The following is a 57,671-nucleotide window of genomic DNA, read 5'->3' as shown; positions in this document are numbered from 1 at the left end:
CGAAACGGCTGACGCAAATGGGAGGGTTTCCTGTGTACGCCTTTCGATCAGCACATGTCCTTGTAGGGGTTATCCACTTTCAGTGATACCGGCTTGGCGTAGCCGGGCAGGCGAATTTCCTGTGCGCTGATCTGCAGGTCTTCACCGGTCAGTACATTGTGATCGTAGCGGTAGATCGGGCGTGCCTGTCCGTTGACGGCCGACTGGTTGTAGGCGGCTGCCTGTTCCCGTACCTGCTCACGACGCTTGCGCCACTGGGTCATGGCCGCATCGCCGTGACGTTTGCTGAGCAGCTGTTCGGCCACGTGCGGTGCCAGTACGGCGGCACTGGCATTGTTGCCGCCGAACCCCTTGGCATTGATCAGCACCGAGTCCATCCCTTCGATACCCACCTCCAGGTGCTGCAGCGGCAGGTTCAGGTTGGAGCCGTGCACATCCGTGGCGACCTCGGGGGTGGTGGTGAGGCCGGGAATCAGACCGTGTTTCCATACGCCCAGAGAGGCGAACAGCTGATCACCGCCTGCGGTGCCCTGAGAGTGGCCCAGGTAGGCCTTGACGGCGCTGACGGTCCAGGCCGGGATATCAAATGCCTTGGCGGTTTCATTGATGACGTGGGACTCGGTGACCCGGTTCTGAGGGGTGCTGGTGCCATGTGCCTGCACAAAGCTGCGCTGGCGCAGAGACTCTTCACCCAGAAGGGTGCCCACGAGGGAAGCCGCCTTGCCCAGTGTCATGTAGTTGCCCACGCCCGGTGCCGAAATTGACTTCTTGTGACCATCGGCGTGGACGAATACGTCGGCTACGGCGCCTTGAATGTCAGCGCCCAGCTCCAGCGCCAGGTCGTCGCTCATCAGCACTAGGAACTGGCTGGATTCACCCATGGTGAAGCCGCAGTTGTTACCGAACGGTCGGCAGGCCTTGCGGTAGTGCTCCTCTGCCAGCTCAGCCAGATCGTCCAGCGCCATCAGCTGCTTGTCTTCGGCCAGTGCGCCCATGGCACGGAAGCCTTCGATGATCTCGGGGGTCACCGGTGCGTCACTGCCACCAACCAGTACCAGTTTGCACTGGCCGCTGCGGATCGCTTCAACGCCGTTCTTCAGGTTATAGAGGAAGGTGGCACAGGCGCCCAGTGCGCCGCCGGTGGTGCCCACGTTGCCCAGCAGGTAGGCATTGATGAAATCGGCTGGCATCTGGGCGTAGCCCAGCGGCATCTGCTTGGAGGTGGTGCGCTTGCCCAGCGCCGGGAACTTGGTCAAGCCGCCAAAGCCCAGGTCGTCCAGCTGACCAATGGAGTTGCTGGCAAACACGGCAATCTGATCCGGGGCCAGCCGGTCCAGCAGTCCGTCATAATCGATGCCCATGGAGCGCAGGGCGTCCGATGCGGCATAGACCGCCATTTGCAAGCCGCGCGGATGGTTGCGCGACTGGTAGAGCTTGCCGGGCTCAAAGCCGGTTGGCAGCATGCCGGCGCTTTGTACCAGTGCCGTCTTGGTATCCGGGAAAATCAGGTCGCAGTTGCCATCGATGGTCACTTCCGATTGACTGGCGCCCAGATCGCGCACCTGCCAATTGGAGGGGATCACCTGCGGCAAATGGCGGTTGCGCAGACGGAAGGTGAGGGGGGCTTCAGCGGGTTTTGCGGTTGCCGGGCGGTTGAACATGACCGCGTTGACATCAAACCAGTCCGGGTGAATGCGACGGATCAGGGTACGCTCACGTACCTGCTGCTCGATGGCGGCCGCCAGTCCGTCTCGGCTCATCAGGGCGTCACCCAGCTTGAATTGTCCACTGTCGTCAAGACTGGCCAGTCCGGTCAGAGTGGCAAGGTCAACCAGCATTTCCTCGCGACTGGCGGTATCGAGACGATCCATGACCAGACGGCGGTAGCCTTGATGAAAAGATGTACGACCAGCGGGGCTGATACCACCAAAACCGACAATGACAGGCAGTTGAGACAAGAGAAACTCCTCGGGGTGGTGACGCAGATGACGATTAGGGATAACAGCGCATTTTATCGCCTGAAGTGACCACTGGCCAGCGTTGAAGCGCTGTTTGATGCCGATCATTGGTTCTGTTTTTCATCCCGGATTCAGCTATGCTGAGGTAAACAGTCGGCATCTCGCTTCCGACGAGGAGCACATGGGTATTCAGGAGGAAACATGAAAAAGCTGATTCTGGCGACAGCCCTCACCACATTGACTCTGGGCGGGTGTACCACCCTTGACCCCTACACCCAGCAGTCCAAGACCTCGAATGCGACCAAGGGTGCAGGTATCGGGGCCGTAGCCGGTGCGGTTCTGGGGGCGGCCGTGTCCGATAAGGGCGACCGTAATGAGGGCGCGCTGGCGGGTGCTGCGATCGGGGGTGCCCTGGGTGGCGGTATCGGTTACTACATGGACCGTCAGGAGATGTTGCTGCGTCAGGAGCTTGAGGGTACCGGCGTGCGAGTCGAGCGTGTCGGTGACAGCATCCGCCTGATCATGCCCGGCAACATTACCTTCGCGACCGACAGTGATCGTGTGGCGCCATCGTTTTATCCGGTACTGGATTCGGTGGCCAAGGTGTTGATGAAGTTCGACCGCACTCAGGTAGCGGTGGAGGGCTTTACCGATTCGACCGGCTCGTTCGAGTACAACCAGCGCCTGTCGGAGCGACGTGCCAACAGCGTGGCGCGCTATCTGAACTCGGTGGGTGTCAACAGCCTGAGGCTTGATGCCCGCGGGCTGGGTGAGCGTTATCCGGTGGCCAGCAATGATACGGATGCAGGGCGTGCGTTGAACCGCCGTGTGGAGATCAAGATTCGCGGCACTCAGTAAACACTCTAGCGAGCGCGCAGCTCCGGTGGGGCTGCGCGCAGGGTATGGCTGTTACAGGCTGGTGCTGTCGTTGAGGCGGTCAAACTTGCCCAGCATGCGCTTGAGCTGTTCTTCGGTCTGAGACTGCTCCTGTTCGAGTGCCGACTTGGCTTCGCGCAGCTCACTTATTTCGAGACGCAGCAGTTCGACCTCTTCGATCAATCCCTCAATTTTTCCTTCCAGCTCAACAAAGAGTTCGCTCTGCATGGGGGGTATACTCCTTAAACATCCGGCAAAAGCGCAAGATTAAGCGGCCTAGTGCGCGATTACAATATCGTCACGCTGGATGTTCAGGCCTGCTGCCGGCAGTTCAAGCGTGCCTCGGCTCATGTTGGGCTGAAGATTGTCCAGTGTGAGGCTGTAGCCGGTGTTTTCCAGTTCAAGGCGGGTCTCCCCGTCGAGCCCATACTGGGTGAAGCGTCGATACACGCTCAGGCGATCCCCTTCTGCCAGGCCATCCTGGGCACCGGCGTTGATCCAGACCTGGTTGTCGCGGGTGCGGACGATGCGTGCGCGGAAGGGCTCACAGGCCAGCTGCAGCTGGATATCGTTGCTGACAGCGCGAATAACGGAGCGCATCTGCTGCCCAAATGGCTGGCGCCAGAAGGTTGGCGTACCAAAACCGACGGCGGCATGGCTGTCGGCGTCCCAGTCAGCGCTCATGTGGTAACGCTGCTGGTGTTTGAGGTGACCGGTGAGGGCATCGTGGATAAACAGGTCCAGCACAAAATCCCGTTTGTCGAAGCGCTCTTGCACATCGGCCTGGCGGTAGAGGTCAATCAGCACGTTGGGTTCACGTGGACCGGTCGGATGGTGAGGGGCCAGGCTGCGAATAACGCCACTGACCAGGTACTGAACGTTGTGCTGCTCGCTGTCGTTCAGCACGGTAGTAAGGGTGCCTTCCGGCAGGCGCTTGACCGGGGCCAGCTGAGGGGCTCCGATAATGTTCAATTCGCCGGCGTCAATTGCATTGAAACTGCTGCTGCGGCGCAGCTCATATGCCAGCAGGGTGGCAAAAGATTGCTGAATGTCCTGCAGCTGGCCGTTGCGGGCATCGCCGGGGCGCTCCAGCGGGAAGTGGGTGACGGCCAGTGATTTGTGATACGCCGTTTCCGGCTGGCTGTCCTTGCAGCCCTGAGCGATGTCAACGTCGGCAATGATGGTCACGCTGATCTGTCCGTTGCGAATCTCTTCATCGATCACGCGCACATTGCTGACCTGACCCAGGCTGCGCAGCCTGAGCGTATCGACTTCAATAATCCCATCACGTACCTGGCGTGTGGAACTGAGCCAGGAGGAGGCACGAATAGATGCCTGCTGCATGGCACGCTCCAGCGCCTCTTGGCGCGACAGACCGGGGTCCTCTCCAGAGTATGGGGCTTGCCCTGTCGCTTCAACGGCGATGGCATGGGCCAGGTTGGCCATTAATGTCAGGCTGAAGCTGATTGCTAGCGTCTGAAGCAAGACCCTGAAAGAATGTTTCATGCGACCGTGGCTCAAGTTGCAAGGATGTGTTTGATTGTAACGGGGAAGTCGAAGCAGTAACAGGCGTGCGAATGAGAGAGCGAAGGGGGAGTGGGGTCATGCGCAGAAGCATCTGCCGATGGCTGATCAGCGTGCTTCTGCTCTGGGCTGGCGGGCTCGGTGCAGAGGGTATGCCGGACCTGCGTGCCCGCATCGAAGCGGAGGGGGCGCTGTCGGGCGCGGCTGGATTCGAGCGCATCTGGCGTGCGCTTCAGGGGGTATCCACGCTGGAGCTGATCGAGTTAAGTCAGGCGCAGGACAACAACTACTTTGAGCAGGGCTGGTTTGAGCTGGCGCGTCGCTATCGGCTGGCTCCGCCGGGTGAGCGTGCCGCTCAGCTGGATGCCTGGAAGCGTGACTGGTACCACCACCCGGCCTCAAACTGGCTGTCGCTGTTGCAGGGTCCGTCGGTAGCCCGCATGGCGCTTCCAGACGTCATTCGCTCAATGGGGGTGCTGTTGCCACTGGAAGGGACGTTTGCATCCGAAGGGCAGGCGGTACTGGCCGGCATCCGTGCGGCTCTGGAGTGGGACCGTCAGCGTGGAATGGCCATACCGGATCTCACCGTGAAGGATACCTCCGGCATTCGTGATCCCTCCAGCCTGATCGGACGACTCAGTCAGCAGGAAGGGGTCGATCTGGTCGTGGGCCCCTTGCAGCCCGGGCTTTCAACTCGGCTCAATCAGGCTTTGCCGGTCGCGGTGTTGGCTCTGAATCGTACCGGTGAGCGGGCCTTTAACGGCTTTCAACTTGATCTGGCGTCTGATCAGGAACTGGTGCAGCTGGCCGAGCTGATGAGTCGGGAAGGGCGTCAGCGCATCCTGTTGCTGGCACCATCCGGTGAGGGTTGGGTTGAGCCCCTGCTTGTGTGGGCCGAGCAGCAGCTCAAGGAAAACGGGATGGTTCCGCTGGGGAGGCTGCGCTTCGAGTCCGAGCTCAAGGCGCTGGAGCGCCAGTTGAGCCGCTGGCTGGGGCTGGATGCCAGTCGCGCCAGAGGCATGCTGCTGCAGCAGATAACCGGGACGGAGGCGCAACTGACGCCTCGGCGAAGGCAGGATGTGGATGCGGTGCTGTTGATTGCGCGGCCGGAGCAGGCGCGCCTGGTGAAGCCTGTGCTGGATTACCTGCATGCCGGCAACCTGCCGGTATATGCCAGTGCCCACCTGTTTTCGGGGACACCCGACCCCAACCGGGATCGTGACCTGGAGGGTATACGTTTCTGTGACATGCCCTGGCGCCTCAGGCAGCGGGAAGGGGTCACGTCTTCCAGTGTGTTCTTTGCACTGGGGGTTGATGCCGGCTCAGTCTATCGGGCGCTGGGGAAAATGCAGGCGGGCGTCCCGGGCTATTTTGAGGGCGAAACGGGCCGCTTGAGGCTGAACGAGAGCGGACGATTGACGCGAACACTGCTGTGCGCGCGTTTTCGCCATGGTGTACCTGAGCCCTATGTCTGGGGCAGCGGTCGACCGCTTCAGTGAAGTCGGTCACCCACGGCGGGTACCTGCTGGGCGCTCATGACCAGCGCAAGGCTGGATGACGTACTGGTATCGATAATCATGGCCCAGCCAGTCGGGCGGCTTGGGTATTCAATCAGACTTTCGTGTTCGCTCCTGACCGGGTTTTGAGGCTCGATACGCAGCAGGTGGCCCGGCTGAAGGCCGTTGTCAGAGCCTTGTTCAAGCACCAGCAGGAAGCCGCCGGGCTGTTCGTACAGCGCCTTGGCCACACGGGCGTTAAAGGTCTGGTCGGGGTAGCTGGGCTGAATGCGGAAGGGCGCGCGTGTGAGGGGCAGCAGCATTGCATCTTCACGCGGGCGCTCATTGCTGGCGGTGACCAGGAAGCTGGCCAGGTTGTCTCGGTGCAGTGCCGGGCGTGCCGTGGCAACGCGCTTCAACTCCAGCGTCTGTGTCTGTACCGGTTCGGTACTCTGCTGGAATACGCCGTATTCCCGGCGTTGCAGCGTTCGGCCAGCCAGATCATCAGAGTAGATATGCAGACCGTCGGCTTCTTGGCGCACCGCATGGATGCGAATACTGTTGGGCGTGTTGTCCAGCAGACGGTAATCGCGCCGCACCCGGTCCACATGGCCGCTCCGAATCAGATCAAGTGCCATCACCTGGATGGGGTCGGGACGCTCTATCTCAGTGCCGGCTTCGGGGGGGGCGGGCGCGTCCGGAGCGGTTTCTGCCTTGACGGGTTCACCCTCTGTCGGCAGTTTCAAGCGCATGCCCACCGCCAGCTGCTCCGGCTGGCGAATATCGGGGTTCAGTGCCCAGATCTCGCGCCAGCGGTCGGCACTGCCTAGATGGGTCGCGGCAATGGATGACAGGCTGTCACCCCGCTGGACCTCATAGCTGGCCGGTGCAGCCGACAGAATGCCGGCGAAGGCCACGAGAGACAGTGGCCAGAGGTGTTTCAGGCGCATATCAGGCACTCCCGGGGGCGTTGCCGAAGATCAGTAGCGTGGTGCAAAGCTGGTGCCGAAGCTGAAGGCACCGCCACTGGGCAGGCTCCCGCCCATGGAGTGACGTCGGCGCTCCTGCTCCAGCATGCGCAGCATGCGGCTGCGACTGATCTTGAGTGACATGGTAGTGACGGCCATGCCATCCGGCTGAAATTCCTGCTCGGTGATGGCGGCACCTTGTACAAAAGTGTTGATGTACGTGCGCAGGCGGTCGCGGTCGGCAATAAAGTCATCCACACGGGTATCACCGACGACCTGAATGCCCGAGATCTGCTCGGCGATCTTGCGGTAGGCGTCGACTTCGGACGCGCGCAGAGCCATCAGGCGGCGTTGTACCAGGTTTTCGAAGGTGCTTTTGGGGGCGCCGTAGCCGGTTACAGTGATCACCTGGGTATCATCAACGCCTGCTGCGGACTGTGTGATGGCGTTGTTGTAGGTTTGCTGGGCCGGTGCCTGGCAGTTGGCGCAGGTGTTGTAGGCGTAGGGGGCACAGCCTGAAATCAGCAGGGCGATACCCGCGAGGGTGGAAAACTTGATGATGTTGTTCATAAGCCACACATTCCTTATCGACTTCGGGGACGGCTATGCCCATTGAAAACAATAGACTGTATCGGTCATCTGGCACGCAACTTTAGCAAAAAAGAGCCGCTGTAACGAAAAAGAGACAGCGTGGCTGTCTCTTGGTGTTCAGTTTACATGCTGATCCAGTTGCTCGCAGATGGCCTGCTGCAGCCGGCGGCAGAGGTCAGGGTCACTGATCGGCTGGTTGTCCGAGTCGGTAATGAAGAAAAAGTCTTCCACGCGCTCGCCGATACTGGAAATCTTGGCCTTGCGTACCGAAATGTCGAATTCCACAAAGATGCGCCCTATACGCGCCAGCAGGCCGGGACGGTCCGGGGTGATCACTTCCAGCACGGTCTGCTGTGCCACCGGATCATTGCTGAGCGTCATGCGGGTGGGGGTCGTGAACAGTTTGAGCTGGCGTGGCACGCGGCGCTGAATAATGTCGGGATAGTCCTCTGGGTCATCCAGTTCCTCGGTCAGGTGCTGCTGGATATGGGCGAGGTACTCCGGGTTTTCCGACAGAGGCTGGTTGTCATCGGTGAGCACTGTGTAGGTGTTCAGCGTGCGGCCATGGTCCGTCAGAATAATGCGTGCATCCTGAATATTCAGATTAAGCTGGTCCATGGCCGCGACCGTAGCGGGGAACAGGGTGGGCAGGTCTTCGCTGTAAATGAAGATCTCGGTGGCGCCCTCGAACACGCGGTATGACGTCTTGCGAATCAGGACCAGTGGCAGCGGGTTGTCACCATGCTCAAGGATGGCCTGAGTATGCCAGGCGATATTGTGAGCATCTTCGCGCAGAAAATAGTCATCCCCGAGCAGATCCCAGTAGTCCAGGACCTCCTCCTCCGGCACTCCCTTGCGTGACAGCAGCAGCATGGCCTCATGCTGTACCTGTTCGATCCGGTCTTCCTTGTTGATCGGGTTCTCCAGACCGCGGCGCAGGGCGCGCTTGGTGTCCATGTAGAGCTGGCGCAGCAGGGTTGCCCGCCAGCTGTTCCACAGGGTGTTGTTGGTAGCGTTGATGTCCGCCACCGTGAGGACGTACAGGTAATCCAGATGCACCAGATCACGCACTTCCAGAGCAAAGTTGTGGATCACTTCCGGGTCGGAAATGTCACGGCGCTGGGCGGTCATCGACATCTTCAGGTGGTTGCGGACAAGCCAGGCCACCAGATGGGTATCCCATTTGCCCAGGTGGTGTCGACGGCAGAAGCTGATGACATCCTCGGCACCCAGCTCCGAGTGGTCGCCGCCACGTCCCTTGGCGATGTCGTGGTAGAGCCCGGCGATATACAGCAGCTCAATCTTGGGCAGCTGGTTGACGATACGGTGCGCGATGGCGAACTTTTCCCGGTACTCCGGGTGGCGGAACTGACGCATCTTCTGAATGACCTTCAGGGTATGCGCATCCACGGTGTAGATATGGAACAGGTCGTGCTGCATCTGACCCACGATCTTGCCGAACTCCGGCAGGTAGCGGCCGAGAATGCCATAGCGGTTCATGCGCTTGAGTTCGGTGGAAACCCCTTCGGGTGAGCGCAACAGCTCCATGAACAGGGAGGTGTTGCGGATATCGTGCCGGAACTCGTCGTCGATCAGGTGTCGGTGGTCACGGACCAGACGTATGGTCGAGGCTCTGACCCCTTTGATTTCAGGGTGCTGTGCCATCAGTACGAACAGTTCCATGATCGCGAAAGGGTGGTGTTCAAACACCTTGTCGTAGACCGTTTCAAGGAAGTCGTTGCGGACCTGAAAGCGGTTGTTGAGCGGTCGAATGCTCTGCTCGTCATCGATGCGCAGGATCGCTTCGTCGAAGTGCTGCAGCAGCATGTCATTGAACTCCGACATGGCCATGGCCACGCGGTAATACTTGTTCATGAACTGCTCAACCGCCAGCGAGCCTTCCTGGTCCTCGTAGCCGAAGTAGGCAGCCAGACTGCGCTGATGATCGAACAGCAGGCGGTCTTCACGGCGCTTGCACAGCATGTGTAGGGCATAACGCACGGTCCAGAGGTAGAGCTCACCCTTGTTGAGGGTGTCCAACTCGGACTCGGTGACAAAACCATGGTCGACCAGGTCGCGAATATAGGTCGCACCGAAATGGCGCTTGGCCACCCAGCCGACGGTCTGAATGTCGCGCAGTCCACCCGGAGAAGTCTTCAGGTTGGGTTCCAGGTTGTATTCGGTGTTGTTGGTCTTCTCGTGGCGCTCCTTTTGCTCGGCCAGCTTGGCCTTGAAGAACTCCTTGTCGGTCCATGCGCCTTCCGAGGTGACGCGCTCATACATCTCGGCCTGCAGTGAGGGGTTGCCGGCGATGGTGCGCGATTCGATCAGGTTGGTAGCGATGGTAATGTCGTTACGGGCTTCGTCATAGCACTCGTTCAGGGTGCGAACGCTGGAGCCCAGATCCAGGCTGATATCCCAGAGCAATGTCAGAAAGCCGCTGATGCTGTCATGCCAGTCTTCCGGATTGGCATTATTGAACAGCAACAGGATGTCCACATCGGAATACGGGTGCAGCTCGCCGCGCCCGTAGCCGCCAACGGCGACCAGTGCTGCCTGGTCATCACCAGGCCACTCGAACTGGTTCCAGGCAAGGTTGAGAATGCAGTCCAGTACCCAGGCACGGCCATAGATGAGTCGGCGGATGTCATCACCGGCACGGAAAGCCTCATCCATGCGTGCCTGAGAGGTTCTCAGCGCCTGCTTGAGCACCTTGACGGCCGGCTGCTCGCCGGCTTTGAGCTGTTGTTCCAATTGTGCCGGATCCAGCATGTCGGGAACGGCTGCAAGCGGCTGAGCAGGTCGGGTCATGGTGGCTCTCTCGTGATTTCAGGCGGCTTTTTCTTCGTTTCGCAGGGTCAGGATCTCATATCCGTCAGCCGTGACAAGGACCGTGTGCTCCCACTGCGCCGAGAGGCGGCGATCGGCTGTTTCGACCGTCCAGCCATCACGCTTGTTAAGCTTCACATGGCGCTTGCCGGCGTTGATCATCGGCTCGATGGTGAAGATCATGCCCTCTTTCAGCTCTTCGCCGGTACCGGCCTTGCCGTAGTGCAGCACTTGCGGGTCTTCATGGAATTCAGCCCCAATGCCGTGACCGCAGTACTCACGCACGACCGAGTAGTGCTGGCTTTCGGCATACTTTTGAATGACTTCGCCAATGTCGCCCAGGTGAGCGCCGGGACGGACCTGCTCGATACCCTTCAGCATGCATTCCCGGGTCACCTCACACAGGCGCTGTGCATGCGGTGCAACATCACCCACGTAGAACATCTTGCTGGTATCGCCGTGGTAACCATCCTTGATAACGGTAATGTCGATATTGATGATGTCGCCGTTTTTCAATTTCTTGTCACTGGGGATGCCGTGGCAGACCACCTGATTAATGGAGGTGCAGATCGACTTGGGAAACCCGTGATAGTTCAGCGGCGCCGGCACGGCCTGCTGTTCATTCACGATATAGTCGTGGCAGATACGGTTAAGCTCATTGGTGGTCACCCCGGGCTTGACGTAAGGCTCGATCATCTCGAGAACCTCAGCTGCCAGCCGGCAGGCAACACGCATCTTTTCGATCTCTTCAGGGGTCTTGATCTTGATAGTCATAGCGTCTCGCGAGAATTGCAGAGAAAGTGGACCACTCTCAACAGCGGCCAATTGATGTTGGGCAACTATTGTACCTAAAGCGCGGGGCTGGCGCCAAAGAGTACTTCAAAAACACCCAGGTCTATGCTATAAATCGCGCTCCCGAAAGAGGTGCCCCGGCAGCTCTGAATTTAATCAACACAACACACACATATCGACACATCCGTCCTGGGTGCCGTCATGCGGTTGGGCGATGGGATATGTGGAGGTTATAACCCGTTAGAGGATTTACCACAATGGCAAAAGTATCCATGCGTGACCTGCTGAAAGCAGGTGTTCACTTCGGTCACCAGACGCGTTACTGGAACCCGAAAATGTCCAAGTTCATTTTCGGTGCGCGCAACAAGATCCATATCATCAACCTGGAACACACCCTGCCGGCGCTGAACAACGCCCTGGATGTGGTTCAGAACATGGCCAGCAACAAGAACAAGATCCTGTTCGTCGGTACCAAGCGTGCTGCGAGCAAAGTGATCAAAGAGGAAGCCGCTCGCGCTGGCATGCCTTACGTTAATCACCGCTGGCTGGGTGGTATGCTGACCAACTACAAAACCATCCGTCAGTCTATCCGTCGTCTGCGTGACCTGGAAGCCCAGTCTCAGGACGGTACTTTCGAGAAGCTGACCAAGAAAGAAGCCCTGATGCGTACCCGTGAAATGGACAAGCTGGAGCTGTCCATCGGTGGTATCAAGGACATGGGTGGTCTGCCGGACGCACTGTTCGTGATCGATGTTGAGCATGAGCGCATTGCCATCAATGAAGCCAACAAGCTGGGTATCCCGGTGATCGGTGTTGTTGATACCAACAGCAACCCGGATGGCATCGACCACGTGATCCCGGGTAACGACGACGCTCTGCGTGCAATCCAGATCTACGTGAAGTCTGTTGCTGATGCCTGCGTTGAAGGTGCATCTGCAAACGCTGGCGACAAAGGCGAATTCGTTGAGGTTGACGCTGAAGCTGCTGCTCAGTAATCGGGCTGACAACTTGAGCCGCTAGTGTAACCGGATATTGAAAGGGGGGCCTGGCTCCCCTTTTTTGGATTTGAATACAAGCGATTATAGAGAGGAATGCGACATGGCGAATATCTCTGCAGCGATGGTTAAGGAACTGCGTGAGCGTACCGGCCTGGGCATGATGGAGTGCAAGAAGGCGCTGGTTGAAGCTGAAGGCGACATCGAGAAAGCGATCGATGATCTGCGTAAGGCATCCGGCATGAAGGCAGCCAAGAAGGCTGGCCGTACTGCCGCTGACGGTGTGGTTGCCATTAAAGTGGCTGACGACAACAGCTACGCGCTGGCGCTGGAAGTCAACTCAGAGACTGACTTCGTTGCGCGTGACGAAAACTTCCTGGGCTTCGTAAACACCGTTCTGGAAAAGGCATTCGCTGACAAGCAGTCTGACGTGGCTGCGCTGATGGAAGGCGAGCTGGAATCTGCGCGTGAAGCACTGGTTCAGAAAATCGGTGAGAACATCAGCGTTCGTCGCATCATGCTGGTAGAAGGTGATGTGGTTGATGCTTACGTTCACAGCAACAACCGTCTGGCTGCACTGGTTGCGCTGAAAGGTGGTAATGCAGAAGCCGCGCGTGATGTTGCCATGCACGTAACCGCTGTTAACCCGCGTGTTGCACGTCCGGAAGATATGCCGGAAGAAGAGCTGCAGCGCGAGAAAGAAATCATCATGGCGCAGCCGGATATGGAAGGCAAGCCGGATGAGATCAAGGAAAAAATGGCTGGCGGCCGCATCAAGAAATTCCTGGCTGAAAACAGCCTGGTTGAGCAGCCGTTCGTCAAGAACCCGGACCAGACTGTCGGTCAGATGGTCAAGGATGCGGGTGCTGAAGTTGTATCCTTTGTTCGCGTTGCAGTGGGCGAAGGTATCGAAGTCGAAGAGAAAGACTTCGCGGCTGAAGTTGCTGAACAGCTGAAAGGCTGATTGCGCAACGCCCCTCGGTCGGGCTTCTCTGCCCGGCCGTTTGCTTTCCTGCTACACTTTTGCCATTTCGTCCGCGCGGAGACTGAACATGCCTGCCACTGATAAACAATCCAGATACAAGCGACTGCTGCTGAAGCTGAGCGGTGAAGCCTTGATGGGGGATGAGAACTTCGGGATTGATCCCAAGGTGCTCAACCGTATGGCGCTCGAAATCGGGCAGCTGGTGGGTATTGGTGTCCAGGTGGGTATGGTGATCGGCGGGGGTAACCTGTTTCGTGGCGCGGCGCTGAGTGCTGCGGGCCTGGACAGGGTGACCGGTGATCACATGGGAATGCTGGCCACCGTGATGAACGCACTGGCGATGCGAGATGCGCTGGAGCGCTGTAATATTGCCACGCGTGTCATGTCGGCTATCCCGATGAGCGGTGTGGTCGATCAGTATGACCGCCGTAATGCCCTGCGTTATCTGAACCAGGGTGATGTAGTGATTTTTTCTGCCGGAACCGGTAATCCGTTTTTTACGACAGACTCTGCCGCCTGCTTGCGCGGTATCGAGATCGAAGCGGATGTGGTTCTCAAGGCAACCAAGGTTGACGGTGTTTTCACGGCAGACCCGATGAAAGACCCTGAAGCTACCCGTTATTCGCACCTGACATTTGATGAGGTGCTTGAGCGACAGCTGGGTGTTATGGATATGACAGCCATCTGTCTGACACGCGATCATGACATGCCGGTGCGGGTGTTCAATATGAACAAGCCGGGCGCACTGGTAAACCTCGTGGTTGGCGGTGATGAAGGAACTCTGATTGATAGCGGCTCAACGGCTGGAGAAAACAATGATTAATGAGATTACAAATGATGCGGACAGCCGCATGCAGAAAAGTGTTGATTCCCTGGTAGAGAACTTCAAAAAGATCCGTACCGGGCGTGCACACCCCAGCATTCTGGACTCGATCACTGTTTCTTACTATGGCTCTGATGTGCCGATCCAGCAGGTTGCCAACGTGTCGGTTGAAGACGCACGTACCCTGACCATCATTCCCTGGGAAAAGAAAGTGGTTGGGGATATTGAAAAGGCGATCATGAAGTCTGACCTGGGCCTCAACCCCAGTACGGCGGGTGATGTGATCCGTGTGCCCATGCCGCCGCTGACTGAAGAAACCCGTAAGGGCTACATTCGCCAGGCGCGCGCCGAAGCCGAGAATGCCCGTGTTGCGATCCGCAATATTCGCCGTGATGCCAATGGGGACATCAAGGACCTTCTGAAGGAGAAGGATATTTCCGAAGATGACAGCCGTCGCGGCGAAGATCAGGTTCAGAAGCTGACTGACAAGTATGTGGGTGAGGTGGACAGCCTGCTGGCACAAAAAGAAAAAGACCTGATGGAAATCTAACCTGACAGGCGGGGCGTGCCCCGCTACGGATCTGCATGGCTTCTGATCAGCAATTGACCATACCGCCGGGGCGCAGTATGCCTCGGCACATCGCTATTATCATGGATGGCAACAACCGCTGGGCCAAGCAGCGCCACCTGCCCGGGCTTGCGGGCCACAAGGCAGGTGTCGACAGTGTTCGTGCCGTCATTGAGTGCTGCGTGGAGCAGGGTGTCGAGGCACTGACGTTATTTGCTTTCAGTAGTGAAAACTGGAAACGGCCCGCGCTGGAAGTAAAGGGGTTGATGCAGCTGTTCATGCGCGCCCTCAATAACGAGGTGCGAAAGCTGGCGCGGCACAACATCCGTCTGCGCATCATTGGCGACATCAGTCGCTTCAGTCCGGAGCTGCAGGCGCGAATTCGTGAAGCAGAAGCTGAAACCGCCGATAACACCGGGCTGTGTCTGAATATCGCCGCCAACTACGGTGGGCGCTGGGATATCACGGAAGCGGCGCGTCGACTGGCGCAGCGCTGTCAGGCCGGTGAGCTGGACCCTGCGGATATCGATGAAGAGCTGCTGGGACGTGAAATGGCGCTATCCGACCTGCCTGCGCCTGACCTCTGTATTCGCACCGGTGGTGAGCAGCGGATCAGTAATTTCCTGATCTGGCAGCTTGCTTATACCGAGCTGTACTTCGCCCCCTGTTTTTGGCCCGAGTTTGGCAAGGCCCAGATGATGGAGGCCATCCAGTCATTCCTGACGCGTGAACGCCGGTTTGGTCGCACCAGTGAACAGGTGGAGGCCGACCAGTCGTGCTGAAGCAACGCATTCTGACCGCTGCCCTGCTTGCCCCTCTGGCATTGGCGGCCCTGTTCCTGCTGCCACAGTACTGGCTTGCCTGGGTGTTGGGTGCCGTATTCTGCTACGGGGGTCTTGAATGGGCCAACCTGTGCCGTCTGTCTGCGCGTGGCAGTGTCCTGCTGTTGGGTGTTATGGCGGCAGCGATGTGGGGGCTGATGGCCTCGCCTGTGCTGGCGCAGCTGGCTGTATGGCTTGCCGTTGCATTCTGGTGTGCAGCGCTCCTGCTGGTGCTGAAGTACCCCGTCAGTGCCCGCTTCTGCGAAAACCCCATGCGTATTCTGTTTGGTCTTCTGGCTCTGGTGCCCGCCTGGTATGCGATGCTGGCCGTGCGAGATAATGAGGGAGGTCTGGCCTTCTTGTTGATGCTCCTGCTGCTGGTTTGGGGGGCCGATATCGGTGCCTATGCGGCGGGCAAGAGCTTTGGTCGCAACAAGCTTCTGCCGGCCGTAAGCCCCGGCAAGACTCGCGAGGGGCTCTGGGGCGGGCTTGTCACCTGTGTACTGATCGGGCTGGCTTTTTCGCTTTGGCTGGAACTCCCGTTTGTTGCAACCGTCCAACTGACAGTGCTGGCGCTGCTGACTGGCCTGGCCTCTGTGCTGGGCGATCTGCTGGAAAGCATGCTCAAGCGTGAACGGGGCATCAAGGACAGTGGTCGGCTGTTGCCCGGGCATGGTGGCGTGCTTGATCGTATCGACAGTCTTACGGCAGCTGCGCCTGTTTTTGCAGTCGGACTGACGTTGATTTGGGGTATCTGACAAGCCGATGGACCTGTTGCAGACATTGTTGGCGACTCTGGTCGCGCTGGGCGTGCTGGTGACGATCCATGAGTGGGGGCATTTCTGGGTTGCCCGCCGTTGTGGGGTCAAGGTGCTGCGCTTTTCAGTGGGGTTTGGTCGCCCCATCTGGATGCGTAAAGGGCGTGACGGGACCGAGTACGCCATCGCCGCCATTCCCTTGGGTGGGTACGTCCGGATGCTGGATGAGCGCGAAGGGGATGTGCCCGAATCGCTGCGGGACCAGGCCTTCAACAACAAGTCCGTTTATCAGCGCATCGCCATCGTGGCGGCTGGCCCGCTGGTCAACCTGGCCTTTGCTGTTCTGGCCTACGCGCTGCTGTTTTTGTCCGGTATCAGTGTTGTCGTCCCGGTTATTGGTGAAATTGTACCGGGGTCCCCGGCTGATCGTGCCTCTGTTCCGGCTCAGCAGGAAGTGCTGGCGGTTGACGGGCGTGAGGTACAGTCCTGGAACGAAATCAATCTTCGTCTGGCCTCCCATGTAGGCGAAACCGGCGCCATCGAAATGACGGTGGGCGAGCCTGCCCGTGGCGTGGCCCGTACCTATCGTGTCCCCATCGAGCAGTGGGATGTGGATCTTGAGCGAGAGTCGCCCCTGACGGCGGTTGGTATTCGGCCCTGGCGCCCGGAAGTGCCGCCGATTATCGGTCAGTTGTTGCCTGATGGGGCGGCAGTGGCAGCGGGCCTTGAAAGTGGTGACAGAATCCTCTCCGTCAATGGCGAGCCCATTGGTGACTGGCTGGCACTGGTTGAGGTCATTCAGGCCTCACCGGATACACGACTGGACCTGATGATTGAGCGGCAGGGACAGGAGCGGTCGCTGGTGCTGGTGCCGGGACGCCGAGAGATGCCGGATGGCGCAGTAAAAGGCTACATAGGGGCGGGGGTTGCGCCCTTTGAAATGCCTGCCGATATGCAGCGAACGCTGAGCTATGGCCCTGTGGAGGCTTTGGTAGCCGGTGTGGAGAAGACAGGTCAGATGATTGGCTTGACGCTGGAGTCAATCGGTAAAATGATCGCCGGGGTCATCTCGGTAAAAAACTTGAGTGGCCCGATAACCATTGCTAAAGTGGCGGGAACTTCGGCCGCTTCGGGGCTGGAGTCGTTCATCAGTTTTCTGGCCTATCTGAGTGTCAGTCTCGGCGTGCTGAACCTGCTGCCGATACCGATGCTGGATGGAGGTCACCTGCTGTACTACGCCGTTGAGCTGGTGCGGGGACGTCCCGTCAGTGAGCAGGTGCAGATGCTGGGATTGAGAATTGGCATGGCGTTGTTGTTCAGCCTGATGGCCTTGGCCATCGTCAATGATCTGGCCCGGTTATTCTGACGTGAGCCAGTTTTCCTATCAGTTAGCCATATAAGTAAGAAGTACTGCATGAAACGCAAGCTGGGTCTGTTTTTCGTATCGATGCTATGGATGGCGCAGGCGCAAGCTGCGGCACTCCCGTTTGAGGTTAATGACATACAGCTGGAAGGCCTGCAGAGGGTAGAGCCGGGAATCGTGTTTCGTCACTTTCCCGTCAACGCCGGTGACAGCCTGACTCGTGACCAGTTGTCTGATGCAGTACGTGAGCTGTTCGGCTCCGGCTATTTTGCCGATATCGAGGTCGAGCGCACGGGCGACGTGCTGGTGCTGAAGCTGAAGGAACGCCCCTCGGTTGCGCTGATCAACATTGAGGGCAACGATATCATCAAGGAAGAGCAGTTGCTGGCGGGTCTGAAACAGTCAGGCTTGCAGGAAGGTGATGTCTTCCGCCGCGCAGCGCTGGACCAGATTCGCCTGGATCTGCTGCGTGTCTACACCTCTCAGGGCCGCTACGGTGCCAATATTACCACGGATGTGGAGCCGCTCTCCGGTAACCGTGTTCAGCTCAATATCAACATCAACGAAGGTCAGGAATCGACCATTCAGCACATCAATATCGTCGGTAATACGGTGTTTACCGATGAAGAGCTGAAAGAGCTGTTTAGCCTCAAGTTGCCCAACTTCTGGTCTTTCTACACCAAGGATGGCCAATACGCCCGAGAAAAGATGACGGGTGACCTGGAGCGCCTGCGCTCCTGGTACTTCGACCACGGCTATGCCAATTTCAGTATCGACTCCGCTCAGGTATCCATTACGCCTGACAAGGAAAATATCTATATCACCGTCAGCATCTCCGAAGGCGAGCAGTTCAGCGTACGAGACGTATCAGTCGCCGGTGAAATGGTCGTGCCTCAGGATGTGCTGGAAAGTGCCATTACGCTGGAGCCGGGGCAGATTTTCTCGCGTGAAAAAATGACACGGAGCCAGGATAAGCTGGTACGCCTGCTGGGCGATGAGGGGTACATGTTTGCCAACGTGAGCCCGGTGCCCGAGTTGCACGATGACAATACCGTGTCGGTCAAGTACTTCCTTGAGCCGGGTAAACGGACCTACGTGCGCCGGATCAGCATCAAGGGGAATACCCGTACCGCCGACGAGGTCGTCCGCCGTGAGCTGGAGCAGATGGAAGCCGGTATCGCATCAACGCGTGACATCGAACGTTCCAAGACCCGCCTGGACAAGACCGGCTACTTCAAGACGGTCAACGTGGAAACACGCCCCGTACCCGGTACCGATGATCAGGTGGACCTGGAGTATACGGTTGAAGAGCAGCAGTCCGGCCAGTTTACGGCCAGTATCGGCTTCTCACAGAACGATGGCATCATTGTCGACCTGGGGGGGCAGCAGGATAACTTCCTCGGCAGCGGCAAGAAGGTTGGCTTCAATATATCGAATAGTTCCACCCGGACTGAATACAGCTTCAACTACCTGGACCCCTACTACACCGTTGATGGCGTCAGCCGAGGGTTTGATGTCTACTTCCGCGAGCGCGATTACGAGGAAGATGACATCAGCTCCTACACGGCCGATGAAGCGGGTGGCGGTGTTACCTTCGGCTACCCAATTGATGACTACCAGCGTTTGAGCTTCAGCGGTGATATCGAGTTTATCAAACTGAATACGTTCCCTCAGACCGCTCAGGAAGTAAGAGATTATATTGATAAGGAAGGTAATAATTTCCTTAACTGGAAACTAACGGCTGGTTGGAGCGATAACCGCTTGAACCGTGGGTTCTTCCCCACCCGCGGTTATGCACAGGGGGCATCCGTAGAGATTTCCATTCCGGGAAGTGACTTGGCCTATATGCAGGCTAACTACCGGAATAAGTGGTACCAACCCATGAATGATGATGAAACCTGGGTTGTTGGACTGCGAGGCCGTCTGGGGTATGGCGACAGCTTTGGTGACAATGCTTACCCGTTCTTTAAACATTTTTATGCGGGTGGTTTGAAAAATGTGAGAGGTTTTGCCAATAACTCGCTTGGGCCGCAGGATTCCAACGGTGATCCATTCGGGGGCAACCTGTTGATGACCGGCAGTGCCGAACTTATTTTCCCGATGCCCTTTGTAGGGGATAAAAGCGCTTGGCGCAGTCTGGTATTTATGGACGCTGGTAACGTCTATTCCACTGACTGCTTGAGCAGCCAGGCCAGCTGTGACAATAAGGTAGATCTTGGAGATCTGAGGTACTCCGTTGGGCTTGGGGTTAGCTGGCTGACCCCAATTGGTCCGTTGTCGATTTCGTTGGGTATGCCACTAAACGACAAGGACGATGATGATACTGAAGTATTCCAGTTCGCACTGGGCCAGACGTTCTAAGGAGATTGTATGAATTACTTTACGCGAGTTGCCGCATTTGTATTGGTACTGTTCAGTTCACAGGTTATGGCTGAAAAGGTGGCGGTTCTCGGTGTGGAAGAAGCTTTGCTCAGTTCAGATGCAGCACAAAGCTTTCGAGAAGAGTTGAAGAAGGAGTTCGCAGACGACGAAAAGCAGCTGGTTTCCCTGGAAAAACAGGCGCGTGAGTTGCGTGACAAGCTGCAAAAAAATGCCGGTCTTGCATCGGAAGATGACCTGAAACAGATGCGGATGCAGTTCCAGAAGGCATTTGGCGAATACCAGCGTCGTGGGCAGGCGCTGCAGCAGCAGCGCGGTGAGCGTGAGAAGGCTTTCTTTGCTGAAATGCGACCGCGGTTGGATAAGGCGATCCGCTCCCTGATCGAATCAGAAGGCTACGATGTCATTTTGTCCAAACAAGCGACCGTCTACACTGCAGAGTCTGCCGATCTGACTTCTCGTGTGATTGACCTTCTGAACCAGCAGTAACAGTTGGGTATGCACAATACCTATCAGTTGTCAGAGTTGGCCGCCCGGCTGGGAGGCAACCTGTCAGGTAATCCGGCCAAACGGATCAGGGGCCTGTCGACATTGAAGTCGGCAGGCCCCGATTCACTTTCCTTTTTCGCTAATGCACGTTATCTGAGCGACCTGCACAGTACGCGCGCAGGTGCCGTGCTGGTGTCGCCGGAATTCCGCGATCAATGCCCGGTAGCCTGCATTGAGGTTGAAGACCCCTATCTGGCCTTTGCACGCGCCAGCCAGCTGTTTGACTGGCGCCCTGCTGTCAAGGCTGGTGTGCACCCGACAGCGGTGATTGATCCGGGCGCTCGAGTTGCTGCGACAGCCGAAATCGGGCCTCATGCCGTGATTGAAAGCGGGGCCGATATTGGTGATTGCGTGGTGATTGGTCCGGGTTCCGTGGTGGGGCGCGACGCCCGGGTGGGTGACAGGAGCCGCCTGGAGGCCAACGTGACGCTGTACCCCAACGTCCGAATCGGCACTGATGTGCTGATCCACAGCGGGGCCGTGATCGGCAGCGATGGTTTTGGCTTTGCGCGCTCTGATACTGGCTGGGAAAAGATCTGCCAGCTGGGCGGGGTTGTGATCGGTGATCGTGTTGAAATCGGGGCAGGTGTGACCATCGACCGTGGCGCACTGGATGATACCTGCATTGAAGCGGGCGTTAAGCTGGATAACCAGATTCAGGTTGCGCACAACGTGAGCATCGGTCGGGATACCGCCATGGCGGGCTGTACCGCGGTGGCAGGAAGCACTAGAATTGGCGAGCGCTGCACAATTGCGGGCTTGTCCGGCATTACAGGTCACCTGGAAATCGCCGATGATACCCATATTACGGCCATGACGCTGGTCAGTCGGTCGATCAAACAGCCTGGCGTGTACTCTTCCGGCACGGGTCTGGAGCCACATAGGCAATGGAAACGCAATGTGGTTCGCTTCCGTCAGCTGGATGAACTGGCGCAGCGAGTACGTAAACTGGAACAGGCTAGAGAACAGCATTCTACTGAAGGTCAAAAACATGATGGATGTTAAAGAGATCCGGAAATACCTGCCCCACCGTTATCCTTTTTTGCTGGTGGACCGGGTCGTGGCTCTGGAGCCGGGTGAGTCGATCACCGCAATCAAGAACGTGACGGTCAACGAGCCTTTCTTTAACGGCCATTTTCCGGATCACCCGGTCATGCCGGGTGTGTTGATTGTTGAAGCCATGGCGCAGGCCGCCGGTGTATTGGGCTTCAAAACCATGAACAAGGGGCCTGAAGACGGTTCCATCTATTACTTCGTAGGTGCCGACAACCTGCGCTTCAAGCGTCCGGTGGTCCCGGGTGATCAATTGAAGCTGGAAGCCAAGGTCATTTCCGAGCGTCGTGGTATCTGGAAGTTTGACGTTCGTGCCAGCGTGGAAGGTGACACCGTCAGCAGTGCAACCATCCTTTGTGCAGATAGAAAGGTGTGACATTGATTCACCCGCAAGCGATTGTCGATCCCGCGGCCACGATTGCCGACGATGTCGAAATCGGCCCCTGGACGCTGATTGGACCTGGTGTGGAAATCGGGGCCGGTACGCGCATCGAGTCCCACGTCGTGATCAAGGGCCCGACCCGAATCGGGAAGGGCAACCGGATTTTCCAGTTTGCGACGGTTGGCGAAGAGTGTCAGGACAAGAAGTACGCCGGTGAACCCACACGGCTTGAGATCGGTGACCATAATGTGATCCGTGAAGGCTGCACCATTCACCGCGGCACGGTTCAGGACCAGGGCGTGACACGCATTGGCAGCCATAACCTGCTGATGGCGTATGCCCATGTGGCGCACGACTGTGTGGTGGGGGATAACGTGATTCTGGCCAATAATGCAGCCCTGGCCGGGCATGTGCACCTGGGCGATCACGCCATACTGGGCGGGTTTACGGCCGTGCACCAGTTCTGTCATATCGGTGCCCATGTCATGTGTGGTGCCGGTACCGTGGTACTCAAGGATATTCCCGCCTACGTCATGGCCAGTGGCAATACGGCTGAGCCGCACGGTATCAACCTCGAAGGCTTGAAGCGTCGGGGCTTTTCCAAGCATGCGCTTATGGTGCTGCGACAGGCGTACAAGTTGATCTACCGCAAGGGGCTCACGGTCGCGCAGGCGCTGGATGAGTTGCGCGTGCTGCAGCAGAGCTGTGAAGAAGTGGCGCCGCTGATTCACTCACTGGAAAACTCTTCCCGTGGCATCATCCGCTGAGGTCGCCATGCGGCCTCTGCGAATTGGAATTGTTGCGGGAGAGGCGTCGGGCGATATTCTGGGAGCGGGGCTGATCCGGGCCCTGCGTCAGCGTTATCCACAGGTTGAATTTGAAGGCATTGGCGGAGAGCTGATGCTGGCCGAAGGCTGTACCGCGCTTTATCCGCTTGAACGCCTGTCCGTCATGGGACTGGTGGAGGTGCTGGGGCGCTTGCCGGAGCTGCTCAGGGCCCGAAAGCGTCTGGTTCAACACTTTATTAACAACCCGCCTGACCTGTTCATAGGTATCGATGCGCCGGATTTTACGCTGGGCATGGAGCGTCAACTGAAGCAGGCCGGTATTCCCACCGTGCATTATGTGAGCCCTTCCGTATGGGCCTGGAAGCGCAAGCGCATCTTCAAAATCAAACACAGCACGGACCTGTTGCTGACGCTGTTTCCGTTTGAAGCCGAGGTGTATCAGCCAACCGGACAGAATCTGCGCTTTGTGGGCCACCCGCTGGCTGACAGCATTCCGGCAGAGGTGGATTTTGATGCCGCCTGGTCTCGCTATCGAGGTACTGGAGAAGAAGGTCACCGGATGGTTGCACTCTTGCCCGGCAGTCGGGGCAGTGAAATCAAATATCTGGCGCGCCCCTTTCTGGAGACCGCGCGCCGCTTACAGGCCGAGCGGTCGGATCTTGTCTTTGTCTTGCCGGCTGCCAACCAGCGCCGTTACGAACAGCTGGAACAGTTGATTCAGGCTGAATTTTCGGACCTCAACCTGACGCTGTGCCTGCAGGGCTCCCGCGAGGTGATGGCGGTTGCAGATGCCATTTTGATTGCGTCAGGAACGGCGACACTGGAAGCCTGCCTGTTGCAGAAGCCCATGGTTGTGGCCTATCGCATGGCAGGGCTGACTTACAGCCTGTATTCACGCATGATCAAGAGTCGCTGGATTTCGTTGCCGAACGTGCTGGCAGGCGAGGAAATGGTGCCTGAAGTGCTGCAGGACCGGGTCACGCCTGAAGTGCTTGCGCCCCTGGTAATCCGTGCGCTCGAAGATACAGAATACCGTCGCCGGTTGGCGCGCGTGTTTGGCTGTATTGGTGATCAGTTACGCCAGAACGCGAGTGAGCGTGCGGCTGATGCGGTGGCAGAGTTGTTGGAGGCATCCGTTGCAGAACACTGAGTTTGATTTTCGACCCCAGGGTCATACTGCCGGCGTTGATGAAGTCGGACGCGGTCCCTTGATTGGGGACGTGGTGGCGGCCGCCGTTATTCTGGACCCGCTGCAGCCGATTCAGGGGCTGGCTGATTCAAAGGCGCTGAGCGAAAAAAAGCGCGAACGGCTCTATCTGGAAATCAAGCAGAAGGCGCTGGCCTGGTGTGTGGCGTCCGCCAGTCCTTCCGAAATCGATGAACTGAATATTCTTCATGCCAGCATGCTGGCAATGCAGCGCGCGGTTGCAGGGCTGTCGGTGGTGCCTGACTATGCGCTGGTGGATGGTAACCGCTGTCCAGCGTTGCCCTGTCCGTCGGAGCCGGTGGTGAAAGGGGACGCGCGGGTCGCCGAAATCAGTGCCGCCTCCATTCTGGCCAAGGTGGACCGGGACCGCCAGATGCTGGCGCTGCATGAGCGCTATCCCGACTACGGTTTTGACCGCCACAAGGGGTATCCAACACCTCAGCACCTTGAGGCACTCGAGCGCCTGGGTGCGCTTCCCGAGCACCGTCGCAGTTTCCGTCCGGTTCGTATACGTCTGGAGCAGTCATCCCATGTCTGAACCCGCTTTCGTACATCTGCGTGTACATTCCGAGTATTCCCTGTTTGATGGGCTGGTTCGTATCAAGCCGCTGGTTGCCACGGCGGCGGATCAAGGCATGCCGGCAGTGGCCATTACGGATCAGACCAACCTGTTCGCGCTGGTCAAGTTCTACAAGGCGGCACTGGGTGCCGGGGTCAAACCCATTTGCGGTGTCGACCTGTGGATAGAAAATCCGGATGAGCCCGAAGGAGAGCCGTTCCGCATTACCTTGCTGGTCCGGAACGGGCTTGGCTATCGCAACTTGATGGAACTGGTGTCGCGCGCGTATGCCGAAGGGCAGAATATCGTGCCTGAGCGCGCACTGGTGCGCAAAGAGTGGATCGCGGAAAAAGCCGAGGGGCTGATCGCCCTGTCAGGCGCGCGTCAGGGTGATGTGGGGCGTGCTCTGCTGGCAGGGCACCCCGAACAGGCAGAAGCCTTGCTGGCCGACTGGCAGGCGATCTTCCCGGACAGCTACTATCTGGAAATCCAGCGAACCGGCCGCCAGGGCGATGAAGCGCTGGTGCATGCCAGTGTTGAGCTGGCTGCGCGTCTGCAGTGCCCGCTGGTTGCCACCAATGAGGTGATGTTCCTCAAGCAGGAAGATTTCGAGGCCCATGAGGCGCGCGTCTGTATCAACCTGGGGCGCCCCCTGAATGATCCTCAGCGCCCTCGGAACTATTCGGATCAGCAGTACTTCCGCAGTGCCGACGAGATGGCGGAGCTGTTCAGCGATATCCCGAGCGCGTTGCACAATACGGTTGAGATCGCTCGCCGCTGTAACATCGAGATTGAACTGGGGACCTACTACCTGCCGCGCTACCCCGTGCCCGAAGGTATGCTGATGGACGACTTCTTCCGTCAGGTGTCCTGGCAGGGGCTGGAAGAGCGACTGGAATTTCTGCTCGACAAGGACGCGCCTGACTATCAGGAGAAGCGCAATCCCTATGAGACGCGGCTGGAGTTCGAGCTCGACATCATTATTCAGATGGGCTTCCCGGGCTACTTCCTGATCGTGATGGACTTCATAAAGTGGGCCAAGGAAAACGGCATTCCGGTGGGGCCGGGGCGTGGTTCCGGCGCAGGCTCGCTGGTGGCCTATGCACTCAAGATTACCGATCTGGACCCGCTGGAATACGACCTGCTGTTCGAGCGCTTTTTGAACCCCGAACGTGTCTCCATGCCTGACTTCGATATCGACTTCTGCATGGATAACCGTGACCAGGTGATCGACTATGTTGCCCAGAAGTACGGGCGCGATGCGGTTTCTCAGATCATCACCTATGGCACCATGGCCGCCAAGGCGGTGGTGCGCGATGTGGCACGTGTACAGGGTAAGCCGTTCGGTCTGGCCGACCGGCTGTCCAAGCTGATTCCGTTTGAAGTGGGCATGACCCTCAGCAAGGCCTGGGAACAGGAAGATGCGCTGCGTGATTTCGTAACCGGCAATGAAGAAGCCGAAGAGATCATGGAGATGGCCTACAAGCTGGAAGGGGTCACACGTAACGTCGGCAAGCATGCCGGTGGTGTGGTGATTGCGCCGACCAAGCTGACTGATTTCGCCGCCACCTATTGTGACGAAGAAGGTCAGGGGCTGGTAACCCAGTTCGACAAGAACGACGTGGAAGAGGCCGGGCTGGTGAAGTTCGACTTCCTGGGCCTGAGAACGCTCACCATCATCGACTGGGCATTGGATACCATCAATCGCAAGCGTGCGCAGCAGGGCGAGTCGCCGCTCGAGATCGAGTCCATCGATCTGGAAGACGAAGCCACTTTCAAGTTGTTGCAAAGCGCGCAGACCACCGCCGTGTTCCAGCTCGAATCCAGCGGCATGAAGGATCTGATTCGTCGCCTGTTGCCCAACCGCTTCGAGGATATCATCGCACTGGTCGCCCTGTTCCGTCCGGGGCCGCTGCAGTCGGGCATGGTGGATGACTTCATCAACCGCAAGCACGGTCGGGCACCGCTGGCCTGGCCGCACCCTGACTATCAGCTCGACAGCCTGCAGCCGGTACTGGAACCCACCTACGGCATCATCCTGTATCAGGAGCAGGTGATGCAGATCGCTCAGGTGATGGCGGGCTATACCCTGGGCGGCGCGGATATGCTGCGCCGTGCCATGGGCAAGAAAAAGCCGGAAGAGATGGCCAAGCAGCGCGCCATCTTCCTGGAGGGCTGTGCCAACCAGGGCATCGACAAGGATCTGGCCGGCAATATCTTCGACCTGGTGGAAAAGTTCGCCGGCTACGGCTTCAACAAGTCCCACTCGGCCGCCTATGCACTGGTGTCCTATCAGACCGCCTGGCTGAAGCAGCACTACCCAGCTGCATTCATGGCCGCAGTGCTGTCCTCGGATATGCAGAACACCGACAAGGTGGTGATCTTCATCGAAGAGTGTCGTCAGATGGGCCTGACGGTGCGGCTGCCCAACGTCAACGACAGTGATTATGTTTTCACCGTCAATGATGCGGACGAGGTGGTCTACGGTCTGGGGGCCGTCAAGGGCGTTGGGGAAGGCCCTGTGGGGGCCATCATGGAGGCGCGCAAGCAGGGTGGCCCGTTCAAGGACCTGTTCGATTTCTGCGAGCGTGTCGGCGCCGGGCGCCTGAACAAGCGCGTACTGGAAGCACTGGTTCGCTGCGGCGCGCTCGACAGCCTTGGCCCCTCCCGAGCGGTACTCTGGGAAGCGATCGGTTCGGCACTGAAAGCGGCCGACCAGAGCGCGCGCAACGCCGATGCCGGCATGATGGATATGTTCGGGGCGGTGGAAGCCGAGGCACCGGGCGACCCCTATGCCGAGTTTGGCAAGGCCCGTGACTGGACCGACAAGGAGCGCCTGCAGGGCGAGAAGGATACGCTGGGGCTCTATGTCACCGGGCATCCCATCGACGAATATGAGTCGGAACTCAAGCATCTGGTCAGCCGCAAGCTGGTCGAGTTGCAGCCGGCGCGCGGGCAGACGCAGAAAATGGCCGGCCTGGTGGTTGATATGCGGGTCAAGAAAACCAAGAAGGGGGATACCCTCTGCTTTCTGACTCTGGATGACCGCAGTGCCCGCATGGATATCAGCCTGTTCGGGGAGGTCTTTGATAGTGCCCGCTCACTGATCAACAAGGATGCGGTGCTGGTGGTCGAAGGCGAAGTGGCGCAGGACGATTACAATGGTGGCCTGAAGGTACGCGCGAGCAAGGTCATGAGCATGGCGCAGATACGGACCGCTTCAGCCCGCTGCCTGGAGATCCGCTGTGATCGCAGCCAGCTCGGGCGGCAGCAGCTGAAACAGCTGGCCGATACGCTCAAGGCGCATCGCAGTGTTCTGCTGAAGCTGCCGGTCGCACTCAACTACCGGCGCGATGATGCTGAAGCACGCCTGTGGCTGGATCAGGAGTGGGCCGTTGAACCCGGGGATGATGTTATCCTCAAACTGAAGGCCGCCTTTGGTAACGAGAATGTGCAGCTCCGTTATGAATGACGGGGTGGAGATCGGCACACGCAGCCGTTAGAATTGATGATTATTTTCGCGCCCTGGCAGATGGGCCCCATGTTACTGAACAGAAGCAGACACGCATGAATCCGAACTATCTGGATTTTGAACAGCCGATTGCCGAGCTGGAAGCCAAAATCAGTGAGTTGCGCCACGTTAATGAAGATACGGCGGGGCTCAACCTGGGTGATGAACTGGAAAAGCTGCAGGAAAAAAGCCGCAGCCTGACCGAGTCGATCTTCAAGGATCTGTCTGCCTGGCAGATTTCCCAGATCGCACGCCACCCTCAGCGCCCCTACACGCTGGATTACGTCAAACACATCTTCGATGATTTTGACGAGATCCATGGTGATCGCCACTTTGCGGACGATCAGGCGATCGTGGGTGGCCTGGCCCGTCTGGATGATCGTCCGGTCATGGTGATCGGCCATCAGAAGGGCCGTGAAGTAAAGGAAAAGGTGCGCCGCAACTTCGGCATGCCGCGCCCGGAAGGCTACCGCAAGGCGCTGCGCATGATGGAGATGGCCGAACGCTTCAAGATGCCGGTGCTGACCTTCATCGATACGCCGGGGGCCTACCCGGGGATTGATGCAGAAGAGCGCGGCCAGTCCGAGGCGATCGCATTCAACCTGGCCAGGATGTCGCAGCTGAATACCCCGATCATCTCCACCGTTATTGGCGAAGGTGGCTCGGGTGGCGCGCTGGCGATCGGCGTCTGTGATGAACTGCTGATGCTGCAGTATGGCACCTACTCGGTTATTTCACCGGAAGGCTGTGCGTCCATCCTGTGGAAAAGTGCCGAACGCGCATCCGATGCAGCCAAGGCGATGGGCATTACGTCTGACCGTCTGCACGAACTCGGCCTTGTGGATCAGGTTGTCAGTGAGCCACTGGGCGGCGCACACCGCAACCTCGAACTGATGGCGGCAAACCTCAAGAAGCACCTGTTGGAAACCCTCGAGCGTCTGGATGGCTACAGCAACGAAGAGATGCTGGAACGTCGCTATGAGCGTTTGATGTCCTACGGTGTCTTCGAAGACTGAAGATCCGGTAACGGCACTGGAGGCACAGCTGGACAAACAGCTGGCCGAGGTGCCTTCCGAGCCTCGCCGCTGGGTCATAGCCCTCAGTGGCGGGCTGGATTCCTCCCTTCTGCTGGAGCTGATGGCGCGCCTCAAGCCGTCAGACCAACTGGCTGCCATTCACGTTAACCATCAACTCCAGACCGATGCCGATAACTGGGCAGAACGGTGCCGCCAGCACTGCGAGCGCCTTGGTGTATCGCTTTCCACTGTGACTGTAAAACCTGCCTCCGCCACTGAAGCGGACGCGCGCAGGGCTCGCTATGATGCTTTCGAGAAAAAACTCAAAGCGGGTGATTGCCTGCTGCTGGCGCAGCATGCCGATGATCAGGCCGAGACCCTCTTGCTGAGGCTGATGCGCGGTGCCGGTGTGGCCGGTTTGACCGGCATGCCGATGCGACGCCCGCTTGGCAAGGGCTATCTGCTGCGTCCTCTGTTGCAGGCGCCGCGTGCGATGCTGGAGGCGGCCAGTGAACAGCTGGGGCTTGAGCCGATAGAAGACCCCAGCAACGCAGGCGATGCGTATGACCGCAACTGGCTGCGTCACCATATTCTGCCGCGCCTCAAGCAGCGTTGGCCGCAGGTACTCAAGCGTTGTCAGGATACAACGGTGGTGATGCAGGACAGCCGTTTCCTGCTCGAGCAAAGGGCGCAGGAGGATCTGGATGTCATTGTGTCCGGTGTGAGGCAGCTGGATCTGCAATTGCTGAGGCGGCTGGATGTGGCACGGCAGCGCAATGTGCTGCACTACTGGCTGGCCCGTGAAACCGGTCATCGCCTGGATTATCGCCGTGTGTGTCAGTTGCAGCAATGGCTGACACGGGAGGCAGCGCAGGGGCAGGCGCGCCTGGGGCAGTGGCAGTTGCGTTGCTATCATGAGCGGGCCTGGTTGTTGCCGCTGGAGCTGCCGGCACCGCCGGGATCGCAGCTGATCCATGCGGGTGAGACCGTTGAGCTGGGGCCGGGGCTGGGGCAGATTCGCTGGCGCCGGGCCGAGCAGGGGGTCGCGCCGGGTACCTTGCTGACGCTGCAGTGCCGTCAGGGGGGGGAGCGTCTGCGCCCGCGTGGACGTGGCGGTTCTGTCAGTCTCAAGCAGCTGCTGCAGGAAGCGGGCATCCCGCCCTGGCTGCGTCCGTATCAGCCACTTCTGCTGCGTGGCGATGAGATTCTGGCCGTGCCGGGCGTCTGTTTGTGCGAAGCCGCTGATGACGCCGAGGGCGTCGTGCCAGAATGGCACGGTTTTGGTTTGTCCTGAGGGGCGCTTTTTGCTATCCTGCAACCCCATCTTGAGTACGTTTTCTCCTCCCCAACATCTCGATCTGACAGGTTCCGCATGACGCGTTATATTTTCGTCACAGGCGGTGTTGTGTCCTCATTGGGCAAAGGCATCGCATCAGCTTCTCTGGCGGCTATTCTCGAGGCCCGTGGCCTCAAAGTAACAATGCTGAAGCTGGACCCGTATATCAACGTGGACCCGGGCACCATGAGCCCGTTCCAGCACGGTGAAGTCTTCGTGACTGACGATGGCGCCGAGACTGACCTGGATTTGGGTCACTACGAGCGCTTCATCCGTACCACCATGAGCAAGCGCAACAACTTCACCACCGGCCGTGTCTACCAGCACGTGCTGAGCAAGGAGCGTCGTGGCGATTACCTGGGTGGCACCGTTCAGGTGATCCCGCATATCACCAACGAGATCAAGCGCCGTGTGATTGAAGGCGCCGGTGACGCCGATGTGGCACTGGTGGAAATCGGCGGTACCGTGGGTGACATCGAGTCCCTGCCGTTTCTGGAGGCCGTGCGTCAGCTGAAGGTGGAAGTGGGTGCCTCCCGTGCCATGTTCATGCACCTGACGCTGGTGCCGTATATCGCCACCGCCGGTGAGACCAAAACCAAGCCGACACAGCACTCGGTGAAAGAGCTGCGCTCCATCGGTATCCAGCCGGATATCCTGGTGTGCCGTTCCGAGCAGCCGCTGGATGAGTCCTCCCGCCGCAAGGTGGCCATGTTCACCAACGTGGAAGAGCGCGCCGTTATCTCCCTGCCGGACGCCGACACCATCTACAACATTCCGGCCATGCTGTGGGAACAGCATCTGGACGAGATCGTGACCGAACGCTTCCGCATCAACTGCAAGCCTGCAGACCTGAGCGAGTGGAGCCGTGTTGCCGATGCGTTCCTGAACCCGGAAGGCGAAGTGACCATCGCGATGGTCGGCAAATACATGGAATTGCTGGATGCCTACAAATCTCTGATCGAAGCGATCTCTCATGCGGGCATTGCGCTGCGCAAGAAGGTGAAGATCGACTACATCGATTCCGAGCGTGTGGAGCGTGAAGGCAGCCAGATTCTGGACGGCTACAGCGCCATTCTGGTGCCGGGCGGCTTTGGCGAGCGCGGTGTTGAAGGCAAGATCGAAGCCGTGCGCTTTGCCCGTGAAAACAAGGTGCCCTATCTCGGCATCTGTCTGGGCATGCAGGTGGCGGTTATTGAATATGCCCGTCACGTAGCTGGTTTGAAAGATGCCAACTCCACTGAATTTAACAAACAGTCCGAGCATCCGGTTATCGGCCTGATCACCGAATGGACCGATCGCAGCGGTGAAGTGGAAGTGCGCGGTGAGAACTCCGACCTGGGCGGCACCATGCGTCTGGGCGCGCAGACCTGCCACCTGGCCGAAGGCTCCAATGTGGCAGAAGCCTACGGCAACACCGAAATTCGCGAACGTCATCGTCACCGTTACGAAGTGAACAACAACTACGTACCCTTGCTGGAAGAGGCCGGTCTGAAAATTACCGGTCGATCCGTGGACGGCGAGTTGGTCGAAGTGGTGGAAGCGCCGGATCACCCCTGGTTCGTGGCCTGCCAGTTCCACCCGGAGTTCACGTCGACTCCGCGTGACGGTCACGGTCTGTTTACCGGATTTATCAAGGCCGCGCTGGCACGTCAGGCGCAGCAGTAACCTTTTTACGAGTTAACTGGAGACACAAGCACAATGGCTCAGATTGCAAATATCAAGGCACGTGAAGTTCTGGATTCCCGTGGTAACCCGACGGTTGAAGCGGATGTGGTTCTGGCATCCGGTGTCATGGGCACTGCCTGTGCCCCGTCCGGTGCCTCCACCGGTTCACGCGAAGCACTGGAACTGCGCGACGGTGACAAGGCGCGCTACCTGGGCAAGGGTGTTCAGAAAGCCGTAGCTGCAATCAACGGTGCCATTCGTGAAGCTCTGGTTGGCATGGATGTGACCGACCAGCGCGCACTGGATGACAAGATGCTGGCGCTGGACGGTACCGAAAACAAGTCCAACCTGGGCGCCAACGCTATTCTGGCGGTGTCTCTGGCCGCGGCCAAGGCAGCAGCGACTGAAAAGGGCATCCCGCTGTACGCACACATCGCCGAGATCAACGGCACCGCTGGTCAGTTCTCCATGCCGGTACCGATGATGAATATCCTCAACGGCGGCGAGCATGCAGACAACAACGTGGATATCCAGGAGTTCATGGTTCAGCCGGTGAACTTTGACAACTTCCAGGATGCACTGCGCTGCGGTGCTGAAATCTTCCACGCGCTGAAGGCGGTCCTGAAGGCTCGCGGCCTGAACACGGCGGTTGGTGATGAGGGTGGTTTCGCGCCGAACCTGGGCTCCAACGAAGAAGCACTGGTTGTCATCAAGGAAGCGATCGACAAGGCCGGCTACCAGCTGGGCACCGACGTGACCCTGGCACTGGACTGCGCGTCTTCCGAGTTCTACAAGGACGGCAAGTACGACCTGGCCGGTGAAGGCAAGGTGTTTGATGCAGACGGCTTCGGTGACTACCTGGCGCAGCTGTGCGAAAACTACCCGATCGTTTCCATTGAAGACGGTATGGACGAGTCTGACTGGGACGGCTGGGCGAGCCTGACCCGCAAGATCGGCGACAAGGTTCAGCTGGTCGGCGACGACCTGTTCGTCACCAACACCAAGATCCTGAAGGAAGGCATCGACAAGTCGATCGCCAACTCCATTCTGATCAAGTTCAACCAGATCGGCTCTCTGTCCGAAACGCTGGACGCGATCAAGATGGCCAAGGATGCCGGTTACACTGCCGTCATCTCGCACCGCTCCGGTGAAACCGAAGACACCACCATTGCCGATCTGGCGGTCGGTACTGCGGCGGGTCAGATCAAGACCGGCTCCCTGTGCCGCTCCGACCGTGTGGCCAAGTACAACCGCCTGCTGCGCATCGCGGAAGAGCTGGGCACCGGCGCGGTCTACAACGGCCTGAAAGAGATCAAGGGCCAGGCCTGATCGCTTCGTGCTACAGCGTAAAGTGTGATAAAAAGGGGGCTTTGGCCCCCTTTTTTGCCCCCGGGGCCTGTCTGCAAGAGGTAGAAGCGTGTATCGCTGGTTGCTGTTGATATTGCTGGTGATGCTGGCCGGGCTGCAGTACCGTCTCTGGTTCGGTGAGGCCAACCTGCGTCAGGTCTGGCAACTGGAAGAGAAAATTCTGGAGCAGCGTCAGGTCAACCAGCAGCTGACCGAGCGCAACAAGCGACTGGAGGCCGAGGTGAACAACCTGAAAAAGGGCCTTCGAGCGCTGGAAGAACGTGCCCGCAGTGAAATGGGCATGGTTCGCAAGGGGGAAACCTTTTATCAACTTATCGAGCCCGAGTCGGAGAACAACTAATCTTGAATGCTTCTCTCGCCACTGAATGGCTGTATGGCGAGCCATCGTCCCACGCACAACTGCGCACCCTGCCGGAAGACTTTCAGGTCTTTGAAAACCTGCCCTTTACGCCTGATGGCGAAGGCGAACACCTGTTTCTGTATATTCGCAAAATCGGTGAGAATACCGACTGGGTGGCTCGGCAACTGGCACGTTTCTGTCAGGTCAGCCCGCGTGATGTCGGCTATGCCGGCAAAAAAGACCGCCATGCCGTCACCGAACAGTGGTTCAGCGTGCGCCTGCCTGCGGCTCGAACATTGAACTGGGCCCTGTTTGGCGGCGACAGCATTCAGGTGCTGGAAAGTGTGCGCCATGGGCGCAAGCTGCGACTGGGGGCTCTGTCCGGCAACCGTTTCGTACTGCGCCTGCGCGATCTGACTCATGCCGAAGACTTTGTCAGGCGTGTAGAACAGGCTCGTACCGGTGTGCCCAACTATTTCGGTGAACAGCGCTTCGGCAACGAAGGGGGCAACCTGGACAAGGGCATGGCGCTGCTGGAAGGGCGCCTGCGCGAGCGTCAGCGCCACAAGAAAGGGCTTTATATCTCCGCCCTGCGCTCCTGGCTGTTCAACCAGGTGGTTAGCCAACGCATCGAGCAGGGGCTGTGGAACCGGATCATGCCGGGCGATGTGCTGATGCTGGACGGCTCGCAGAGCTGCTTTCATGCTGATGCAGAGGATGCATCTCTGGCCCGGCGCCTGCAGGAAGCGGATGTGCATTTGACGGCACCCATGTGGGGGCGGGGCGAGCTGATGACCACCGATGCGGCGCGCCGCTTTGAACAGCAGGCGTTGGCGCCCCGGAAGGCCATATGCGAGGGGCTGGAGGGGCTGGGCCTGAACCAGGAGCGACGCAGCATCCGACTTATGCCGCGAGGCCTTGAGCTTGAACAGGAAAATGAACAGCAGTGGCGCCTGTCGTTTGAACTGCCGGCAGGGGCCTTTGCCACCAGTGTTCTGCGTGAACTCTGTCAGTGGCGTAATGCAAATACACACCAGGAGTGATCGGTAACACTATGCTGACCTTGATTTCCAATGATGATGGCGTTTATGCACCGGGATTGGCGACTTTGGCCGAGCGTTTGGCCCAGGATGGCGAAACCTGCGTGATCGCGCCTGATCGCAATCGCAGTGGCGCCAGTAACTCCCTGACGCTGGATCGTCCGCTCGAGGCACACCGACACTCGACGGGCTATATCGGCATCAATGGTACTCCCACCGACTGTGTGCATCTGGGGGCATCCGGCCTGTTCACTGAAGAGCGCAGTCCGGACATCGTTGTGTCCGGCATTAACGCCGGTGCCAATCTGGGGGATGACGTGCTCTATTCCGGTACAGTGGCCGCAGCCACCGAAGGGCGCCATTGTCGCCTGCCGCCGATTGCGGTTTCCATGCACAGCTTTCACCCGCAGCATTACGAGACCGGTGCCGAGATCGTGGCCACACTGGTCAAACACCTGGATACCCTGATCGTGGCGCCGCGCACCGTGTTGAATATCAACGTTCCGGACCTGCCACTGGAGCAGATCAGGGGGATTCATGTGACTCGCCTTGGTCATCGTCATCGTGCCGAGCCGCCGGTGATCGTGGAAGACCCGCGTGGACGCACCCGCTACTGGATTGCCGGAGCTGGTGCGGCTGCGGACTCTGAACCCGGAACCGATTTCTATGCGGTCGAAAACGGTTTTGTGTCGGTTACGCCGCTGCAGATCGATATGACGCACTACTCCGGCATGGACAACCTGGGCGAGTGGCTGGAGGGCCTGATGTGATCGATATGGACCTTCAGGGCATTGGCATGACATCCCGGCGAACGCGTGAGCGCCTGGTGCAGCGCCTGCGCGACCAGGGCGTTGCGAATGAAGCAGTACTGAATGCGGTTCGCGACACGCCGCGCCATATTTTTATTGATGAAGCCCTGTCCCACCGGGCATACGAGGATACGGCACTGCCGATCAGCTACAACCAGACCATTTCCCAGCCCTACATCGTGGCCCGCATGACCGAACTGTTGCTGGAAGGCGGTCATTGCGACAAGGTGCTGGAAGTGGGAACGGGGTCCGGCTACCAGACGGCGATTCTGGGGCAACTGGTGGATCAGGTGTTCAGCGTTGAGCGGATTCGTCCGTTGCAGGAGAAAGCGCGACAGCGACTGCAGCGACTCAAACTGTACAACGTGATGCTGCGTCATACCGATGGTGGCATGGGCTGGCCTGACAAGGCGCCATTCGATGGTATTCTGGTGACGGCCGCGCCACGTGAAGTGCCGACTGAACTGCTGTCACAGTTGGCGATTGGTGGGCGGCTGGTTATCCCGGTCGGCGAGGAAGAGCAGACGTTGAAACGGATCACGCGTACCGACGAAGATCAGTTCACAACGGAAGTGATGGAAAAGGTCCGTTTCGTGCCCCTGCTCAGCGGTACGGTACGTTAAAAAGGAGTGAGCGTGCGAAACAAACGTGACTATCTGATCCTGTCCGGCAAGGGCATGATGATGGGCGTAGCCGATGCGGTTCCCGGTGTCTCCGGTGGCACCATTGCCTTTATTACGGGCATCTATGAAGAGCTGATCGAAACCCTGAAACGGTTCAATCCGCATGCCGTCAAACTGCTCTTTACACAGGGGCCTGTCGCCTGCTGGCAGTACGTGAATGCCGGCTTTTTGTGTGCGCTGCTGACCGGCATTCTGATCAGCCTGGTGTCGGTGGCCCACCTGGCGCTGTATCTGCTCGAACACCACCCCATTCTGATCTGGTCCTTCTTCTTTGGTCTGATCATCGCGTCGACCTGGAGCGTGGTGCGCCATATCAAGGGCTGGAGTACCAACCTGGCGTCTACGTTCGTGCTGGGAGCGCTGCTGGCCTATTTCATTACCGAGCAGACGCCCGGTATGCTGGAGCCAACCTCTCTGATGGTGTTCATGGCCGGTGCCGTTGCCATCTGTGCCATGATATTGCCGGGAATTTCCGGCAGCTTTATCCTGCTGTTGATGGGCATGTATGCGCCGGTTCTGGGGGCGATCAAGGGCCTTGAGTGGGTCACGCTGGGCATTTTTGCCAGTGGCTGTGCCGTGGGACTGCTGAGCTTTTCACGGGTTCTCAGCTGGGCGTTTCATCATCACCGCATGCTGACGCTGGCGCTGCTGGGTGGCTTCATGCTGGGGTCTCTCAACAAGGTATGGCCCTGGAAATATACGCTGGCCTACACCATTAACGGCAAAGGCGAGGAGGTGCCCCTGATGCAGGATAATCTGCTGCCTGGCAGCTACGAAGTGGTTGCCGGGCTCGACCCGCAACTCTGGCCGGCACTGGGCCTGATGCTGATCGGTGGCCTGCTCGGTTGGCTCATGGATCGGCAGCAGGCTTGAGGAGGCGCATGTGCCCTGGCGGCTGGTACTGACAGGATGTTTGATCGTGCTGCTGGGCGGATGCTCCTCGGGATATGCGCCGGTTGACGAGCGCTCGCTGGGTGCGCGGCCTGCTTATAAAGGCCCCGCGCCTTCGGCTTACCGGGTGCAGCGAGGCGATACGCTTTACTCCATCGCCTTTCGCTACGGGCTGGACTACCGTCAGGTCGCACGCTGGAACGGTATCAGCAGTCGTGATTACATCTATCCGGGCCAACGGCTGCGCCTGAAGCCGCCAACCGCCAGCAATGCTTCTGTCTCCAGAAGCACCTCTTCAGGCAGTACCGACTCTGCCTCGCGCAGCACCTCGAAACAGACCGCCAGCACCGCCGCCAGGCCAGCGGCAACCAAAGCCGAATCCAAACCCACACCCAAACCGGCCCCCAAGCCTGCCTCAACAGGCCCGGTCAGCTGGCAGTGGCCCCATCCCGGTCGTATCCTCTCGGGGTTCGGTGGCGGGCAGCCTGCCAACAAGGGCATCGATATCGTTGGCAAGGCGGGTGATCCGGTTAAAGCGGCTGCTACCGGGGTGGTGGTTTACTCCGGTAATGGTCTGCTGGGCTACGGCAATCTGGTGATCCTGAATCACAACAACCAATACCTCAGCGCCTATGCACATAACAGTCGCATTTTTGTTCGTGAGGGTGATAAGGTTAAAGCAGGCGAGAAAATTGCCGAAGTAGGTAGTACAGGTGCGGCTCGAACCATGCTGCATTTCGAGATCCGCCGGGACGGTAATCCCGTAAACCCTATGCGGTACCTGCCAAAACGCTAAAACAATAATAATAGACGACAGGATGGCAAAGACCATCCACCATAACTGGGGGTGACACATGGTGAGTGTGGATAAGGAGCACGGGGCCAAAGTGCCCGTCGGTGACAACGATTACGACCAGGACGTCGAAACGATGACCCGCGACGATGAAGATGATGCCGTCGAGTCCGATGACAGCGATTCTGCAGAAGAGCTGCCGGCGTTCATGAACAGTGGGCGTGGACGTGGCTCCATGGCGCACAAGGATCTGGTAAATGCCCGTTCGCTGGATGCCACTCAGCTTTATCTGAACGAAATAGGCTTTTCTCCGCTGCTGACGGCAGAAGAGGAGGTTTATTTCTCCCGCCGAGCCCTCAGGGGCGATGAATCTGCACGCAAGCGCATGATCGAAAGCAACCTGCGCCTGGTTGTGAAAATTGCCCGCCGCTATATCAACCGAGGTTTGACGCTGCTCGATCTGATCGAGGAGGGTAATCTGGGGCTGATTCGTGCAGTGGAGAAGTTCGACCCCGAGCGTGGCTTCCGTTTTTCCACCTACGCAACCTGGTGGATTCGGCAAACCATCGAGCGCGCCATCATGAACCAGACGCGCACGATTCGCCTGCCGATTCATGTGGTCAAAGAGCTGAACGTCTACCTCCGAGCGTCTCGCGAGCTGGCGCAGAAGCTGGACCATGAGCCCACGGCGGAAGAGATCGCCGCGCTGGTGGACAAGCCGGTGGCTAACGTGGAGCGGATGCTGGGTCTGAACGAGCGCGTAAGTTCTGTCGACGTGCCGGCCGGTCAGGGGGCAGACAAGCCGCTGCTGGATACCATCGCCGATCAGGAGATGGCCGACCCCGAAACCATGCTCCAGAACAACAACATCAGCGGCAATTTGAACCGTTGGCTGGACATGCTGCCGGAGAAGCATGCGGATGTGCTCTCACGCCGCTTCGGATTGCGTGGCCATGAAATGAGTACGCTGGAACAGGTGGGCCGTGAAATAGGCCTGACGCGAGAGCGTGTGCGTCAGATTCAGGTTGAAGCCCTGCGCAAACTGCGCGAGATTGTGGAAAAGAACGGGCTGACCGGGGAAGACCTGCTGCAATAGCAGGTCTTCATCACGCCCTTCAGCGCTCGAGATATTTCAGTTTATCGGGCACGCCATCCCATTTTTCCGCCTCAGGCAGTGGCGGCTTGCGCTCGGTGATGTTGGGCCAGACTTCGGCCAGTTCCGCGTTGAGCTGGTAGAACTGGTCCTGTTCAGGGCTCAGATCATCCTCATGCAGAATGGCTTCGGCCGGGCACTCGGGCTCGCAGAGGCCACAGTCAATACACTCGTCCGGATGAATCACCAGAAAGTTGGGGCCCTCGTAGAAACAGTCCACGGGGCAGACCTCAACGCAGTCGGTGTACTTGCAGCGAATGCAGTTTTCGGTGACGATGTAGGTCATATTCCCACTCCTCTGGCTGGTGTCTGTGGTGCAGTATAGTGCCTGACAGCGTTCAGGCCAGCAGCGCCTTGAGTGCGTACAGTTGTTCCAGTGCCTGACGCGGGGTCAGATCATCCGGATCCAGCTCGCGCAGCTTGAGTTCGGCCTCTGAAGGCTGAGGGCTGACAAACATGTCCGCCTGCTGCGGAGCCCCTGTCGGTTGCGGCACTTCAGGTGCAGGGTTGCGACTGACGGTACCTTCACCCTGACGGCTGTCCTGCTCGAGTACGACCAGTTTATCGCGCGCATTGCGAATCACATCGGATGGAATCCCTGCCAGCTGTGCGACCTGCAGGCCATAACTCTGGCTGGCGGGGCCTTCCTGTACCTCGTGCATGAACACGATATGATCATTGTGCTCAACGGCGGTCAGGTGCACGTTGGCGACGCCCTGTTCGCGCTCGGGCAGACTGGTCAGCTCAAAGTAGTGCGTGGCGAACAGGGTGAATGCCTTGACCTCCCGCGCCAGAAACTCGGCGCAGGACCAGGCCAGTGACAGGCCGTCGAAGGTGCTGGTGCCACGCCCCACTTCGTCCATCAATACCAGACTGCGTTCGCTGGCGTTGTGCAGGATGTTGGCGGTTTCGGTCATCTCGACCATGAAGGTTGAGCGGCCCCCGGCCAGATCATCCGAAGAGCCCATACGGGTGAAAATGCGGTCGACGATGCCGATGGTGGCAGCCTCTGCCGGCACGTAGCTGCCGATGTGAGCCAGCAAGGTAATCAGGGCGGCCTGACGCATGTAGGTGGATTTGCCCCCCATGTTGGGGCCGGTGATCACCAGCATATGGCGCTGGGCATCCAGGGTCAGGTCGTTGGCCACGAAGGGGCTGTCCATGACCGCCTCCACGACCGGGTGGCGGCCCCCTTCGATCTGCAGGCAACGCTCTTCAACCAGCTGTGGGCGCTGGTAATCCAGCGTGAAGGCCCGTTCGGCCAGGTTGCAGAGTACATCCAGCTCGGCCAGACCTGCAGCGGCCTCCTGCAGGGGCAGCAGCTGCTGTGCCAGGGTTTCCAGCAGTTCGTCGTAGAGCTGTTTTTCCCGTGCCAGCGCCTTGCTTTTGGCGCTCAGGGCCTTGTCCTCGAATTCTTTCAGCTCGGGCGTAATGTAGCGTTCGGCGTTCTTGAGGGTCTGGCGGCGGATGTACTCGGCCGGCATGTCGATAGCCTGTGCCTTGCTCACCTCGATGTAATAGCCATGCACACGGTTATACCCCACTTTAAGGGTGGCGATATCCGTGCGTGCACGCTCCCGCGCTTCCAGTTGCAGCAGGAAGTCACCGGCGTTCTCGCTCAGGCCACGCAGTTCGTCCAGTTCGGCATCATAGCCGGCGGCAATCACCCCGCCATCACGAATGACGACCGGGGGCGCGTCGATAATGGCGCGTGCCAGCAGGTCGGCCTCGGCGGGAAACTCTGCAATGGTGTTGGCCAGAGCCTGAATGTGTGGGGCATCGGTACCGGCCAGTGCCTGTTGCAGTTCTGGCAGGATGGCCAGGGCATTGCGCAGGCGCTCCAGGTCACGCGGGCGTGCAGAACGCAGTGCGACACGTGAGAGAATACGCTCCATATCGCCAATCGGCTTGAGCTGTTCGGCGATATTGTCGAAGCAGTCCGGCATCTGCAGCCAGCGAATGGCATCCTGTCGGGCTTCCAGTGTGGCGCGGTCACGCAGCGGACGGTGCAGCCAGCGACGGAGGAGGCGGCTGCCCATGGGGGTGCGGCACTGGTCCAGTACCGAGGCCAGGGTGTTGTTGCGCCCGCCGGACAGGTTCAGGTCCAGCTCCAGATTTCGGCGGGTGGCCGCATCCAGAATTACCGCCTCGTCACGCTGCTCTACCTGCAGCCGGCGAATGTGCGGCAGGGAGCTGCGCTGAGTATCGCGCGCGTACTGCAGCAGGCAGCCTGCCGCACAGATGGCGAGCTTAAGATGGTCGCAGCCGAAACCGCTCAGGTCGCGGGTGTTGAACTGCTCACACAGCAGTCGCTCTGCGGTGTCCTGCTCGAACTCCCAGGGTGGGCGGCCGTGTGCGCCTGGTCGACGTGTCACGGTTTCAGGCAGGGCCGCATCATCCGGGTACAGCAGCTCGGCCGGGCGCAGTCGTTCCAGCTCCGCCAGCAGACCGTCCTCGCCTTCCACCTCAAACAGACTGAAGCGGCCTGAGCTGATGTCGATCAGAGCCAGCCCGAAATGGTCCTCATGGCGTGCTATGCCCATAAGAAGGTTGTCCTGATGCTCATCCAGCAGGGCTTCGTCACTGAGCGTGCCGGGCGTCACGATGCGCACCACCTCGCGGGCAACCGGCCCCTTGCTGGTGGCAGGGTCGCCGACCTGCTCACAGATCACCACGGACTCGCCCGCTTTCACGATGCGTGCGATATAGCTTTCCGCCGAGTGATAGGGAATCCCGGCCATCGGAATGGGCTCACCGGCCGACTTGCCGCGTGCCGTCAGTGAAATATCCAGCAGCGCAGCGGCCTTTTTGGCGTCATCGTAGAACAGCTCGTAGAAGTCACCCATACGGTAAAACAGCAGCTGGTCCGGGTGCTGTGCCTTAATGCGCAGGTACTGCTGCATCATGGGGGTGTGTTGAGCGGATTTGCCGGCGGAAGCGTTGGTCATGGTCAATCGTCGTGGCTGGAAATCGTTGATGAGTAAGGACTGGATCGGTGTCTTTGCCAGCCGGGCAGATTAACAAACACCGCGGGGCAAGAACAGTCAATGACAGCAGAGGTCCGTATTGATGACCTAAAATAGCACCAGTAAATCAAAAACAGGGTCCATCAATGTTCGTGCTGATTCGCTCTGTATAAAACAGGTTGCTCACAGGAGTGTGTGATGACTGAAATAACCTTGCAGGCTTTGCTGGGGTGCGTTGAGAAGGTTGCTGTTCGGGCAGGAAAAGAGATTATGGCGATCCATAGCCAGGACTTTACGGTTGAACAAAAAGCGGACAATTCACCTGTGACCGAAGCAGATAAGGCGGCCAATGACATCATTGTGGCTGGGCTCGAAGCGCTGCCTGTTTCGTTCCCGATACTAACAGAAGAGGCGGTTGAGGCCTTTTCCGGTCCGGATGCTGAAGGTTGCTATTGGCTGGTAGACCCGTTGGATGGCACCAAGGAATTCATTCAGCGCAATGGCGAATTTACGGTGAATATTGCCCTGATTCAGCAAGGGCGTCCGGTGTTGGGTGTAGTGTATGCTCCGGCACTGGATGTGACCTACATGGGTGGCAAGGGAATAGGGGCATTCAAGGTTGAGGGCAAAGGCCCACGCCAACCAATCCAGGTTGCCAAACACCAATCCGGAAGCGTCTGGCGTGTACTTGGCAGCCGTTCTCATGCCAGCCAGAAGGTGCTGGAGTGGTTAAAGCCATTAGGCGAATATGAACTGGTGCCAATGGGGAGTTCATTGAAAATCTGTCTTGTTGCTGAAGGCGCTGCAGATCTATACCCGCGTTTTGGAAAGACTTCCCTCTGGGACACGGCAGCCGCGCATGCAGTGGTTAATGCAGCTGGGGGCGCTATCGAGACGCTTCAAGGCAAGGTGCTGGACTATAGCAATACAGCAAAAACATTGAATCCCGAGTTTGTAGTCTATGGAGGGAGCCGTCCCTGAGGGTGGCAGGTCAGCCCTGTACTGGTAGCGATGGGTAAGAATTGGGCGTGTAATCGCGCCTGTATGGGGCTGGTGAGGCCTCACACGGCAGTTCTGGCGGGAGGAGCAGGGTTTTACTCTGATCTCTGGATAGCTCAGAATGCCTTAGTTGTCAGCCAGACTGACCGGCTCCCTGTATAAAAGGCTGTCGCACGCCCGATGTGCTGTCCGGGTGTTGCTGTGGGTGTTGAGGATTACCCGAACGATAACCTTTGGGCGGTAGCGTGCCTGCTGATAACTGAATATAGAACTCCCGGCTTCAGGCAAAAGGATATGCCAGCATGCAGATCGACCACCATGGCGCCCACAATGGCGTCACCGGCTCATGCCATCAGCTACACATAGATGAACACACCAGTCTGCTGATTGATTGTGGGCTGTTTCAGGGGAAAGAAACAGGTAATAGCCGCGAACGCCACGATATTGAATTCGATATTGGCAGTGTGCAGGCGCTGATTGCGACCCATGTTCATATCGACCATGTGGGGCGCATCCCCTGGCTGCTGGCCGCCGGGTTTGATGGCCCCATCATCTGCTCACAGCCATCTGCCACACTGCTGCCGCTGGTGCTGGAAGATGCGTTCAAGCTAGGCATTAGCCGGGACAAAGCTGTTGTTGAACGTTACCTGAAACAGATCGAATCACGCATCATTGCGCTGCCATACAAAGAGTGGTTTACGCTGGTCGACTCACAGGCGCACAACGTTCGGATAAGACTGCAGCGCGCAGGGCATATACTGGGCTCAGCCTATGTCGAGGTGGATGTAAGCAGCCCTGGTGGGCGTTCGCTCTGCGAAGGGTACAATACTCGAATCGTATTCTCCGGCGACCTGGGGGCGAGGCATACACCGCTGCTGCCGGCACCGGAACCACCGGAAAAAGCTGACATACTGGTGCTGGAAAGCACCTACGGCGACCGCAACCACGAAGACCGTGCAACACGAAAGCACCGACTCAAAGCAGCCATCGATCGGGCGCTACAGAACAACGGCACTGTCCTGATCCCGGCTTTCAGCATCGGGCGCACGCAGGAACTGCTGTACGAACTGGAAGAGCTGATTAACGGTGATCTGCCGGTAATACTGGACTCCCCCCTGGCATCAAAATTCACCGCAGCCTACCGCGAGCTGAAACCCTTCTGGGATGAAGAAGCTCATGGCCTGCTGAAACAGGGCCGTCACCCACTGGCCTTTGACAATCTGCTGACAGTGGACAGCCACCATGACCATCTGAAAATGGTGCACCACCTGGCCCAGTCAGGCCGCCCGGCCATCGTCATCGCCGGCAGCGGCATGTGTAACGCAGGGCGCATCGTCAACTACCTCAAGGCGATGCTGGGTGACGAACGGCATGATGTGCTCTTTGTCGGCTACCAGGCCGAAGGCACGCCGGGGCGGGAGATACAGCAATACGGCCCGCAACATGGCTGGGTTGAACTCGATAAGGAACGCTATACCATCCGAGCCCGCGTCGAAACCATCGGCGGCTACTCCGCCCACGCCGATCAGCAGGGGCTGGCTGATTTCGTCAGGGGCATGAAGCACAAGCCGCAGGAGATACGGCTGGTGCACCGGGGGCAAGTTTCCAAGCAGGCGTTGAAAGAAAGGTTGCAGGATGTTTGCTCAGCGGGTACTGAATTCAAAACCTGATAAGGGCGCAATGGAATGCCGATACTCTCAGTGCTCTTCGGGATCGTAGTGCGAATGTGGCACGATGATCATACACCACCTCATATTCATGTCGAATACCAAGGTTATGAGGCACTGGTCGCTATACGTACGGGTGAGGTGCAACAGGGTAAGTTACCGAACAAGGTTGCTGCTATAGTCAAGGAGTAGTGCATTTACCATCAGCAAGAATTGTTTTTGAACTGGGAGAAGGCACAGCACTTTGAACCTCTTGAACGCATTATAGGCGCAGATCATGATTAAAATTCTCAATGTTGATTATACAAGTCCGTCATCGATCACACTTGAGTTCTCTGATGGCTCAACTGCTATTTTCGATCTGCAGAAGTACCTGTCAGAGCATGAAGGCCCACTGTTGCAGCCACTGCATGATACAGCCTACGCACAAAGACTTTTTATCGATTGCGGTGCCTTGTGCTGGCCAAATGGGTTGGAACTGTCACCAGCCAGGTTGTATGAGTACACACACTCAAAAAAGGTGGCTTAGTCTCACAAAAAGGAACTCTACTCTGACCCCAATTTACTGACCCCAATTTAGGTGCTGCACGATCAACACCGGTTAATCTCCAAGGAAGGAGTCTCATGAAAAAAATCATTATCTGTGCCGATGGCACCTGGCAATCGCCAGTCTCCGATACCGCCACTCACATCTTGCGAATTGCCAGGAGCATTGCACCTGAAGATGGCAGTGGGGATAAGCAGATCGTATTTTACGACTGGGGCGTTGGGGCTGATGGTGATGCAGTGACGAGCGGTATTACAGGCAAGGGCATCGACAAAAACATACTCGATTGCTATCGCTTTCTGGTTCACAACTACGATGTGGGCGACCAGCTTTACCTGTTCGGATTCAGTCGTGGTGCATATACGGTTCGTTCCCTGGCGGGGCTGATTGGCAATTGCGGTATCATACGCTCTGAACATGCAGTCCATATTGCCGATGCCTACGCACTCTATCGGCGTCGCGGCAAAACCTCGGCCCCCAACAGTAGTCGTGCAGCAGCCTTTCGCCGGCAATATGCCATGGAGGAGCAGACAACGGTGCACTTTATCGGTGTGCTCGACACCGTTGGAGCGCTGGGCATACCGGCACCGTTTCTGGGAACTCTGGGTAGCGAGCGTTATTTGTTTCACGATACTGAGCCGGGCAATGTCATTCGCCATGCCCGACATGCGGTATCTATCGATGAAAATCGCCAGGATTTTGAGCCCACCTTGTGGGCGGACTCTGCCGGTATCGATTTGCAGCAAGTCTGGTTTGCCGGTGTGCATTCTGACATTGGAGGCGCCTATGCCGACCGCTCATTGGGTGATTACGCCGGACAGTGGTTGGCCCGCGAAGCAGAAAACTGCGGCCTTGCGCTTATGCCACATTTTTTGGACGACCTGTCGCCTGACCACACCGGTCGGCTGCACAATGAGTACAGAGGCTTCTACCGTCTGCTGCGCCGCCGTGCGGTACGTGACATAGAACCGGTTTTGCACATAAGTGTGCAACAGCGCTGGCAGGATCAATCGGTACGCTACTCGAGCCCCGCACTCACGGCATTATTGGCGCAGGTAGATAATGACTGGAAGCGTGTACGGATGGTGGAGTGAAGGCCTGTGTATCGGGTGCGGTGGTTTTTTGATCTCACTTTTATAGGTTGAAGTAAAGAATGAAGAAGTTTGCGCTTATAGGGGCTGCCGGTTACATCGCCCCCCGCCATATGAGGGCGATCAAAGAGACAGGCCATGAGTTGATCGCGGCACTTGATGTGAATGATTCAGTTGGGATTATTGACAGCTATTTCCCGGATGCTCACTTCTTTACCGAGTTTGAACGTTTCGATCGTCACCTGGATAAGCTCCGACGGAGTGGCGATGCTTCAAAAGCAGACTATGTTGCCATTTGCTCGCCCAACTATCTGCATGATTCACATATGCGCTTTGCACTGCGCTCCGGTGCACATGCTATCTGTGAAAAGCCCTTGGTGCTTAACCCCTGGAATATCGACGGGTTACAAGAGATCGAACACGATACGGGCAGACAGGTAAATACTATTCTGCAGTTGCGGTTACATCCTTCGATTATTGAGCTGCGTGACAAGGTGCGAAATGGCCCTCAAGACCACAAGTATGAAGTTGATTTGACTTACGTAACTTCCAGGGGGCGCTGGTATCTACAGTCATGGAAGGGGGATTCCAAAAAATCAGGAGGAATTGCCACCAATATTGGTGTTCACTTCTATGACATGTTGCATTTCATTTTCGGCAACCTGCAGCAGAATGTGGTGCACTACAGCAGTGACACCAAGGCTGCCGGGTACCTTGAGTACGAACAGGCGCGTGTCCGCTGGTTCCTGTCGATCGATATCAATGATGTTCCAGTCGATTTGCGTGCAACGGGTCAGCGCACCTACCGTTCCATCACCTGTGAAGGCGAAGAGATCGAGTTTTCAGGAGGGTTTACCGACCTACATACCCGTAGCTATGAGGAGATCCTTAAAGGAAATGGTTTTGGCCTGGAAGAAAACCGCGCGGCCATTGAAACCGTTTCAACGATTCGCGATGCCAGTCCGGCGGGGCTGAGAGGCGATTACCATCCCTTCCTGAAACAGGTAGTCGCATGAGTGTCATGATTCACCCAAGCGCTATTGTTGATGAAGGTGCTCAGCTCGGTGAGGGCTCTCGTGTGTGGCACTTCGTCCACATCTGTAGCGGGGCTAAAATTGGCAAGCACGTATCCCTTGGGCAAAACGTCTTTGTCGGCAACAAGGTGACTATTGGCGACCACTGCAAAATCCAGAATAACGTTTCTGTTTACGACAATGTGCACCTGGAAGAGGGAGTGTTCTGTGGCCCGAGCATGGTATTCACTAATGTATATAACCCACGTTCACTGATTGAGCGCAAAAACGAATATCGCGATACGCTGGTTAAAAAAGGTGCAACGTTAGGGGCAAATTGCACGATCATCTGTGGGGTTACTATTGGCGAATACGCTTTCATTGGCGCAGGTGCAGTTATCAACAAGGATGTCTCGGCCTATGCCTTGATGGTCGGCGTACCTGCCCGTCAGACTGGATGGATGAGTGCCTATGGAGAACAGCTGGACTTGCCACTGACAGGAGAAGGTTCTGCCGTTTGCCCCCATACCGGTGATATTTATCAGCTGAACGGTGAACAGGTTACCCGAGTGGAAGCTAAAGTGGTTGATGGCGTCTAACCTGAGCAAGAGTCTGACATGCAATTCATTGATCTTGCAGCACAGCAGGCGCGCATCAAGGACAAGGTTGATGCCGCCATTCAACGAGTACTGGCCCATGGCCAGTACATCTTGGGCCCGGAAGTACATGAGCTGGAAGAAAAGCTGGCTGAGTTCACCGGTGCAAAATATTGTATCACCTGTGCCAACGGCACCGATGCTCTTCAAATTGCCCAAATGGCACTGGGTGTCGGCTTGGGTGATGAGGTTATTGTGCCCGGTTTCAGCTACATTGCCACCGCTGAAACGCCAGCCGTGCTTGGGGCTAAACCGGTTTACGTTGATATAGACCCGCAAACCTACAACCTCGACCCTGGCCTTCTTGAGGCGGCTATTTCACCACGCACTAAGGCAATAATTCCCGTATCGCTCTACGGCCAGTGCGCTGACTTTGATGCTATCAACGCCATTGCCGCTAAGCACGGCATACCGGTCATTGAAGACGCTGCACAGAGTTTTGGTGCGAGTTACAAAGGAAACAAGTCCTGTAACTTGAGCACTATTGCATGCACAAGCTTCTTCCCCAGCAAACCACTGGGCTGCTACGGTGACGGTGGTGCCATCTTCACCAATGATGAAGAACTGGCCAAAGTAATCCGTCAGGTTGCACGCCACGGCCAGGATCGCCGCTATCATCATGTTCGGGTAGGTGTTAACAGTCGGCTGGATACGCTGCAAGCAGCTATCTTGCTGCCCAAACTTGAAATATTCACGGAAGAGATCGAACTGCGTAACCAAGTCGCTGAGAACTACACTCGCTTGTTGAATGAATCGGGTATTACCACAACACCCTACGTAGAAGCTCATAACATCTCTGCCTGGGCGCAATACACTATCCGTGTACAAAACCGCGGGCAGGTACAGCAAAAACTGAAAGAGGCTGATATCCCGACCGCGGTGCATTACCCCATACCGCTGAATAAACAACCGGCAGTGGCAGATGTAAAGGCACAGCTGACAGTGGGTGATGAGGCCGCAGAAGAGGTAATGAGCCTGCCGATGCATCCATATTTGTCTGAGCAGGGGCAACTAGAAGTGGTTGAGGAGTTAACACTGTGAAACTCCTTGTTACCGGCGGCGCCGGCTTTATCGGTTCAGCGGTTATACGCTATATTATTCGGAATACGTGGGATAGCGTTGTTAACGTCGATAAACTCACCTACGCAGGCAACCTTGAAAACCTGCGTGAAGTTGACGGCTCTGATCGTTATGCCTTCGAGCAGCTGGATATCTGCAACCGTCCTGGGCTGGAGCGGGTATTTGCTGAGCACCAGCCAGATGCCATCATGCACTTGGCGGCTGAAAGCCATGTTGACCGCTCGATCGATGGTCCGGCTGCATTTATAGAAACCAACATTGTCGGTACCTATACCTTGCTGGAAGTCGCACGCTGCTACTGGCAGGGACTGGATGACACCCGCAAGCAAGCGTTTCGCTTCCATCATATCAGCACCGATGAAGTCTACGGCGACCTGTTGCACCCGGCAGAAGCGGATGATGTAACCCAACATTTATTTACCGAAACCACCGCCTACGCCCCCAGCAGCCCATACTCGGCCAGCAAGGCCAGCTCAGACCACTTGGTGCGCGCCTGGATGCGAACCTATGGAGTCCCGGTCCTTGTGACCAACTGCTCCAACAACTACGGGCCGTATCATTTCCCCGAAAAGTTGGTTCCGTTAATGATCCTCAACGCAATTGAAGGCAAGCCGCTGCCAGTTTACGGCAATGGCGACCAGATTCGCGATTGGCTCTATGTAGAGGACCACGCCCGCGCACTGTATAAGGTCGTCACCAAGGGTAAAGTGGGCGAAACATACAATATCGGCGGTCATAACGAAAAGCAGAATATCGAAGTAGTCCACACCATCTGCGATATCTTGCAGGTACTGGCACCGAAAGACACCTGTTACCGTGACCTGATCACGAACGTACAAGATCGCCCTGGCCACGACCGCCGCTACGCGATTGACGCAAGCAAAATCCAACGCGAACTGGGCTGGCATCCTGAAGAAACCTTCGAGTCCGGCATTCGTAAAACCGTGCAGTGGTATCTCGATAACCTGGAGTGGTGTCGTCGTGTGCAGGATGGCACCTACCAGCGTGAGTGGCTTGGGCAGCTCTGATTGCAACACATTCAATCACAAGGACAGACCATGAAAGGCATTATCCTTGCCGGAGGCTGTGGCACCCGCTTGTATCCAATCACTAAGGGTGTGTCTAAGCAGCTGCTGCCGATCTATGACAAGCCGATGATCTATTACCCGCTATCGGTACTGATGCTGGCCGGTATCCGTGACATCCTGATCATCTCGACCCCCGAGGACCTACCAAATTTTGAAAAACTGCTGGGCGATGGCAGCAACTTCGGCATTCAACTCAGCCACGCTGAACAGCCCAGCCCTGATGGCTTGGCGCAGGCCTTTATCATCGGTGAAGACTTTATCGGTGATGACAGCGTGTGCCTGGTGCTAGGCGACAACATCTTCTATGGCCAGGGGTTCTCACCCAAGCTGAAACAGGCTGCTGCACGCACGTCCGGCGCGACCATATTCGGCTATCAAGTAAAAGATCCGGAACGCTTCGGCGTTGTCGCTTTTGATGAGAATAACAAAGCTATCTCCATTGAAGAGAAGCCCGAGCAACCCAAGTCCAACTATGCCGTGACCGGCCTTTATTTCTACGACAATGATGTGGTGGAAATCGCCAAGCAGGTAAAACCATCACACCGTGGTGAGCTGGAAATTACCAGCGTCAATCAGGCTTACCTTGAACGTGGTGATTTGAATGTGGAACTGCTGGGCCGAGGCTTTGCTTGGTTGGATACCGGCACCCATGAAAGCCTGCTGGAGGCATCACAGTTTGTACAAATCATTGAAGACAGGCAGGGATTGAAGGTTGCCTGTCTGGAAGAGATTGCATTCAATAACGGTTGGTTAACTAAAGAAAATCTCAAGACTCAAGCAGCAGCACTAAGTAAAAATGGCTATGGACAATATTTACTGAGACTGGTGGGCGAGTAGTGAGTAAAAAGATACTACATGTATGTAATGCGGATAATTTTATTCCGCCATTTATTGATTTTATAGAAAAGCAGTTCGGGCTGGATGGTCATTTTTTCTGGATTAATGGTGACTTTGATTTTTATCCGGTTAAGCAACATAAATCTGCCTATAAAGTTAAAAAAAGTATTACCGGTCAGATGATAGGATTTGTAAAACTTATTTACTTACTGAATACCTCCAGTAAGGTTATCTTGCATGGAATTTTTAATCCTAGGGTTATACTGATTCTATTCCTTATGCCCTGGCTGCTCAAAAAGTGCTATTGGGTTATGTGGGGTGGTGACCTTTATGTTTACCAGCTTGGTGAGAAAAATTGGAAGTGGAAGGTGAAAGAATTTCTTCGACGCCCCGTAATCAAGAATATGGGGCACTTAGTAACTTACATACCCGGAGATGTGGAACTGGCTCGACAATGGTATGGAGCAAAGGGCGAATACCATGAGTGCTTGATGTACATTAGTAATGTGGTTGATCCAGACATGATTCAAGAAGCACAAGCAGGTTCGGAAGAACATTTAGGTATAAACATACTAGTTGGCAACTCGGCCGACCCCAGCAATAACCACATAGAATCATTAGAAAAACTGTTGCCATACAAAGAAGATGAGATAAAAATTTTTGTACCACTTTCCTATGGTAATCATGAATACGCAAAAAAAGTGATTGAAACAGGAAAGGCGTGGTTTGGTGAAAATTTTGTACCCATCACTTCGTTTATGGAGTTTGATGAGTACCTGAAATTTCTTAAAACTATCGATATTGCAATTTTCAACCATAATCGCCAGCAAGCAATGGGTAATACAATAACCTTGTTGGGTATGGGGAGAACTGTATATCTTCGGTCTGACGTAAGTCAGTGGTTTTTTTTTGAAGATAAGGGGATTAAATGTTTAGATTTTAATTTATTTAATAAAAAATTCATCCTAAGTAAAGATGCAAAAAGTAATTCAAAAATTTGCCTGAATTATTTTAACATCATTATGTTACGCCATCAGTATTCAGAAATTTTCAAGTGATGATAAAATTTGGATTCTATCTTTCAGGTGAAAAGGGTTATAAATGCTTAGAGGATTTTGTTGACGCTATTGGATTTTCAAATGTGGCATATGTCTGTTCATCACGCGATTTAAACGTGATGAATGATTACTATGACGATATAAAATCCTTATGCGAACGTCAATCAATTTATTTTTACGATCGCTCAGATCCTGTGGGTTTAAAAGTTGATTATATAGTGGCAATAGGTTGGCGCTGGATAATAGAGGGCCAGGAAAAAATTATTGTTTTTCATGATTCGCTTTTGCCGAAGTATCGTGGTTTCGCCCCATTAGTAAATGCTCTTATCAATGGTGAAGATGAAGTTGGTGTAACTGTTATAAAAGCATCTTCTGAATATGATGCAGGCCCTATTATTGCACAGGCATCAATGCAGGTTAATTATCCAATAAAAATACAAGATGCCATTAAAAAAATATCAAAAATTTATTCTGAATTGTTACTTAAAATAAGTGCGGACCTTATAAAAGGTTTTCCAATAATTGAATACAATCAAAATGATTTAGAGGCATCATTTAGTCCATGGCGTAATGAAGATGACTATTTGATAAATTGGCATGATTGCTCAAAAAAAATTGAGCGGTTTGTGGATGCCACAGGTTATCCATATGCTGGTGCAAAAACAAAAATAGGTAGTAATTTTGTAAGGGTGGAAGAAGTAAATATCATTGAAGACGTTGTTGTAGAAGATAGAAAATCACATGTGGGAAAAGTATTGTTCATGGATGAAAATAAACCAGTAGTTATTTGTGGAAATGGCCTTATTAAATTAAATTCTTTCTATGATGAAAATGGCTGTTCCTTGGTTGGAAAAATACCATTCAGAACTAAGTTTGGTAACTAATCTTGAATATTTTATTTAATAAACCCCCAATCACGGGAAACGAAGAAAAATACACTCTACAAGCACTAAAGAGTCAAAAATTATCCGGGGATGGGCCTTTTGGTCAAAAATGCCAAGCATGGTTTGAAAAGCACCTGCCCTGCAAAAAAGCACTACTCACTCCGTCTGGCACGGCGGCATTGGAGCTGGCCGCTCTGCTGATTGATATTCAGCCCAGCGATGAAGTGATCATGCCGAGCTATACCTTTGCCAGCACGGCGAATGCGTTTGTATTGCGTGGTGCGCAAATTGTGTTTGTCGATATTCGCCCCGACACCATGAACATTGACGAGCAATTGATCGAAGCGGCCATTACCGACAAAACACGTGCCATTGTTGCCGTCCATTACGCAGGTGTTGCCTGTGAAATGGATACCATCATGGAGGTCGCCAATCGATATCAGCTTTTTGTGATCGAAGATGCGGCACAGGGTATGATGAGCTACTACAAAGGCCAAGCACTGGGCACCATCGGTCACATGGGCGCATTCAGCTTTCACGAAACCAAAAACTATACCAGCGGTGGCGAAGGCGGGTTGCTTATCGTCAACGATGAGCAATTCAAGGAAAGAGCTGAAATCATCCGTGAAAAAGGCACCAACCGTAGCCAGTTCTTCCGTGGAATGGTAGATAAATACCAATGGGTCGATGTCGGCAGTAGCTATCTGCTGAGCGAACTGCAGGCTGCGTTCCTGTGGGGGCAATTGGAAAGAGCGGACGAAATTAACACAAACCGACTTGCAAGCTGGAGGGCGTATTACAGTGCACTACAACCACTGCAAGCAGTAGGTAAAGTCAAATTGCCGACCATCCCCGCTGCCTGCACACACAACGCCCACATGTTCTATCTCAAAGTAGCAGGTCTATATGAGCGTAATGTATTGCTTGAGCACTTCAAGGTGAAAGATATATTAGCGGTTTTCCACTACGTCCCACTGCACACGGCTGCAGCCGGTAAACGGTTCGGACGTTTTCAGGGCGAGGATCGTTACACAACCATGGAAAGTGAACGCTTGATCCGCTTACCTATGTGGTATGGACTCCCCAAAGATGATCAAGCATATGTGATCTCAGCCATTGAAGAGTTTTACGTGTGACACCTCGTAAAGTAGCCGCCTTCGCCATCGGCCCCATCAGTAGCGTACTACTGGGCCTTATCACGCTGCCGATTATCACCTGGTTCTTTTCACAGGAAGATGTCGGTCGAATGGCGATGCTGCAGGTCACTATCGGCTTTAGCACACTGTTGTTCAGTCTTGGATTGGACCAAGCCTATGTGCGTGAATTTCATGAGGTATACAATAAACCGGCACTACTCAAACGTGCGATGTTACCGGGTTTATCCATACTGTTTGTGACACTACTGGTCTTATTGTCATTCGGTGGCATGCTTGCTGGATGGCTATTCGAGCGCGGCGAATGGCACTTGAGCCTGTTGATTGCGGCTGTCTTGCTGGCGGCGTTTATATCCCGCTTCCTGTCATTGGTGCTGCGGATGAACGAGCAGGGCTTGGCATTCTCAATGAGCCAGTTACTGTTCAAACTGGTATTACTCGCCATCATCGGTGGCTATGTCTTGCTTGGTGCTGATACAAGCCTGACCTACCTGATGGTCGCAAATACAGCCGCCTTTGTCTTTGTCTGCATGGTATTTGCGTTCAATACCCGTACGGAGTGGATTGCCGGCATAACAGCAACAATTGACCGTCAGCATTTGAAACAGATGCTGCGTTTTGGCCTGCCATTGATATTGGGTGGTGTTGCTTACTGGGGGTTGACTGCTATTGATAAGGTATTGTTGCGCTCGCTGGCAAGCTTTGAAGAACTTGCCATCTATTCAGTAGCCGTGAGTTTTGCCGGGGCTGCAACCATTCTGCAAAGTGTGTTCTCCACCGTTTGGGCGCCCACGGTTTACAAGTGGGCCAGCAACGGCGAAGGGCTGGATAACGTTCACAAGGTAAGCCGTTACATGCTTTGCTTGGTTGTAATGATGTTCTGCGCGGCAGGTCTGCTGTCTTGGATTGTCAATCTGTTCTTACCGGCAAGCTATGTGGAAGTGCAATGGGTTCTTGTGGCTTGCCTTGGCGCCCCCTTGCTCTACACGCTGTCAGAAACCACCGTAGTGGGCATAGGTATCTCACGCCGGAGCAGTTTTGCCATGTTGGCCGCTTTGATTGCCTTTGCAGTCAATCTTGTGGGCAACTGGCTGATGATCCCGCTCTACGGTGCAGCAGGTGCCGCCGTCAGCACCTGTATTTCGTTTTGGATTTTTTTCATACTGCGTACAGAGTTTTCAATATATTTGTGGAAACCGATACCAAGGTTGCTGCTTTACGGATACTCAGCAGCCGTAGTGATTGGAGCCAGCGTGTTTACACTATATGGCTCCAATATTCAATCCTTAATGTTGTTGTTTTGGTTTTTTTTGCTTGTTGCATCGCTGGTTAGCTTTAATAAAGATTTACGAAAAATAAAGGTACTACTAAAAAATTAGATTTATAGGTGTTAAATCGACCGTAACGATTTTTATAAATTTTCGCTTTCTTTTTTATCGTATTCTTTAAATTTATCTTTTTATTCCATATAAACTTATATTATATAAAAAAGGTAAAATTTGAAAATAATTTATCACCATCCACTTCCGCTTGACGCAAAATCAAGTTCGGCATCTGGAATACGTCCTTCACGTATGCTTTCTGCTTTCATAGCCTTGGGTCATGATGTTGACCTTGTTACTGGTTTTTCATCAGAACGAAAAAAAATCATTTTAGAAATTAATGAAAAGATTAAGAATGGGAAAAAATATGATTTTTGTTATTCAGAATCTTCTACTATGCCAACAGTGTTAACAGACCCTCATCATCTACCTTTACATCCCTTTTTGGACTGGGGTTTTTTTAGTTTTTGCAAAAAAAATAATATACCGATTGGACTATTTTACCGAGATATTTATTGGCGTTTTGAAAACTATGCCAAAGGCCTCAACCCAATAAAAAAAGCTGTGGCTAAAGTATCATATGGGTTTGATCTTTGGGTTTACGAAAGAACCTTGAGCAAACTTTACTTACCATCGCTGAAAATGGGTGCGTATGTGCCTCATGTTAGCCCTTCCCTATTTGCCGCCTTGCCTCCCGGGCATGTATCACCGGATATTGTTACTCAGCCAGTTTCAGATCTAGGCATTAGACCCCTAAAGCTTTTCTATGTTGGCGGCATGTCTAGTCACTACCAGATGCATGAATTGTTCAAGGCCGTACTCAACTTGCCTGATGTTCAGCTTGTGCTTTGTACCCGTGAGGCGGAGTGGCGGTCAGTTCAACATGAATACCCTGCACTATCACCCAACATTAAGATAGTGCATCTTTCAGGGATTGAAATGGAAGCACAGCTGCAAGCCTGTGACATCGCGGTTTTGTTCGTAAAACCGCAGGAATACTGGGATTTTGCTTCACCCGTGAAGCTTTTTGAATATCTGGGCTTTCAGAAACCAATACTTGCCAGTGAAGGCACATTGGCAGGGCGTTTTGTTAAGGAGCAGGGGATTGGTTGGTCGTTGCCTTATAATATGAACGCTGTCATGAAGTTACTGGAGGCGTTACACCAACGCCCGGTATTGTTTAACCCCATATACGAGAAATTAAAGCAAGTAGCTCCGCAACATTCGTGGCAAGCAAGAGCAGAACAGGTCATCAAGGATTTGACTCAGTGAAAATCGCTCTTCTCTCCGGCGCCAGCTCGATCCATACGGTCCGCTGGGCTAATGGCTTAAGTGGTGCAGGCCATGAAGTGCATGTCATTACCAAGCAGCAGGCCGTTGATCCCTTCGATAAGGGGGTAAAGGTTCATTTATTCCCATTTCGCGGTGTTTTGGGCTACTTCACTATGGTACCTGCGGTGCGCAAATTGCTAAGGGTTATCCAGCCTGATGTTGTTAATGCCCACTACGCCAGTGGCTATGGTACGACGGCACGATTGGTGGACTATCACCCTTGGGTATTATCAGTGTGGGGTAGCGATATGTACGACTTCCCGCATAAATCACCTGTGCATAAGTGGCTGGTGAAAAAAAATCTGCGTGCTGCAGACCAAGTTGCTTCCACCAGCCACTGCATGGCAGATGAGACACGGACGCTAACACCCGAATTAACGAATATTGTTATCACCCCCTTTGGTGTTGATTTGAATGTTTATGAGGGCCTCAAGCCGGAGGTGGCTGAAAAAAAGCCTAAGCTGGTAATAGGTACAGTCAAATCCATGAAGCCAAAATATGGTGTGGATACGCTGATTCAGGCTTATGCGTTATTGCTTAAGTCTTTAAAAAGCAAACCAGAACTGGAAGCACCTGAGCTGGAGCTGCGATTGGTAGGTGGTGGCGAGCAAACTGCCGAGTTGCAGGGACTGGCGCATCGTTTAGGTGTTGCAGAAAGTGTCAATTTTGTTGGACATGTACCACACGCAAGGGTCCCCCAAGAACTAGCCAAGCTGGATATATATGTAGCGTTAAGCCGTCTCGATAGCGAGAGCTTTGGTGTGGCTATTATTGAGGCGGGGGCGGCAGGACGGCCTGTGGTGGTGTCTGATGCTGGTGGTTTGCCGGAAGTGACTGTGGATGGCAAAACTGGTTTTGTTGTACCACGCGAGAGCCCTAGCAATGCTGCAGCTGCATTAGAGAAGTTGGTACTGGACGCTGAGCTGCGCAACCGAATGGGTGTAGCAGCCCAGGCACATGTTGCCAAACACTACTCATGGGATGCATGTATCGAAACAATGCTGGGTGTATATCAGGCAACAGTGGCTAAATAAGCTGCAAATCGTGATTGGTACGTGCTGGTTTGTCTCTGATATATGTAAGTCAGTAGAAATCCCTAAGGAACTAG

Annotated in this window: 53 protein-coding genes; 44 read left to right on the top strand and 9 right to left on the bottom strand. The window is 56.0% G+C overall.

The features are described 5' to 3' along the window. Window positions 1-47 precede the first annotated feature (47 nt). Window positions 48-1,958: a beta-ketoacyl synthase gene (locus H9C73_RS05290; RefSeq protein ID WP_209286757.1), complete on the bottom strand. Its 1,911-nt coding sequence runs from the start codon at window positions 1,956-1,958 to the stop codon at window positions 48-50. A 201-nt stretch (window positions 1,959-2,159) separates the two neighbouring features. On the opposite strand from H9C73_RS05290, the gene H9C73_RS05285 reads away from it, so the two are divergent. Next, a complete protein-coding gene (locus H9C73_RS05285) occupies window positions 2,160-2,816 on the top strand; it encodes an OmpA family protein (RefSeq protein WP_209286756.1) in 657 nt (218 codons plus the stop codon). 51 nt (window positions 2,817-2,867) lie between these two features. Here H9C73_RS05285 and zapB read toward each other — a convergent pair whose 3' ends face one another. Both zapB and H9C73_RS05275 read right to left on the bottom strand, forming a co-directional pair. Beyond that, entirely contained in the window at window positions 2,868-3,062 is a 195-nt protein-coding gene (gene zapB / locus H9C73_RS05280; protein WP_209286755.1) for a cell division protein ZapB, read from the bottom strand. A gap of 48 nt (window positions 3,063-3,110) precedes the next feature. After that, window positions 3,111-4,340: a flagellar assembly protein T N-terminal domain-containing protein gene (locus H9C73_RS05275; RefSeq protein ID WP_209286754.1), complete on the bottom strand. Its 1,230-nt coding sequence runs from the start codon at window positions 4,338-4,340 to the stop codon at window positions 3,111-3,113. A 98-nt stretch (window positions 4,341-4,438) separates the two neighbouring features. Here H9C73_RS05275 and H9C73_RS05270 point away from each other — a divergent pair, with 98 nt between their 5' ends. Then, window positions 4,439-5,857, top strand: coding sequence for a penicillin-binding protein activator (locus tag H9C73_RS05270; protein ID WP_209286753.1), 1,419 nt, complete (start codon window positions 4,439-4,441; stop codon window positions 5,855-5,857). Here H9C73_RS05270 and H9C73_RS05265 read toward each other — a convergent pair. The 4 genes from H9C73_RS05265 to map all read right to left on the bottom strand — a co-directional run bounded on the left by H9C73_RS05265 (window position 5,851) and on the right by map (window position 11,016). Continuing rightward, the gene (locus H9C73_RS05265) at window positions 5,851-6,804 is read right to left on the bottom strand and encodes a LysM peptidoglycan-binding domain-containing protein (RefSeq protein WP_209286752.1); all 954 of its coding nucleotides are present in this window, start codon (window positions 6,802-6,804) and stop codon (window positions 5,851-5,853) included. The genes H9C73_RS05270 and H9C73_RS05265 overlap by 7 nt on opposite strands. A 30-nt stretch (window positions 6,805-6,834) precedes the next feature. Further along, window positions 6,835-7,392, bottom strand: coding sequence for an LPP20 family lipoprotein (locus H9C73_RS05260; RefSeq protein WP_209286751.1), 558 nt, complete (start codon window positions 7,390-7,392; stop codon window positions 6,835-6,837). Window positions 7,393-7,530: 138 nt separating this feature from the next. Continuing rightward, a complete protein-coding gene (locus H9C73_RS05255) occupies window positions 7,531-10,185 on the bottom strand; it encodes a [protein-PII] uridylyltransferase (protein WP_209286865.1) in 2,655 nt (884 codons plus the stop codon). Window positions 10,186-10,242: 57 nt separating this feature from the next. Continuing rightward, on the bottom strand, window positions 10,243-11,016 hold the full coding sequence (gene map, locus H9C73_RS05250; protein ID WP_209286750.1) for a type I methionyl aminopeptidase: 774 nt from the start codon (window positions 11,014-11,016) through the stop codon (window positions 10,243-10,245). Between the two features lie 275 nt (window positions 11,017-11,291). Here map and rpsB point away from each other — a divergent pair, with 275 nt between their 5' ends. From rpsB to rpoS, 26 genes are all read left to right on the top strand, one after another. Next, window positions 11,292-12,029, top strand: coding sequence for a 30S ribosomal protein S2 (rpsB, locus tag H9C73_RS05245; RefSeq protein ID WP_209286749.1), 738 nt, complete (start codon window positions 11,292-11,294; stop codon window positions 12,027-12,029). A gap of 103 nt (window positions 12,030-12,132) precedes the next feature. Next, window positions 12,133-12,993 (top strand): translation elongation factor Ts, encoded by an 861-nt coding sequence (tsf, locus tag H9C73_RS05240; RefSeq protein WP_209286748.1) that lies wholly within the window; start codon window positions 12,133-12,135, stop codon window positions 12,991-12,993. 88 nt (window positions 12,994-13,081) lie between these two features. Next, complete coding sequence (gene pyrH, locus H9C73_RS05235; RefSeq protein ID WP_209286747.1) at window positions 13,082-13,837, top strand: UMP kinase; 756 nt, start codon at window positions 13,082-13,084, stop codon at window positions 13,835-13,837. Further along, window positions 13,830-14,387, top strand: a complete 558-nt coding sequence (gene frr / locus H9C73_RS05230; protein WP_209286746.1) for a ribosome recycling factor — start codon at window positions 13,830-13,832, stop codon at window positions 14,385-14,387. The genes pyrH and frr overlap by 8 nt, the downstream gene beginning before the upstream one ends. A gap of 35 nt (window positions 14,388-14,422) precedes the next feature. After that, window positions 14,423-15,187, top strand: a complete 765-nt coding sequence (gene uppS / locus H9C73_RS05225; protein ID WP_209286745.1) for a polyprenyl diphosphate synthase — start codon at window positions 14,423-14,425, stop codon at window positions 15,185-15,187. Next, on the top strand, window positions 15,181-15,984 hold the full coding sequence (locus H9C73_RS05220) for a phosphatidate cytidylyltransferase (RefSeq protein WP_209286744.1): 804 nt from the start codon (window positions 15,181-15,183) through the stop codon (window positions 15,982-15,984). Before uppS ends, H9C73_RS05220 begins: the two co-directional genes overlap by 7 nt. 7 nt (window positions 15,985-15,991) lie before the next feature. After that, window positions 15,992-17,350, top strand: coding sequence for a sigma E protease regulator RseP (rseP, locus tag H9C73_RS05215; protein ID WP_209286743.1), 1,359 nt, complete (start codon window positions 15,992-15,994; stop codon window positions 17,348-17,350). Window positions 17,351-17,398: 48 nt separating this feature from the next. After that, window positions 17,399-19,708, top strand: a complete 2,310-nt coding sequence (gene bamA / locus H9C73_RS05210) for an outer membrane protein assembly factor BamA (protein ID WP_209286742.1) — start codon at window positions 17,399-17,401, stop codon at window positions 19,706-19,708. A gap of 66 nt (window positions 19,709-19,774) precedes the next feature. Further along, window positions 19,775-20,215, top strand: coding sequence for an OmpH family outer membrane protein (locus H9C73_RS05205; protein ID WP_236014093.1), 441 nt, complete (start codon window positions 19,775-19,777; stop codon window positions 20,213-20,215). Window positions 20,216-20,224: 9 nt separating this feature from the next. After that, on the top strand, window positions 20,225-21,280 hold the full coding sequence (lpxD, locus tag H9C73_RS05200; protein WP_209286740.1) for a UDP-3-O-(3-hydroxymyristoyl)glucosamine N-acyltransferase: 1,056 nt from the start codon (window positions 20,225-20,227) through the stop codon (window positions 21,278-21,280). Then, the gene (gene fabZ / locus H9C73_RS05195; RefSeq protein WP_209286739.1) at window positions 21,267-21,704 is read left to right on the top strand and encodes a 3-hydroxyacyl-ACP dehydratase FabZ; all 438 of its coding nucleotides are present in this window, start codon (window positions 21,267-21,269) and stop codon (window positions 21,702-21,704) included. Before lpxD ends, fabZ begins: the two co-directional genes overlap by 14 nt. 2 nt (window positions 21,705-21,706) lie before the next feature. Further along, window positions 21,707-22,477: an acyl-ACP--UDP-N-acetylglucosamine O-acyltransferase gene (lpxA, locus tag H9C73_RS05190; protein ID WP_209286738.1), complete on the top strand. Its 771-nt coding sequence runs from the start codon at window positions 21,707-21,709 to the stop codon at window positions 22,475-22,477. Window positions 22,478-22,484: 7 nt separating this feature from the next. After that, window positions 22,485-23,648: a lipid-A-disaccharide synthase gene (gene lpxB / locus H9C73_RS05185; protein ID WP_209286737.1), complete on the top strand. Its 1,164-nt coding sequence runs from the start codon at window positions 22,485-22,487 to the stop codon at window positions 23,646-23,648. Next, the gene (gene rnhB, locus H9C73_RS05180) at window positions 23,635-24,243 is read left to right on the top strand and encodes a ribonuclease HII (RefSeq protein ID WP_236014092.1); all 609 of its coding nucleotides are present in this window, start codon (window positions 23,635-23,637) and stop codon (window positions 24,241-24,243) included. The genes lpxB and rnhB overlap by 14 nt, the downstream gene beginning before the upstream one ends. Continuing rightward, entirely contained in the window at window positions 24,236-27,736 is a 3,501-nt protein-coding gene (gene dnaE, locus H9C73_RS05175) for a DNA polymerase III subunit alpha (RefSeq protein WP_209286735.1), read from the top strand. The genes rnhB and dnaE overlap by 8 nt, the downstream gene beginning before the upstream one ends. Before the next feature lie 95 nt (window positions 27,737-27,831). Beyond that, a complete protein-coding gene (gene accA / locus H9C73_RS05170; RefSeq protein WP_209286734.1) occupies window positions 27,832-28,791 on the top strand; it encodes an acetyl-CoA carboxylase carboxyl transferase subunit alpha in 960 nt (319 codons plus the stop codon). After that, window positions 28,775-30,085, top strand: coding sequence for a tRNA lysidine(34) synthetase TilS (gene tilS, locus H9C73_RS05165; RefSeq protein WP_209286733.1), 1,311 nt, complete (start codon window positions 28,775-28,777; stop codon window positions 30,083-30,085). The genes accA and tilS overlap by 17 nt, the downstream gene beginning before the upstream one ends. A 78-nt stretch (window positions 30,086-30,163) precedes the next feature. Further along, window positions 30,164-31,792 carry a CTP synthase gene (locus H9C73_RS05160; RefSeq protein ID WP_209286732.1) on the top strand — a complete coding sequence of 543 codons (1,629 nt, stop codon included), beginning with the start codon at window positions 30,164-30,166 and terminating at the stop codon, window positions 31,790-31,792. Window positions 31,793-31,825: 33 nt separating this feature from the next. Beyond that, window positions 31,826-33,121, top strand: a complete 1,296-nt coding sequence (eno, locus tag H9C73_RS05155; RefSeq protein WP_209286731.1) for a phosphopyruvate hydratase — start codon at window positions 31,826-31,828, stop codon at window positions 33,119-33,121. 88 nt (window positions 33,122-33,209) lie between these two features. Beyond that, the gene (ftsB, locus tag H9C73_RS05150) at window positions 33,210-33,500 is read left to right on the top strand and encodes a cell division protein FtsB (protein ID WP_209286730.1); all 291 of its coding nucleotides are present in this window, start codon (window positions 33,210-33,212) and stop codon (window positions 33,498-33,500) included. A gap of 2 nt (window positions 33,501-33,502) precedes the next feature. Next, window positions 33,503-34,543: a tRNA pseudouridine(13) synthase TruD gene (gene truD, locus H9C73_RS05145; RefSeq protein ID WP_209286729.1), complete on the top strand. Its 1,041-nt coding sequence runs from the start codon at window positions 33,503-33,505 to the stop codon at window positions 34,541-34,543. Between the two features lie 11 nt (window positions 34,544-34,554). Further along, a complete protein-coding gene (gene surE, locus H9C73_RS05140) occupies window positions 34,555-35,310 on the top strand; it encodes a 5'/3'-nucleotidase SurE (protein WP_209286728.1) in 756 nt (251 codons plus the stop codon). Next, window positions 35,310-35,972: a protein-L-isoaspartate(D-aspartate) O-methyltransferase gene (locus tag H9C73_RS05135; RefSeq protein WP_456238094.1), complete on the top strand. Its 663-nt coding sequence runs from the start codon at window positions 35,310-35,312 to the stop codon at window positions 35,970-35,972. Before surE ends, H9C73_RS05135 begins: the two co-directional genes overlap by 1 nt. Window positions 35,973-35,984: 12 nt before the next feature. Then, on the top strand, window positions 35,985-36,905 hold the full coding sequence (locus H9C73_RS05130) for a DUF368 domain-containing protein (RefSeq protein ID WP_328797942.1): 921 nt from the start codon (window positions 35,985-35,987) through the stop codon (window positions 36,903-36,905). A 10-nt stretch (window positions 36,906-36,915) separates the two neighbouring features. After that, window positions 36,916-37,719, top strand: coding sequence for a peptidoglycan DD-metalloendopeptidase family protein (locus H9C73_RS05125; protein ID WP_328797941.1), 804 nt, complete (start codon window positions 36,916-36,918; stop codon window positions 37,717-37,719). A gap of 58 nt (window positions 37,720-37,777) precedes the next feature. Then, the gene (gene rpoS, locus H9C73_RS05120) at window positions 37,778-38,812 is read left to right on the top strand and encodes an RNA polymerase sigma factor RpoS (RefSeq protein ID WP_209286727.1); all 1,035 of its coding nucleotides are present in this window, start codon (window positions 37,778-37,780) and stop codon (window positions 38,810-38,812) included. A gap of 19 nt (window positions 38,813-38,831) precedes the next feature. On the opposite strand, the gene fdxA is transcribed toward rpoS, so the two are convergent. Further along, entirely contained in the window at window positions 38,832-39,155 is a 324-nt protein-coding gene (fdxA, locus tag H9C73_RS05115) for a ferredoxin FdxA (RefSeq protein WP_209286726.1), read from the bottom strand. A gap of 52 nt (window positions 39,156-39,207) precedes the next feature. Next, window positions 39,208-41,817 (bottom strand): DNA mismatch repair protein MutS, encoded by a 2,610-nt coding sequence (gene mutS, locus H9C73_RS05110; RefSeq protein ID WP_209286725.1) that lies wholly within the window; start codon window positions 41,815-41,817, stop codon window positions 39,208-39,210. 216 nt (window positions 41,818-42,033) lie between these two features. Here mutS and cysQ point away from each other — a divergent pair, with 216 nt between their 5' ends. The 16 genes from cysQ (at window position 42,034) to H9C73_RS16320 (ending at window position 57,597) form a co-directional block, all read left to right on the top strand. Continuing rightward, window positions 42,034-42,816, top strand: coding sequence for a 3'(2'),5'-bisphosphate nucleotidase CysQ (gene cysQ / locus H9C73_RS05105; RefSeq protein ID WP_209286724.1), 783 nt, complete (start codon window positions 42,034-42,036; stop codon window positions 42,814-42,816). Window positions 42,817-43,136: 320 nt separating this feature from the next. Then, complete coding sequence (locus H9C73_RS05100; protein ID WP_209286723.1) at window positions 43,137-44,504, top strand: MBL fold metallo-hydrolase RNA specificity domain-containing protein; 1,368 nt, start codon at window positions 43,137-43,139, stop codon at window positions 44,502-44,504. A gap of 15 nt (window positions 44,505-44,519) precedes the next feature. Then, window positions 44,520-44,693 (top strand): DUF4160 domain-containing protein, encoded by a 174-nt coding sequence (locus H9C73_RS16430; RefSeq protein WP_407944006.1) that lies wholly within the window; start codon window positions 44,520-44,522, stop codon window positions 44,691-44,693. Window positions 44,694-44,778: 85 nt separating this feature from the next. Continuing rightward, window positions 44,779-45,030: a DUF2442 domain-containing protein gene (locus H9C73_RS16425; protein WP_209286721.1), complete on the top strand. Its 252-nt coding sequence runs from the start codon at window positions 44,779-44,781 to the stop codon at window positions 45,028-45,030. Window positions 45,031-45,125: 95 nt separating this feature from the next. Continuing rightward, window positions 45,126-46,142: a DUF2235 domain-containing protein gene (locus tag H9C73_RS05085; RefSeq protein WP_209286720.1), complete on the top strand. Its 1,017-nt coding sequence runs from the start codon at window positions 45,126-45,128 to the stop codon at window positions 46,140-46,142. Window positions 46,143-46,201: 59 nt separating this feature from the next. Beyond that, window positions 46,202-47,155 carry a Gfo/Idh/MocA family protein gene (locus H9C73_RS05080; RefSeq protein WP_209286719.1) on the top strand — a complete coding sequence of 318 codons (954 nt, stop codon included), beginning with the start codon at window positions 46,202-46,204 and terminating at the stop codon, window positions 47,153-47,155. Next, complete coding sequence (locus H9C73_RS05075; RefSeq protein ID WP_209286718.1) at window positions 47,152-47,751, top strand: acyltransferase; 600 nt, start codon at window positions 47,152-47,154, stop codon at window positions 47,749-47,751. The genes H9C73_RS05080 and H9C73_RS05075 overlap by 4 nt, the downstream gene beginning before the upstream one ends. 18 nt (window positions 47,752-47,769) lie before the next feature. Continuing rightward, entirely contained in the window at window positions 47,770-48,849 is a 1,080-nt protein-coding gene (locus H9C73_RS05070; RefSeq protein WP_209286717.1) for a DegT/DnrJ/EryC1/StrS family aminotransferase, read from the top strand. Beyond that, window positions 48,846-49,916 (top strand): dTDP-glucose 4,6-dehydratase, encoded by a 1,071-nt coding sequence (rfbB, locus tag H9C73_RS05065; protein ID WP_209286716.1) that lies wholly within the window; start codon window positions 48,846-48,848, stop codon window positions 49,914-49,916. Before H9C73_RS05070 ends, rfbB begins: the two co-directional genes overlap by 4 nt. Window positions 49,917-49,946: 30 nt before the next feature. Beyond that, the gene (rfbA, locus tag H9C73_RS05060) at window positions 49,947-50,813 is read left to right on the top strand and encodes a glucose-1-phosphate thymidylyltransferase RfbA (RefSeq protein WP_209286715.1); all 867 of its coding nucleotides are present in this window, start codon (window positions 49,947-49,949) and stop codon (window positions 50,811-50,813) included. Next, window positions 50,813-51,871, top strand: a complete 1,059-nt coding sequence (locus tag H9C73_RS05055; RefSeq protein ID WP_209286714.1) for a TDP-N-acetylfucosamine:lipid II N-acetylfucosaminyltransferase — start codon at window positions 50,813-50,815, stop codon at window positions 51,869-51,871. Before rfbA ends, H9C73_RS05055 begins: the two co-directional genes overlap by 1 nt. Then, window positions 51,871-52,755 carry a methionyl-tRNA formyltransferase gene (locus tag H9C73_RS05050; protein WP_236014101.1) on the top strand — a complete coding sequence of 295 codons (885 nt, stop codon included), beginning with the start codon at window positions 51,871-51,873 and terminating at the stop codon, window positions 52,753-52,755. The genes H9C73_RS05055 and H9C73_RS05050 overlap by 1 nt, the downstream gene beginning before the upstream one ends. A gap of 2 nt (window positions 52,756-52,757) precedes the next feature. Next, window positions 52,758-53,891, top strand: coding sequence for a dTDP-4-amino-4,6-dideoxygalactose transaminase (rffA, locus tag H9C73_RS05045; protein ID WP_209286712.1), 1,134 nt, complete (start codon window positions 52,758-52,760; stop codon window positions 53,889-53,891). Further along, window positions 53,888-55,288, top strand: coding sequence for a lipopolysaccharide biosynthesis protein (locus H9C73_RS16325; RefSeq protein ID WP_328797940.1), 1,401 nt, complete (start codon window positions 53,888-53,890; stop codon window positions 55,286-55,288). Before rffA ends, H9C73_RS16325 begins: the two co-directional genes overlap by 4 nt. Window positions 55,289-55,408: 120 nt before the next feature. Further along, window positions 55,409-56,503, top strand: a complete 1,095-nt coding sequence (locus H9C73_RS05035; RefSeq protein ID WP_209286711.1) for a glycosyltransferase family protein — start codon at window positions 55,409-55,411, stop codon at window positions 56,501-56,503. Next, on the top strand, window positions 56,500-57,597 hold the full coding sequence (locus H9C73_RS16320) for a glycosyltransferase (protein ID WP_209286710.1): 1,098 nt from the start codon (window positions 56,500-56,502) through the stop codon (window positions 57,595-57,597). Before H9C73_RS05035 ends, H9C73_RS16320 begins: the two co-directional genes overlap by 4 nt. Window positions 57,598-57,671 lie beyond the last annotated feature (74 nt).

Origin of the sequence: Marinobacterium alkalitolerans, from assembly GCF_017776525.1 — a bacterium.
In the GTDB taxonomy this organism is placed as follows: Bacteria; Pseudomonadota; Gammaproteobacteria; order Pseudomonadales; family Balneatricaceae; genus Marinobacterium; species Marinobacterium alkalitolerans.
The sequence above is the reverse complement of the archived record's forward strand: the minus strand, read 5'-3'. Positions and strand labels throughout refer to the sequence as shown.

What these genes read in the sequence shown, in the direction of transcription:
- H9C73_RS05285 (WP_209286756.1), top strand. Translation starts at nt 2,160, where the DNA reads ATGAAAAAGCTGATTCTGGCGACAGCCCTCACCACATTGACTCTGGGC.
- zapB (WP_209286755.1), bottom strand. Translation starts at nt 3,062, where the DNA reads ATGCAGAGCGAACTCTTTGTTGAGCTGGAAGGAAAAATTGAGGGATTG.
- H9C73_RS05275 (WP_209286754.1), bottom strand. Translation starts at nt 4,340, where the DNA reads ATGAAACATTCTTTCAGGGTCTTGCTTCAGACGCTAGCAATCAGCTTC.
- H9C73_RS05270 (WP_209286753.1), top strand. Translation starts at nt 4,439, where the DNA reads ATGCGCAGAAGCATCTGCCGATGGCTGATCAGCGTGCTTCTGCTCTGG.
- H9C73_RS05265 (WP_209286752.1), bottom strand. Translation starts at nt 6,804, where the DNA reads ATGCGCCTGAAACACCTCTGGCCACTGTCTCTCGTGGCCTTCGCCGGC.
- H9C73_RS05260 (WP_209286751.1), bottom strand. Translation starts at nt 7,392, where the DNA reads ATGAACAACATCATCAAGTTTTCCACCCTCGCGGGTATCGCCCTGCTG.
- H9C73_RS05255 (WP_209286865.1), bottom strand. Translation starts at nt 10,185, where the DNA reads ATGCTGGATCCGGCACAATTGGAACAACAGCTCAAAGCCGGCGAGCAG.
- map (WP_209286750.1), bottom strand. Translation starts at nt 11,016, where the DNA reads ATGACTATCAAGATCAAGACCCCTGAAGAGATCGAAAAGATGCGTGTT.
- rpsB (WP_209286749.1), top strand. Translation starts at nt 11,292, where the DNA reads ATGGCAAAAGTATCCATGCGTGACCTGCTGAAAGCAGGTGTTCACTTC.
- tsf (WP_209286748.1), top strand. Translation starts at nt 12,133, where the DNA reads ATGGCGAATATCTCTGCAGCGATGGTTAAGGAACTGCGTGAGCGTACC.
- pyrH (WP_209286747.1), top strand. Translation starts at nt 13,082, where the DNA reads ATGCCTGCCACTGATAAACAATCCAGATACAAGCGACTGCTGCTGAAG.
- frr (WP_209286746.1), top strand. Translation starts at nt 13,830, where the DNA reads ATGATTAATGAGATTACAAATGATGCGGACAGCCGCATGCAGAAAAGT.
- uppS (WP_209286745.1), top strand. Translation starts at nt 14,423, where the DNA reads ATGGCTTCTGATCAGCAATTGACCATACCGCCGGGGCGCAGTATGCCT.
- rseP (WP_209286743.1), top strand. Translation starts at nt 15,992, where the DNA reads ATGGACCTGTTGCAGACATTGTTGGCGACTCTGGTCGCGCTGGGCGTG.
- bamA (WP_209286742.1), top strand. Translation starts at nt 17,399, where the DNA reads ATGAAACGCAAGCTGGGTCTGTTTTTCGTATCGATGCTATGGATGGCG.
- H9C73_RS05205 (WP_236014093.1), top strand. Translation starts at nt 19,775, where the DNA reads ATGGCTGAAAAGGTGGCGGTTCTCGGTGTGGAAGAAGCTTTGCTCAGT.
- lpxD (WP_209286740.1), top strand. Translation starts at nt 20,225, where the DNA reads ATGCACAATACCTATCAGTTGTCAGAGTTGGCCGCCCGGCTGGGAGGC.
- fabZ (WP_209286739.1), top strand. Translation starts at nt 21,267, where the DNA reads ATGATGGATGTTAAAGAGATCCGGAAATACCTGCCCCACCGTTATCCT.
- lpxB (WP_209286737.1), top strand. Translation starts at nt 22,485, where the DNA reads ATGCGGCCTCTGCGAATTGGAATTGTTGCGGGAGAGGCGTCGGGCGAT.
- dnaE (WP_209286735.1), top strand. Translation starts at nt 24,236, where the DNA reads ATGTCTGAACCCGCTTTCGTACATCTGCGTGTACATTCCGAGTATTCC.
- accA (WP_209286734.1), top strand. Translation starts at nt 27,832, where the DNA reads ATGAATCCGAACTATCTGGATTTTGAACAGCCGATTGCCGAGCTGGAA.
- H9C73_RS05160 (WP_209286732.1), top strand. Translation starts at nt 30,164, where the DNA reads ATGACGCGTTATATTTTCGTCACAGGCGGTGTTGTGTCCTCATTGGGC.
- eno (WP_209286731.1), top strand. Translation starts at nt 31,826, where the DNA reads ATGGCTCAGATTGCAAATATCAAGGCACGTGAAGTTCTGGATTCCCGT.
- surE (WP_209286728.1), top strand. Translation starts at nt 34,555, where the DNA reads ATGCTGACCTTGATTTCCAATGATGATGGCGTTTATGCACCGGGATTG.
- rpoS (WP_209286727.1), top strand. Translation starts at nt 37,778, where the DNA reads ATGGTGAGTGTGGATAAGGAGCACGGGGCCAAAGTGCCCGTCGGTGAC.
- fdxA (WP_209286726.1), bottom strand. Translation starts at nt 39,155, where the DNA reads ATGACCTACATCGTCACCGAAAACTGCATTCGCTGCAAGTACACCGAC.
- mutS (WP_209286725.1), bottom strand. Translation starts at nt 41,817, where the DNA reads ATGACCAACGCTTCCGCCGGCAAATCCGCTCAACACACCCCCATGATG.
- cysQ (WP_209286724.1), top strand. Translation starts at nt 42,034, where the DNA reads ATGACTGAAATAACCTTGCAGGCTTTGCTGGGGTGCGTTGAGAAGGTT.
- H9C73_RS05100 (WP_209286723.1), top strand. Translation starts at nt 43,137, where the DNA reads ATGCAGATCGACCACCATGGCGCCCACAATGGCGTCACCGGCTCATGC.
- H9C73_RS16430 (WP_407944006.1), top strand. Translation starts at nt 44,520, where the DNA reads ATGCCGATACTCTCAGTGCTCTTCGGGATCGTAGTGCGAATGTGGCAC.
- H9C73_RS16425 (WP_209286721.1), top strand. Translation starts at nt 44,779, where the DNA reads ATGATTAAAATTCTCAATGTTGATTATACAAGTCCGTCATCGATCACA.
- H9C73_RS05085 (WP_209286720.1), top strand. Translation starts at nt 45,126, where the DNA reads ATGAAAAAAATCATTATCTGTGCCGATGGCACCTGGCAATCGCCAGTC.
- H9C73_RS05080 (WP_209286719.1), top strand. Translation starts at nt 46,202, where the DNA reads ATGAAGAAGTTTGCGCTTATAGGGGCTGCCGGTTACATCGCCCCCCGC.
- H9C73_RS05075 (WP_209286718.1), top strand. Translation starts at nt 47,152, where the DNA reads ATGAGTGTCATGATTCACCCAAGCGCTATTGTTGATGAAGGTGCTCAG.
- H9C73_RS05070 (WP_209286717.1), top strand. Translation starts at nt 47,770, where the DNA reads ATGCAATTCATTGATCTTGCAGCACAGCAGGCGCGCATCAAGGACAAG.
- rfbA (WP_209286715.1), top strand. Translation starts at nt 49,947, where the DNA reads ATGAAAGGCATTATCCTTGCCGGAGGCTGTGGCACCCGCTTGTATCCA.
- H9C73_RS05050 (WP_236014101.1), top strand. Translation starts at nt 51,871, where the DNA reads ATGATAAAATTTGGATTCTATCTTTCAGGTGAAAAGGGTTATAAATGC.